General features: G+C 56.6%; 64 protein-coding genes and 4 tRNA genes (2 of these 68 cut by a window edge). 64 read left to right on the forward strand and 4 right to left on the reverse strand.

All coding sequences use genetic code 11. The features are described 5' to 3' along the window. Nucleotides 1-560, forward strand: partial view of a guanylate kinase gene (gene gmk, locus BEN47_RS08550; protein ID WP_070727224.1) — the 3' portion only. The gene continues 25 nt to the left of window position 1, outside the view; 560 of the gene's 585 nt are visible here — the last part of the coding sequence; its start codon lies off the left edge, out of view; its stop codon occupies nt 558-560. Continuing rightward, on the forward strand, nt 557-1,135 hold the full coding sequence (nadD, locus tag BEN47_RS08555; protein WP_070727226.1) for a nicotinate (nicotinamide) nucleotide adenylyltransferase: 579 nt from the start codon (nt 557-559) through the stop codon (nt 1,133-1,135). The genes gmk and nadD overlap by 4 nt, the downstream gene beginning before the upstream one ends. Before the next feature lie 79 nt (nt 1,136-1,214). On the opposite strand, the gene frr is transcribed toward nadD, so the two are convergent. The 3 genes from frr to BEN47_RS08570 all read right to left on the reverse strand — a co-directional run bounded on the left by frr (nt 1,215) and on the right by BEN47_RS08570 (nt 3,221). Beyond that, entirely contained in the window at nt 1,215-1,778 is a 564-nt protein-coding gene (gene frr / locus BEN47_RS08560; RefSeq protein WP_070727229.1) for a ribosome recycling factor, read from the reverse strand. A 96-nt stretch (nt 1,779-1,874) separates the two neighbouring features. Further along, a complete protein-coding gene (pyrH, locus tag BEN47_RS08565) occupies nt 1,875-2,675 on the reverse strand; it encodes a UMP kinase (RefSeq protein ID WP_083322262.1) in 801 nt (266 codons plus the stop codon). 42 nt (nt 2,676-2,717) lie between these two features. Next, entirely contained in the window at nt 2,718-3,221 is a 504-nt protein-coding gene (locus BEN47_RS08570) for an acyl-CoA carboxylase biotin carboxyl carrier protein subunit (RefSeq protein WP_070727231.1), read from the reverse strand. Between the two features lie 97 nt (nt 3,222-3,318). Between BEN47_RS08570 and BEN47_RS08575 the strand changes: the two genes are divergently transcribed. The 56 genes from BEN47_RS08575 (at nt 3,319) to BEN47_RS08845 (ending at nt 45,261) form a co-directional block, all read left to right on the forward strand. Beyond that, complete coding sequence (locus BEN47_RS08575) at nt 3,319-5,907, forward strand: M1 family metallopeptidase (protein WP_070727233.1); 2,589 nt, start codon at nt 3,319-3,321, stop codon at nt 5,905-5,907. 170 nt (nt 5,908-6,077) lie between these two features. After that, a tRNA-Tyr gene (locus tag BEN47_RS08580) sits at nt 6,078-6,160 on the forward strand. A gap of 17 nt (nt 6,161-6,177) precedes the next feature. Further along, nucleotides 6,178-6,250 (forward strand) — tRNA-Gly (locus tag BEN47_RS08585). 19 nt (nt 6,251-6,269) lie between these two features. Further along, a tRNA-Thr gene (locus BEN47_RS08590) sits at nt 6,270-6,341 on the forward strand. 167 nt (nt 6,342-6,508) lie between these two features. Next, entirely contained in the window at nt 6,509-7,699 is a 1,191-nt protein-coding gene (tuf, locus tag BEN47_RS08595; protein ID WP_070727236.1) for an elongation factor Tu, read from the forward strand. Nucleotides 7,700-7,850: 151 nt separating this feature from the next. Further along, nucleotides 7,851-7,921 (forward strand) — tRNA-Trp (locus tag BEN47_RS08600). A 62-nt stretch (nt 7,922-7,983) separates the two neighbouring features. After that, on the forward strand, nt 7,984-8,178 hold the full coding sequence (gene secE / locus BEN47_RS08605) for a preprotein translocase subunit SecE (protein WP_070727239.1): 195 nt from the start codon (nt 7,984-7,986) through the stop codon (nt 8,176-8,178). Nucleotides 8,179-8,190: 12 nt separating this feature from the next. Next, a complete protein-coding gene (gene nusG, locus BEN47_RS08610) occupies nt 8,191-8,757 on the forward strand; it encodes a transcription termination/antitermination protein NusG (protein WP_070727241.1) in 567 nt (188 codons plus the stop codon). A 121-nt stretch (nt 8,758-8,878) separates the two neighbouring features. Then, entirely contained in the window at nt 8,879-9,322 is a 444-nt protein-coding gene (gene rplK, locus BEN47_RS08615; protein WP_070727243.1) for a 50S ribosomal protein L11, read from the forward strand. A gap of 19 nt (nt 9,323-9,341) precedes the next feature. Continuing rightward, on the forward strand, nt 9,342-10,040 hold the full coding sequence (gene rplA, locus BEN47_RS08620; RefSeq protein WP_070727245.1) for a 50S ribosomal protein L1: 699 nt from the start codon (nt 9,342-9,344) through the stop codon (nt 10,038-10,040). Between the two features lie 14 nt (nt 10,041-10,054). After that, nucleotides 10,055-10,603 (forward strand): 50S ribosomal protein L10, encoded by a 549-nt coding sequence (rplJ, locus tag BEN47_RS08625; protein ID WP_070727247.1) that lies wholly within the window; start codon nt 10,055-10,057, stop codon nt 10,601-10,603. 63 nt (nt 10,604-10,666) lie between these two features. Then, nucleotides 10,667-11,047 (forward strand): 50S ribosomal protein L7/L12, encoded by a 381-nt coding sequence (gene rplL / locus BEN47_RS08630; protein ID WP_070727249.1) that lies wholly within the window; start codon nt 10,667-10,669, stop codon nt 11,045-11,047. A gap of 271 nt (nt 11,048-11,318) precedes the next feature. Then, nucleotides 11,319-15,188 (forward strand): DNA-directed RNA polymerase subunit beta, encoded by a 3,870-nt coding sequence (gene rpoB / locus BEN47_RS08635; protein WP_193427137.1) that lies wholly within the window; start codon nt 11,319-11,321, stop codon nt 15,186-15,188. Nucleotides 15,189-15,575: 387 nt separating this feature from the next. Continuing rightward, nucleotides 15,576-19,928 carry a DNA-directed RNA polymerase subunit beta' gene (rpoC, locus tag BEN47_RS08640; RefSeq protein WP_070727252.1) on the forward strand — a complete coding sequence of 1,451 codons (4,353 nt, stop codon included), beginning with the start codon at nt 15,576-15,578 and terminating at the stop codon, nt 19,926-19,928. Nucleotides 19,929-20,045: 117 nt separating this feature from the next. Further along, on the forward strand, nt 20,046-20,351 hold the full coding sequence (locus BEN47_RS08645; RefSeq protein ID WP_239691545.1) for a GIY-YIG nuclease family protein: 306 nt from the start codon (nt 20,046-20,048) through the stop codon (nt 20,349-20,351). A 75-nt stretch (nt 20,352-20,426) separates the two neighbouring features. Continuing rightward, a complete protein-coding gene (locus BEN47_RS08650) occupies nt 20,427-20,750 on the forward strand; it encodes a DUF3467 domain-containing protein (protein WP_035567389.1) in 324 nt (107 codons plus the stop codon). A gap of 316 nt (nt 20,751-21,066) precedes the next feature. After that, complete coding sequence (rpsL, locus tag BEN47_RS08655) at nt 21,067-21,489, forward strand: 30S ribosomal protein S12 (RefSeq protein ID WP_035567920.1); 423 nt, start codon at nt 21,067-21,069, stop codon at nt 21,487-21,489. 96 nt (nt 21,490-21,585) lie between these two features. Beyond that, a complete protein-coding gene (rpsG, locus tag BEN47_RS08660; RefSeq protein ID WP_035567919.1) occupies nt 21,586-22,053 on the forward strand; it encodes a 30S ribosomal protein S7 in 468 nt (155 codons plus the stop codon). 113 nt (nt 22,054-22,166) lie between these two features. Further along, nucleotides 22,167-24,305: an elongation factor G gene (gene fusA / locus BEN47_RS08665; RefSeq protein ID WP_070727259.1), complete on the forward strand. Its 2,139-nt coding sequence runs from the start codon at nt 22,167-22,169 to the stop codon at nt 24,303-24,305. Nucleotides 24,306-24,344: 39 nt separating this feature from the next. Continuing rightward, nucleotides 24,345-24,650 carry a 30S ribosomal protein S10 gene (gene rpsJ, locus BEN47_RS08670; RefSeq protein WP_035567915.1) on the forward strand — a complete coding sequence of 102 codons (306 nt, stop codon included), beginning with the start codon at nt 24,345-24,347 and terminating at the stop codon, nt 24,648-24,650. Nucleotides 24,651-24,745: 95 nt separating this feature from the next. After that, nucleotides 24,746-26,017 carry an O-antigen ligase family protein gene (locus tag BEN47_RS08675; protein WP_125921586.1) on the forward strand — a complete coding sequence of 424 codons (1,272 nt, stop codon included), beginning with the start codon at nt 24,746-24,748 and terminating at the stop codon, nt 26,015-26,017. A 180-nt stretch (nt 26,018-26,197) separates the two neighbouring features. After that, entirely contained in the window at nt 26,198-26,818 is a 621-nt protein-coding gene (rplC, locus tag BEN47_RS08680; RefSeq protein ID WP_070727262.1) for a 50S ribosomal protein L3, read from the forward strand. Nucleotides 26,819-26,826: 8 nt separating this feature from the next. Next, entirely contained in the window at nt 26,827-27,465 is a 639-nt protein-coding gene (gene rplD / locus BEN47_RS08685) for a 50S ribosomal protein L4 (RefSeq protein ID WP_070727263.1), read from the forward strand. After that, nucleotides 27,465-27,752 carry a 50S ribosomal protein L23 gene (rplW, locus tag BEN47_RS08690; protein WP_070727265.1) on the forward strand — a complete coding sequence of 96 codons (288 nt, stop codon included), beginning with the start codon at nt 27,465-27,467 and terminating at the stop codon, nt 27,750-27,752. Before rplD ends, rplW begins: the two co-directional genes overlap by 1 nt. Nucleotides 27,753-27,796: 44 nt before the next feature. Continuing rightward, on the forward strand, nt 27,797-28,624 hold the full coding sequence (rplB, locus tag BEN47_RS08695; protein WP_070727266.1) for a 50S ribosomal protein L2: 828 nt from the start codon (nt 27,797-27,799) through the stop codon (nt 28,622-28,624). Nucleotides 28,625-28,627: 3 nt separating this feature from the next. After that, complete coding sequence (gene rpsS / locus BEN47_RS08700; protein ID WP_070727268.1) at nt 28,628-28,906, forward strand: 30S ribosomal protein S19; 279 nt, start codon at nt 28,628-28,630, stop codon at nt 28,904-28,906. 1 nt (nt 28,907) lies between these two features. Continuing rightward, nucleotides 28,908-29,330 (forward strand): 50S ribosomal protein L22, encoded by a 423-nt coding sequence (rplV, locus tag BEN47_RS08705; protein WP_070727270.1) that lies wholly within the window; start codon nt 28,908-28,910, stop codon nt 29,328-29,330. 6 nt (nt 29,331-29,336) lie between these two features. Then, nucleotides 29,337-30,227, forward strand: coding sequence for a 30S ribosomal protein S3 (gene rpsC / locus BEN47_RS08710; RefSeq protein ID WP_070727272.1), 891 nt, complete (start codon nt 29,337-29,339; stop codon nt 30,225-30,227). 176 nt (nt 30,228-30,403) lie between these two features. Next, the gene (gene rplP / locus BEN47_RS08715) at nt 30,404-30,829 is read left to right on the forward strand and encodes a 50S ribosomal protein L16 (RefSeq protein WP_035567899.1); all 426 of its coding nucleotides are present in this window, start codon (nt 30,404-30,406) and stop codon (nt 30,827-30,829) included. A gap of 1 nt (nt 30,830) precedes the next feature. Next, nucleotides 30,831-31,043 (forward strand): 50S ribosomal protein L29, encoded by a 213-nt coding sequence (gene rpmC / locus BEN47_RS08720; RefSeq protein WP_070727273.1) that lies wholly within the window; start codon nt 30,831-30,833, stop codon nt 31,041-31,043. Nucleotides 31,044-31,048: 5 nt separating this feature from the next. After that, on the forward strand, nt 31,049-31,348 hold the full coding sequence (gene rpsQ / locus BEN47_RS08725; RefSeq protein ID WP_070727275.1) for a 30S ribosomal protein S17: 300 nt from the start codon (nt 31,049-31,051) through the stop codon (nt 31,346-31,348). A gap of 9 nt (nt 31,349-31,357) precedes the next feature. After that, complete coding sequence (gene rplN, locus BEN47_RS08730; RefSeq protein ID WP_035567895.1) at nt 31,358-31,726, forward strand: 50S ribosomal protein L14; 369 nt, start codon at nt 31,358-31,360, stop codon at nt 31,724-31,726. Nucleotides 31,727-31,729: 3 nt separating this feature from the next. Then, on the forward strand, nt 31,730-32,074 hold the full coding sequence (rplX, locus tag BEN47_RS08735) for a 50S ribosomal protein L24 (RefSeq protein WP_083322263.1): 345 nt from the start codon (nt 31,730-31,732) through the stop codon (nt 32,072-32,074). Between the two features lie 14 nt (nt 32,075-32,088). Further along, nucleotides 32,089-32,643 carry a 50S ribosomal protein L5 gene (rplE, locus tag BEN47_RS08740; RefSeq protein ID WP_035567893.1) on the forward strand — a complete coding sequence of 185 codons (555 nt, stop codon included), beginning with the start codon at nt 32,089-32,091 and terminating at the stop codon, nt 32,641-32,643. Between the two features lie 12 nt (nt 32,644-32,655). Continuing rightward, nucleotides 32,656-32,925 carry a 30S ribosomal protein S14 gene (gene rpsN, locus BEN47_RS08745; RefSeq protein WP_035567891.1) on the forward strand — a complete coding sequence of 90 codons (270 nt, stop codon included), beginning with the start codon at nt 32,656-32,658 and terminating at the stop codon, nt 32,923-32,925. A gap of 60 nt (nt 32,926-32,985) precedes the next feature. Beyond that, nucleotides 32,986-33,183, forward strand: a complete 198-nt coding sequence (locus tag BEN47_RS20905) for a hypothetical protein (RefSeq protein ID WP_125921587.1) — start codon at nt 32,986-32,988, stop codon at nt 33,181-33,183. Between the two features lie 395 nt (nt 33,184-33,578). Further along, nucleotides 33,579-33,779 (forward strand): HicB family protein, encoded by a 201-nt coding sequence (locus BEN47_RS08750; protein ID WP_070727277.1) that lies wholly within the window; start codon nt 33,579-33,581, stop codon nt 33,777-33,779. Then, the gene (locus BEN47_RS08755; protein ID WP_070727278.1) at nt 33,776-33,988 is read left to right on the forward strand and encodes a type II toxin-antitoxin system HicA family toxin; all 213 of its coding nucleotides are present in this window, start codon (nt 33,776-33,778) and stop codon (nt 33,986-33,988) included. The genes BEN47_RS08750 and BEN47_RS08755 overlap by 4 nt, the downstream gene beginning before the upstream one ends. A gap of 325 nt (nt 33,989-34,313) precedes the next feature. Further along, on the forward strand, nt 34,314-34,712 hold the full coding sequence (gene rpsH, locus BEN47_RS08760; RefSeq protein ID WP_070727280.1) for a 30S ribosomal protein S8: 399 nt from the start codon (nt 34,314-34,316) through the stop codon (nt 34,710-34,712). Nucleotides 34,713-34,739: 27 nt separating this feature from the next. Beyond that, nucleotides 34,740-35,294 (forward strand): 50S ribosomal protein L6, encoded by a 555-nt coding sequence (gene rplF, locus BEN47_RS08765; protein WP_070727282.1) that lies wholly within the window; start codon nt 34,740-34,742, stop codon nt 35,292-35,294. 9 nt (nt 35,295-35,303) lie between these two features. Next, a complete protein-coding gene (gene rplR / locus BEN47_RS08770; protein WP_070727284.1) occupies nt 35,304-35,654 on the forward strand; it encodes a 50S ribosomal protein L18 in 351 nt (116 codons plus the stop codon). Between the two features lie 90 nt (nt 35,655-35,744). Next, nucleotides 35,745-36,236: a 30S ribosomal protein S5 gene (rpsE, locus tag BEN47_RS08775; RefSeq protein ID WP_035567955.1), complete on the forward strand. Its 492-nt coding sequence runs from the start codon at nt 35,745-35,747 to the stop codon at nt 36,234-36,236. Between the two features lie 5 nt (nt 36,237-36,241). Continuing rightward, nucleotides 36,242-36,421, forward strand: a complete 180-nt coding sequence (gene rpmD / locus BEN47_RS08780; RefSeq protein ID WP_070727286.1) for a 50S ribosomal protein L30 — start codon at nt 36,242-36,244, stop codon at nt 36,419-36,421. A 14-nt stretch (nt 36,422-36,435) separates the two neighbouring features. Beyond that, nucleotides 36,436-36,885 carry a 50S ribosomal protein L15 gene (gene rplO, locus BEN47_RS08785; protein WP_070727288.1) on the forward strand — a complete coding sequence of 150 codons (450 nt, stop codon included), beginning with the start codon at nt 36,436-36,438 and terminating at the stop codon, nt 36,883-36,885. A gap of 15 nt (nt 36,886-36,900) precedes the next feature. Further along, nucleotides 36,901-38,220, forward strand: coding sequence for a preprotein translocase subunit SecY (gene secY / locus BEN47_RS08790; protein WP_070727290.1), 1,320 nt, complete (start codon nt 36,901-36,903; stop codon nt 38,218-38,220). A gap of 6 nt (nt 38,221-38,226) precedes the next feature. Continuing rightward, nucleotides 38,227-39,012: a type I methionyl aminopeptidase gene (gene map / locus BEN47_RS08795; protein ID WP_070727292.1), complete on the forward strand. Its 786-nt coding sequence runs from the start codon at nt 38,227-38,229 to the stop codon at nt 39,010-39,012. Between the two features lie 5 nt (nt 39,013-39,017). Continuing rightward, nucleotides 39,018-39,236, forward strand: coding sequence for a translation initiation factor IF-1 (gene infA / locus BEN47_RS08800; protein WP_035567874.1), 219 nt, complete (start codon nt 39,018-39,020; stop codon nt 39,234-39,236). A gap of 21 nt (nt 39,237-39,257) precedes the next feature. Beyond that, the gene (gene rpmJ, locus BEN47_RS08805) at nt 39,258-39,374 is read left to right on the forward strand and encodes a 50S ribosomal protein L36 (protein WP_046246595.1); all 117 of its coding nucleotides are present in this window, start codon (nt 39,258-39,260) and stop codon (nt 39,372-39,374) included. Nucleotides 39,375-39,485: 111 nt separating this feature from the next. Next, a complete protein-coding gene (rpsM, locus tag BEN47_RS08810) occupies nt 39,486-39,863 on the forward strand; it encodes a 30S ribosomal protein S13 (protein ID WP_070727294.1) in 378 nt (125 codons plus the stop codon). Between the two features lie 87 nt (nt 39,864-39,950). Further along, nucleotides 39,951-40,343, forward strand: coding sequence for a 30S ribosomal protein S11 (gene rpsK, locus BEN47_RS08815; protein ID WP_035567868.1), 393 nt, complete (start codon nt 39,951-39,953; stop codon nt 40,341-40,343). Nucleotides 40,344-40,369: 26 nt separating this feature from the next. Further along, nucleotides 40,370-40,975 carry a 30S ribosomal protein S4 gene (gene rpsD / locus BEN47_RS08820; RefSeq protein ID WP_070727296.1) on the forward strand — a complete coding sequence of 202 codons (606 nt, stop codon included), beginning with the start codon at nt 40,370-40,372 and terminating at the stop codon, nt 40,973-40,975. A 90-nt stretch (nt 40,976-41,065) separates the two neighbouring features. Continuing rightward, nucleotides 41,066-42,055, forward strand: a complete 990-nt coding sequence (locus BEN47_RS08825; protein ID WP_070727298.1) for a DNA-directed RNA polymerase subunit alpha — start codon at nt 41,066-41,068, stop codon at nt 42,053-42,055. Nucleotides 42,056-42,230: 175 nt separating this feature from the next. Further along, a complete protein-coding gene (rplQ, locus tag BEN47_RS08830) occupies nt 42,231-42,824 on the forward strand; it encodes a 50S ribosomal protein L17 (RefSeq protein WP_070727301.1) in 594 nt (197 codons plus the stop codon). Nucleotides 42,825-43,046: 222 nt separating this feature from the next. Then, nucleotides 43,047-44,318 carry a phosphopyruvate hydratase gene (gene eno / locus BEN47_RS08835; RefSeq protein ID WP_070727303.1) on the forward strand — a complete coding sequence of 424 codons (1,272 nt, stop codon included), beginning with the start codon at nt 43,047-43,049 and terminating at the stop codon, nt 44,316-44,318. Between the two features lie 74 nt (nt 44,319-44,392). Then, nucleotides 44,393-44,707: an FtsB family cell division protein gene (locus BEN47_RS08840; protein WP_070727305.1), complete on the forward strand. Its 315-nt coding sequence runs from the start codon at nt 44,393-44,395 to the stop codon at nt 44,705-44,707. A gap of 89 nt (nt 44,708-44,796) precedes the next feature. Further along, the gene (locus tag BEN47_RS08845; RefSeq protein ID WP_070727306.1) at nt 44,797-45,261 is read left to right on the forward strand and encodes a hypothetical protein; all 465 of its coding nucleotides are present in this window, start codon (nt 44,797-44,799) and stop codon (nt 45,259-45,261) included. Nucleotides 45,262-45,407: 146 nt separating this feature from the next. On the opposite strand, the gene hscA is transcribed toward BEN47_RS08845, so the two are convergent. Continuing rightward, complete coding sequence (gene hscA / locus BEN47_RS08850; RefSeq protein WP_070727308.1) at nt 45,408-47,282, reverse strand: Fe-S protein assembly chaperone HscA; 1,875 nt, start codon at nt 47,280-47,282, stop codon at nt 45,408-45,410. Nucleotides 47,283-47,597: 315 nt separating this feature from the next. On the opposite strand from hscA, the gene BEN47_RS08855 reads away from it, so the two are divergent. The 6 genes from BEN47_RS08855 to BEN47_RS08880 all read left to right on the forward strand — a co-directional run. Beyond that, complete coding sequence (locus BEN47_RS08855; RefSeq protein ID WP_070727310.1) at nt 47,598-49,790, forward strand: DUF4331 family protein; 2,193 nt, start codon at nt 47,598-47,600, stop codon at nt 49,788-49,790. Nucleotides 49,791-50,026: 236 nt separating this feature from the next. Further along, nucleotides 50,027-51,355, forward strand: coding sequence for a tetratricopeptide repeat protein (locus BEN47_RS08860; protein WP_125921588.1), 1,329 nt, complete (start codon nt 50,027-50,029; stop codon nt 51,353-51,355). A 1-nt stretch (nt 51,356) separates the two neighbouring features. Further along, a complete protein-coding gene (locus BEN47_RS08865) occupies nt 51,357-52,052 on the forward strand; it encodes a HupE/UreJ family protein (RefSeq protein ID WP_239691546.1) in 696 nt (231 codons plus the stop codon). A gap of 111 nt (nt 52,053-52,163) precedes the next feature. Next, nucleotides 52,164-52,553 (forward strand): hypothetical protein, encoded by a 390-nt coding sequence (locus BEN47_RS08870; RefSeq protein WP_070727313.1) that lies wholly within the window; start codon nt 52,164-52,166, stop codon nt 52,551-52,553. 123 nt (nt 52,554-52,676) lie between these two features. Next, a complete protein-coding gene (locus tag BEN47_RS08875; protein WP_070727315.1) occupies nt 52,677-52,910 on the forward strand; it encodes a hypothetical protein in 234 nt (77 codons plus the stop codon). A 129-nt stretch (nt 52,911-53,039) separates the two neighbouring features. After that, nucleotides 53,040-55,152 carry the 5' portion of a TonB-dependent receptor gene (locus BEN47_RS08880; RefSeq protein WP_094123013.1) on the forward strand. The gene runs 176 nt beyond the window's last position, so only the first 2,113 of its 2,289 coding nucleotides appear in the window; the start codon lies at nt 53,040-53,042; its stop codon lies beyond the right edge, outside the window.

Here is a 55,152-nt window from a genome sequence, read left to right on the forward strand (position 1 = left end):
CGGCGCCTTCGGGTGCTGGAAAAACCACCATCGTGCATCGGCTCATGGAGCGGGTGCCGGAGTTGAGCTTTTCCATTTCGGCATGCACCCGCGACCGCCGCGGTCGTTCCGAGGCCAATGGCAAAGACTACCATTTTATTTCCGTCCAGGACTTCCAGGACAAAATTCGGCACGACGAATTTGTGGAATGGGAGGAAGTCTATGAAGGTGCCTTCTACGGCACGCTGAAGTCGGAAATCGAACGCATCTGGGAAAGTGGCAAGCACGCCATCCTTGATGTGGACGTGAAAGGCGGCCTCAGCATTAAAGAGTTTTACAAGGACCGCGCCCTGGCTATTTTCGTCCGCCCGCCGTCCATCGAAGTCTTGGAGCAACGCCTGCAGGCCCGTGCTACCGACTCCCAATCCAGCATTTCTTCGCGGGTATACAAGGCCAACTTTGAACTTGCGTTCGAAGACCGGTTCGACGTGACCGTAGTTAACGACAACTTGGACGAAGCCACAGCCCACGCCGAGAAGCTGGTCCGCGATTTCGTCAGCGTCGAAGCCGCCATTGTATGAGTGCGGCCCGGATTGGCCTGCTTTTCGGCTCGTTCAACCCCGTGCATATCGGCCACCTCATTCTGGCGGAGCACTTTGCTACCCGCACTGATTTGGCCGAGGTCTGGCTTGTGGTATCGCCCCACAGCCCCTTCAAAGCAGTGGCCGACCTGCTGCCCGACGCCGAGCGCCTGCGCTTGGTCGAGTTGGCCCTGGCCGGCAACCCGCGCCTGCGCGCCGAAGCCATCGAATTCAGCCTGCCGCGCCCCAGTTACACTATCGCCACGCTCGATGCCCTGCGCCAGCGCCACCCCACTCACGATTTTGTGTTGTTGATGGGCGCCGATAACCTTCCCGGCCTCCCGCGCTGGCAGGAGTCCGCCCGCCTGCTCGCGGAAGTCGACATCTACGTGTACCCTCGCCCCGGCACCGAAATACAGGATGTAGCCCAGTTTCCCCGCGTGCAGGTCCTGCAGGCGCCTTTGCTCGACATTTCGGCTACCTACATCCGCGAGAGCCTGCGCACCGGCCGCAGCATCCGCTACCTGGTTCCGGCTGCCATTGAAGAAGAGCTGCACCGGGTATTCAAGTTGTGAATTTCCTCCAAAACTCCTTGCCAAAAAAGAAGCCCGACGATATTTCGCCGGGCTTCTTTGTGTCTTCAAATCGACCAAATCAGATGGTCATAATCTCCGATTCTTTCTTGCTGAAGGTTTTCTCAACCTCGGCAATGTAGGTGTCCGTAATTTTCTGCACCTTTTCTTCGGCGCTTTTCACGGCATCTTCCGAAGCACCGTCTTTCAGCAGCTTGCGCAGCGACTCGTTCACGTCCTTGCGGATGCCACGAACCCGCACCTTGCCGGCTTCCGACTCGTTTTTGGCCTGCTTCACCAGGTCGCGGCGCCGCTCCTCGGTCATGGCGGGAATGTTGAGCCGCACACCATCGGCATCTGAAACCGGGTTCAGACCCAGGTCGCTGTTCTTGATGGCCTTGGCTACTTCAACCACCATGTTCTTCTCCCAGGGCTTGATGAGCAGGGAGCGGGCATCAGGAGCCGTAACCGTGGCAATCTGGCTGATGGGGGTAGCCGTACCGTAGTAGTCCACGCGCAGGCCGTCCAGCATCGCCGGCGATGCTTTGCCCGCCCGAATACGGCTCATTTCCACGTTTACGTGCGCCAAAGCCTTGCCCATTGATTCAGCAAGCTCGTCGAGGTAAAACTGAATTTCTTCGTCCATTTTTTGGAGGTGTTGAATTTTAAGGATTGAGTGTTGAAGGACAATTAAGCTGAGCGGAGTCTAGTGGGGAATTCAAAACTCAGCATTCAAAGTTTCTTACGCTTGCTCCGGCTGGTTGCCCATCAATGGCTCCAGCGGGGGCAGCAGGGGTGCCAAAGTAGCTTTTTTGGCGTTGCGCCGGCCTTCGCCGCCCATGCTTACCAGGGTGCCCATCGGCTCGCCGTTCAGGAGGCGCTCCAGGTTACCCGGCGTATTCATATCGAACACAATAATGGGCAGGTTATTCTCTTTGCAAAGCGTGAAGGCCGTCATGTCCATCACATTCAAGTTCTTGCTCAGGACTTCGTCAAAGGTTATCTCATCGTAGCGAGTGGCCGTGGGGTCTTTCTCGGGGTCGGCGGTGTAAATACCGTCGACCCGGGTGCCTTTCAGCACCACGTCGGCTTCAATCTCAATGGCCCGCAGCGAGGCGGCCGAGTCGGTGGTGAAGTACGGCGAGCCAATGCCCGCCCCGAAAATGACCACCCGGCCCTTTTCCAGGTGCCGCACGGCGCGCCGCCGGATGTAAGGCTCGCACACCCGCTGAATGGTGAGGCCGGAGAGCAGGCGCGTGCTCACTTCCAGTTTTTCGAGGGCGCTTTGCAGGGCCATGGAGTTGATAACCGTAGCGAGCATGCCCATGTAGTCGCCCTGCACACGGTCAAGGCCAAAGGCTTCGGCTTGTACGCCGCGGTAAATATTGCCACCGCCAATCACGACGGCAACTTGCACACCGGTGGCCGCTACGGACTTGATTTCGGACGCGTACTGCATCAGCCGCTCGGCATCGATGCCGTATTGCTGTTGGCCCATCAGTGCTTCGCCGCTGAGCTTGAGGAGGATGCGGGTATATTTCAAAACGAAGTAATTGAGGAATGTAGGATGGGGAAGGGCTGGCCGTTACGCGAACTGTACCAGAACCTGGCCTTTTTGCACGTTGTCGCGCAGGTTCACCTTCAGTCCGGCAACGGTGCCGTCGGCTGGCGCTTTCAGAATATTTTCCATCTTCATGGCCTCCAACACCAGAAGGGGGTCGCCTTTTTGCACGGTTTGGCCGGGCGTCACCCGAATATCAACGATGAGGCCGGGCATGGGAGCCTTCAACTCGTTTACTTTCGTGGTGGCGGCATTGCTCATGCCCAGGCGCTCAAGCAGCAGGTCGAACCGGTCCTTGGCATTGAGCTCGACGCGCTGCCCGTTTATCTTTAATACAATATTCTTAGTCGCATAATCCGTTGATACAACTTCCGCATTATACGAACGACCTTCGTGCAGCACGTGGAACCGGCCTTCGCCCAAATCTGCCATATCCCAGGCAAAAGGCTGTCCGTTAAGCGTAATACTATCGGCGGCGCGGTAGTCAACTTCCCATAGTTGTTCGGGGCCGGTGCTGATTTGGAGCATCTGAGGAGGATAGGGTGGGATGGAAGCAGGGGTTAAAGGTAGGCCAAATCTCAAATTAATTCAGAAATTCAAGCGTTTTTCGCCCGTTCTTGTCGGCATGAAGTATTTGGTTCCGGGCCTTACCAGCCTGTTGTTATGTGTTCAGCTCCTGGCGGCTGCCCAGGCGCCGGCCTCCGGCCCGCGCCGGCCCGCCACCAAGGGCCCGGTGAACAAAAAAGAGTCGCCGGCTGCTGTTACATCGCCTGCGCCCGCTGGACTGGTAGTCCCGTCGTGGCTGCCGGCCGATGCCCCCCTGCAGCCCGCGGCCACCATCCTTACCGACGTAGTAGACACCAAGCTGGATGTGCGCTTCGACTACAAAAAACAGCACCTACTTGGCACGGCCCTGCTCACGTTGCGCTCCCATTTCTATCCGCAGTCCGAGGTGTCGCTCGATGCCAAGGGCTTCGATATTCAAAAGGTGGAGCTGGTAAGCGATAAGAAACCCAAGGTCCTCGCTTTTACCTACGACCGGCGTAAGCTCGTCATTGCTCTCGACCACCCCTACCCGCGCACTACGCCCTACCAGGTTCGCATCGTGTATGTAGCCAAGCCCAACGAGCTGCCCCAGGGCGGTTCGGCGGCCATCACCTCCGATAAAGGGCTATACTTCATCAACCCCCTCGGAATCGAGAAAAACAAGCCCCGTCAAATCTGGACGCAGGGCGAGACCGAGGCCAGTTCCTGCTGGTTTCCCACCATCGACAAGCCGAACCAGCGCATGACGCAGGAAATCAGCATGACGGTGGAAAAGCAGTTCAAAACGCTTTCCAACGGCGTCCTCACTGCTTCCAAGACTAACGCCGATGGCACGCGCACCGACACCTGGAAGCTTAAACAGCCCCACGCGCCCTACCTCGCTTCTATGGTAGTCGGCGATTTTGCCGTGGTGAACGACTCCTGGCACGGCAAGCCCGTCGATTATTACGTGGAGCCGCAATACGCCGGCACCGCCCGCGCCATCTTCGGCCGCACCCCCCAAATGCTCGATTTCTTCTCCAAGAAGCTGGGCGTAGAATACCCTTGGGACAAATATGCTCAGGTGGCCGTGCGCGACTACGTGAGCGGCGCCATGGAAAACACCACCGCTACCACCCACGGCTCCACCATCCAAGCCACCCGGCGCGAGCTGCTGGATGCCAACTACCAGACCAGCGAGTCCGTGATTGTTCACGAGCTGTTCCATCACTGGTTCGGCGATTATGTTACCAGCGAGTCGTGGGCCAATTTGCCCCTGAACGAGTCGTTTGCCGATTATTCCGAGCTGCTCTGGGCCGAGCACAAGTACGGCCCCGACGAAGCCGGCCTTGTGCAGGAGATAAAAATCAACAACTACCTCGAAGAAGCCCAGTCCAAGCGCGAGCCCCTCATCCGCTACCGCCACACTAACCGGGAAGACATGTTCGACCGCCACTCCTACGACAAAGGAGGCCGCGTGCTCCATATGCTCCGCAAGTATGTAGGCGACGAAGCCTTCTTTGCCTCCCTCAACCGCTACCTCGTCCAGAACAAGCAAACGGCAGTCGAACTCTCCCAGCTGCGCACCGCCTTCGAAGAAACCACCGGCGAAGACCTGATGTGGTTTTTCAACCAATGGTTCTTGCAGCGCGGGCACCCGGAGTTGCGCATCACCCATTCCTACGCCAACAACCAGGTCACGCTGCGGGTGCAGCAAACCCAGGACACCCTGTTCCAGCCCGTCTTCCGCCTGCCCGTCACCGTGGCCGTATGGACCAATAACAACCAACCCACCGAGCACCGCATCACCGTCACCAAAGCCAGCCAGACCTTCGTGCTGCCCGCCAACCAGAAGCCCAGCCTGGTTAAATTCGACAACGAAAGCCAGCTACTGGCGCAGTTTGACGAAGAGCGCACCCAAGACGAGCTGATATTCCAGTTCTACCACGCCCGCAGCTATCAGCAGAAATCGGAAGCCCTGGACTTGCTCCAGAATAAGACCACGGAACTTGCGGTGAGCGGCCTGTTGCGCAACGCCATGACCGACAAGTTCTGGGCCGTGCGCCGCCTTGCCCTCGACCACCTGCGCCGCTACCGTGGTCCTGAGCCCGAGGGCATGCGCAAAGACATCCAGCAGCTGGCCACCACCGACGTCAACCCCAAGGTGCGGGCGCAGGCCATCACCACCCTGGCGAGCTTCCCTGATGGCACCTTTGGGCCCATCTACAGTGCCGCCATCAGCGACAGTTCTGCCTTGGTTGCCGCAGCCGCCATTCAGGCCCTTGCCAAGAAGCCCGACTTGAACACCAGCCAGCAAGTGGCTACCCTCGACAACACCACCAGCAGCCCGCTTATTCTGGCCGTAGCCAACTACTACGCCACAAACGGTACCCTCGACCAGTACGGCTGGTTCCTGCGCCGCCTGCCCGACGTAGCCGAGGCCGACCTGTACGCCTACTTTCAATCCTTTGGCACCCTTATGACGCGTATCCCGCCCGTAGAGCGCGACAGCGGCATCAAAACACTGGAGGAATACGCCCGCAATTCACCCCGCTACGAAATCCGGCTCGGGGCTTACCGGGGCCTGGCCCTGCTCATGCCCACGTCCCCAAACCTGAAGGCGCTTCTGCAAAACATCCGCGAAAAGGAAACCGATGACCGACTAAAGGCTTTTTATAACCTTATGTAGAAGGGCATAAACCCGCTTTTTTGAAAAAAGTCGAAGGTTTTTTTGCTGCACCCCTTGCCCGTTGTCAGAAAAGCCCTAATTTTGCGACTCCTTACGAAACACTACTGCCTCGGTAGCCAGCAAAACGAAAGGGAATAGCTTCTTGGCAATCGGCCGATGAGCGACAAATTGGGGAGGTTCCAGAGCGGCCAAATGGGACAGACTGTAACTCTGTTAGTGTAAACTTTCGAAGGTTCGAATCCTTCTCTCCCCACTTTTTGATGGCCAACTGCGGGAGTAGCTCAGCTGGTAGAGCGGCAGCCTTCCAAGCTGCAGGTCGCGGGTTCGAACCTCGTCTCCCGCTCATTTTTTTATTAGCATAAGCCGTTTTAGCTCAGTGGTAGAGCACTTCCTTGGTAAGGAAGAGGTCATGGGTTCAAATCCCATAAATGGCTCAGATTATAATACAAGACCTACAGGCCATATTTTCGGGCTGTGGGCGCGGTTCTCTCAGGTAAGCGACGCACAGTTTTCTATTTCGTAGGGGCTGAGTCTCGCTTTCTTGTTGTAGGGTCGGTTTTATTCTCAAATTCACTTCACCACCTCTTTTTTACTCTTTACAATGGCTAAAGAAAATTTCGACCGGTCCAAGCCGCACGTAAACATTGGTACCATCGGCCACGTCGACCACGGCAAGACCACCCTGACCGCTGCTATCACGCAGGTGCTGGCCGGCAAGGGCCTGGCCGAAAAGCGCGATTTCGGTTCGATTGATAACGCCCCCGAAGAAAAAGAGCGTGGTATCACCATCAACACCTCGCACGTAGAGTACTCGACGGTTAACCGTCACTACGCTCACGTTGACTGCCCCGGTCACGCCGACTATGTGAAGAACATGGTAACCGGTGCTGCTCAGATGGACGGTGCTATCCTCGTGGTAGCGGCCACCGACGGCCCAATGCCCCAGACCCGTGAGCACATCCTGCTCGCTCGCCAGGTAGGTGTTCCTCAGCTGGTGGTGTTCATGAACAAAGTAGACATGGTCGATGACCCCGAGCTCCTCGAGCTGGTGGAAATGGAAATCCGTGAGCTGCTCTCGTTCTACGACTTCGATGGCGACAACATTCCCGTTATTCAGGGTTCGGCCCTCGGCGGCCTGAATGGCGACGCTGCTTGGGTGTCCAAAATCGAAGAATTGATGGACGCAGTTGATTCGTTCATTCCGATTCCTGCTCGTCTGACCGACCTGCCTTTCCTGATGCCTGTTGAGGACGTGTTCTCGATTACTGGCCGTGGCACTGTTGCTACCGGTCGTATCGAGCGCGGCATCATCAACTCGGGTGAGCAAGTTGACATCCTGGGTATGGGCGCTGCTGCCGGCCTGAAGTCGACGGTTACGGGTGTGGAAATGTTCCGCAAAATCCTCGACCGTGGCGAAGCTGGTGACAACGTAGGTCTGTTGCTCCGCGGTATTGAAAAAGAAGCCATCCGTCGCGGCATGGTTATCTGCAAGCCCGGTTCGGTAACGCCTCACCAGAAGTTCAAGGCGGAAGTCTACGTTCTCTCGAAAGAGGAAGGTGGCCGTCACACGCCGTTCTTCAACAACTACCGTCCGCAGTTCTACCTGCGTACCACCGACGTTACCGGCATCATCACCCTCCCCGAGGGCGTTGAAATGGTAATGCCCGGCGACAACATCACCATCACCGTTGAGCTCATCAGCAAAGTGGCAATGGAGAAAGGCCTGCGTTTCGCTATCCGTGAGGGTGGCCGTACGGTAGGTGCCGGTCAGGTAACTGAAGTTCTCGACTAAGCTTCGGCTTAATCAGTAAACAAAGCCGCTCTCGAATACCTCGGGGGCGGCTTTTTTACGCTGAAAACAGAAGGCCATATTTGTTTTGTCCGCTGTTTCTCTTACCTTTGCACTCCCTTTGGCGAAATGCGCTTTGTGGGAATGCTAATAAACGAGTGTGGTGCAGCGGTAGCATACGGGTCTCCAAAACCTTTGACGGGAGTTCGAATCTCTCCACTCGTGCAATCTGGGTCAGTTGGCCCGCTCCATGTCGTTACCAGCGGCAACGCTGCTTTTTTCATCCAATGGACAAACTGAGCAATTATTTCCGCACCACCATCGAAGAGATGCGCTATAACGTAACGTGGCCCTCTACGACGGAACTGCAAAAGAGCGCCGGCCTGGTTCTCATTGGTTCGCTCGTGTTTGCCGTGGTGGTAGGCGTCATGGACATCAGCTTTGAGTCGGTACTTAAAGTGTTTTATAACTCATTTCGCTAATCAGCAATCAAGATGGGCGAACTGAAATGGTACGTGGTACGCTCCGTGAGCGGCCAGGAGAAAAAAGCCAAAAACTACCTCGAAACGGAGCTCGGCCGGCATAACCTGACCGAGTTGGTGCCGCAGGTACTGATTCCGGTAGAGAAAGTGTTTGAGATGCGCAACGGCAAGAAGCGTGTCCGCGAGCGGAACCTCTACCCCGGCTACATCATCATCCACGCCGACCTCGGCCACGGTGAAGTAGACCACATCATCACCAGCACGCCCGGCGTGATTGGTTTTCTCGGTGACAAAGACAAGAAGGACGCGGCCAATAACAAGCCCGTGCCCCTGCATATCACTGAGGTGAACCGCATTCTCGGCATTGTAGACGAAGCCGAGCAGCAGACCACCGCCACCCTCGACAAGCCCTACGTAGTGGGCGAACTCGTGAAAGTGGTAGATGGCCCGTTCAATGGCTTCTCCGGCAACGTAGACGAAGTATTTGAAGAGCGTAAGAAGCTCAACGTAGTCGTGAAAATCTTCGGCCGTTCGCAGCCGGTAGAACTCAGCTACACCCAAGTAGAAAAAGAGGTGTAACCCTCTCTCGATTATACCACGCCGGCTAATTGCTCCGGGTCGGCGGGGCTTCCAACTAGGAGTTTATACAAACTGAGGCAAGCACGAGTTACGACGTAGGAGCCACAGCCTATACAATCAAATGGCCAAAGAAATCAGAGGTTATCTGCGCTTGCAGATAAAGGGAGGCTCAGCGAACCCATCGCCGCCGGTAGGACCTGCACTTGGTAGCAAAGGCTTGAACATCATGGAGTTTTGCAAGCAGTTCAACGCTCGCACCCAAGATAAAGCCGGCCAAGTTTGTCCTGTACTCATCACCATGTACACCGACAAGTCGTTCGACTTTGTGGTGAAGACGGCACCGGCTCCGGTGCTGCTCATGGAAGCTGCTAAGTTGACGAGCGGTTCGAAAGAGCCTAACCGGAACAAAGTAGGCTCCGTGACATGGGACCAGGTGCGCACCATCGCCGAAACCAAAATGGCTGACCTCAACGCCTTCAAGGTGGAGTCGGCGATGAAGTCGGTAGCTGGTACGGCTCGCAGCATGGGTATTACCATCAAGGGCGACTCTCCTTTTGCTGAATAATTAAAAGGAAAAACGACAGATGGCAAAAATCAGCAAAAAGCGCAAGGAATCCCTTGCCAAGCACGACCTCACGGAAGTGCGCAGCCTCCTGGAGGCTGCCAAAGTGGTGAAGGACATTACCTACACCAAATTCGACGCTTCGGTCGATATCGACGTTCGCCTTGGCGTGGACCCTCGCAAAGCGGACCAGATGGTTCGTGGCGTGGCCACCCTGCCCCACGGCACCGGCAAAACCGTTCGCGTTCTGGCGCTCGTGACTCCCGATAAGGAGGCCGAAGCGCTGGCCGCCGGTGCCGATTTCGTGGGTCTGGACGACTATATCTCGAAAATCGAGAAAGGTTGGACCGACATCGACGTCATCATCACCATGCCCGCCGTAATGGCTAAGGTAGGTCGCCTGGGCCGCGTGCTCGGCCCCCGTGGTCTGATGCCGAACCCGAAGTCTGGTACCGTTACGACCGACGTAGCAAAGGCTGTGCAGGAAGTGAAGGCTGGTAAAATCGACTTCAAAGTCGACAAAACCGGTATCATTCACTGCTCCGTTGGCAAAGTGTCATTTGATGAGAAGATGCTGGCCGAAAACGCCCTAGAAATTATCCAGACGTTGGGTCGCCTGAAGCCTTCTTCGTCGAAAGGCACCTACATCAAGAGCATCACGCTCAGCAGCACGATGTCGCCCGCCGTTCCGGTGGACAGTCAGGTAAACTCCGCTAACTAATTAACCAACCAAACATGACCAGGGAAGAAAAACAAACCCTCGTGGATGAGTTGAGCGGAAAGATTCAATCGCACAACTCGTTCTACATTGTCGATGCTTCGGTGATGTCGGTAGCGAAAATCAACGAGTTTCGTCGTCTGTGCTTCAACCGCGGGATGGAATACAAGGTGTACAAAAACACCTTTATCCGGAAAGCGCTGGACACCTTGGGCCACGATACCTCGGAGATGGATGCCGCGCTGAAAGGCCAGTCGGGCGTGTTGTTCTCGCAAGAGAACGGCTCGGCTCCTGCCAAACTGCTGCGCGACTTCTACAAATCGCAGGCTTACGGCCGCAACGTAACGCCCAAGCCCGTGCTGAAAGGCGCTTATGTGGATGCCAGCATCTACATCGGTTCCGACCAGCTCGAAGGTCTCACGACCCTCAAAGGCAAGCAGGAACTGCTCGGTGAACTCATCGGCCTGCTGCAATCGCCTGCCAAGAATGTTATTTCGGCTCTCCAGAGCGGTGGCAACAAACTGGCCGGTATCCTCAAAACCCTCAGCGAGAAAGAGGCTGCGTAGTCCGCTACTTTTTCGCACTCCAATCAAATTTTCAACAACACTTTTTTTTAACAATCTACAGAAATGGCAGATTTGAAAGCATTCGCTGAGCAGCTCGTAAACCTGACGGTGAAAGAAGTAAACGAATTGGCAACCATCCTGAAGGACGAGTACGGCATCGAGCCCGCTGCTGCTGCTCCCGTAATGATGGCCGGTGGTGGCGCTGCTGCTGCTGACGAGGCTCCCGAGGAAAAGACGTCGTTCGACGTTATCCTGAAGGCTGCCGGTGGTGCTAAGCTGGCTGTAGTTAAGCTGGTTAAGGACCTGACAGGCCTTGGCCTGAAGGAAGCCAAAGAGTTGGTTGACGGTGCTCCCAAGGCCGTGAAAGAAGGCGTAACCAAGGACGAGGCTGACTCGCTGAAGAAGCAGCTTGAGGAAGCTGGTGCTGAAGTAGAAGTTAAATAGTTTCTGCTCCTGAAGCATCTCCGGACACGCTTCGAATAAGGATAGACCTGGCAACTTAGCCAGGTCTTTTCCTGTTTGTAGCGTGTCAAAAGCGCGAGCCAACCAGTTCGCGCTTCTTTGCGTCAGCTAACTATACTGTTATCAGTTTGTTAAGGAGTGCGGGCCTGACCCGTGTTGTTGACGGGCCGCCACCTTGGCCTCCTTTTTACGCTTCTGTGTCCATCTTTTAATCCCCATCGCATTGGCTACACCGAAAGCAAAGACGGCCGCCCTGAAGAAAACGGCCGCCGAGCGAATCAATTTCGCCAAGATTAAGAAGGTTATCGAGTACCCGGACTTTCTGGATGTGCAGGTTCGCTCGTTCCAGGAGTTCTTTCAGTTGGAAACCGCCGCTGAGCGTCGTTCTAACGAAGGATTGTTCAAAGTGTTCGCCGAGAACTTCCCAATTTCGGATTCGCGCGAAAACTTCGTACTGACCTTTATCGACTATCACGTTGACCCACCGAAATACTCGGTCGACGAGTGCATCGACCGTGGTTTGACTTATTCAGTTCCGCTGAAAGCCAAGCTGCGCTTGGTTTGCAATGATAAGGACAACGAGGACTTCGAAACGATTGAGCAGGAGGTGTTCCTTGGGAACATCCCTTACATGACCGTGAAGGGTTCGTTTGTTATCAACGGGGCCGAGCGCGTTATCGTATCGCAGCTGCACCGCTCACCGGGCGTATTCTTCGCCCAGAGCAAGCACACGAACGGTACGAAGCTGTATTCGGCCCGCATTATTCCGTTCAAAGGCTCGTGGATTGAATTTGCCACGGACGTGAACAACGTGATGTACGCATACATCGACCGGAAGAAGAAATTCCCGGTGACAACGCTGCTCCGCGCCATCGGCTATGGCACCGACAAAGACATTCTCGACTTGTTCGGTTTGTCAGAGGAAGTGAAGTCCGACAAGAAAAACCTCAAGAAAGCCGTTGGTCGCAAGCTGGCTGCCCGGGTGCTCCGCACTTGGACGGAAGACTTCGTGGACGAGGATACCGGCGAAGTGGTATCGATTGACCGCAACGAAGTGTTGCTGGAGCGCGATGCCACGATTGAGGAAGCCGATATCGAAGTGATTCTGGAGGCCGGCGCGAAGTCGGTTATTCTGCACCGCGAGAATGTGAACATTGCAGATTTCGCAATCATTTACAACACGCTGCAGAAGGACAACTCCAACTCGGAGAAGGAAGCCGTTGAGCAGATTTACCGCCAGCTCCGGAACACGGAGGCTCCCGACGAAGAAACTGCCCGTGACATCATTCAAAAGCTGTTTTTCTCGGACAAGCGCTACGACCTCGGCGAGGTGGGCCGCTACCGGATTAACAAGAAGCTCCAGATTGGCATGGACCAGGAGTCGCGGGTATTGACCAACCAGGACATCGTGCTGATTGTGAAGTACCTGATTGGCTTGAGCAACTCGAAGGCCATTGTCGATGACATTGACCACTTGAGCAACCGTCGGGTGCGGACCGTGGGCGAGCAGCTTTACGCTCAGTTTGGCGTGGGTCTGGCCCGGATGGCGCGTACCATCAAGGAGCGCATGAACGTGCGTGACAACGAAGACTTCAAGCCGGTGGACCTGATTAACGCCCGGACTTTGTCGAGCGTTATTAACTCGTTCTTCGGTACGAACCAGCTGTCGCAGTTCATGGACCAAACCAACCCGCTGGCTGAGGTGACGCACAAGCGTCGCGTATCGGCACTCGGGCCGGGAGGTCTGTCGCGGGAGCGCGCTGGTTTCGAAGTACGTGACGTGCATTACACGCACTACGGTCGTCTTTGCACGATTGAAACGCCGGAAGGACCTAACATTGGTCTGATTTCGTCGCTGTGCGTGCACGCTCGCGTGAATGCCATGGGCTTCATCGAAACCCCTTACCGTGACGTGAAAGCGGGTAAGGTGGACATGAGCCCCAATGTGAAATTCCTGACGGCTGAGGAAGAGGACACCCACCACATCGCGCAGGCTAACTCCCTGTTGGATGAGGGCGGCAACCTGACCCAGGAGCTGGTGAAAGGCCGTTTTGAAGGTGACTTCCCCGTGGTGAATCCTTCGGAGTACTCCTACATGGACGTGGCCCCGAACCAGATTGTATCGGTGGCAGCTTCGCTGATTCCGTTCCTGGAGCACGACGACGCCAACCGTGCGCTAATGGGCTCGAACATGCAGCGCCAGGCAGTGCCGTTGCTCCGCCCCGAGGCTCCGATTGTGGGCACGGGCCTGGAGGCGCGTATCGCTAGCGACTCGCGTACCCTGATTATGTCGGAAGGCGAAGGCGTGATTGACTACGTGGACGCCAACAAAATCGTGGTGAAGTACGACCTCACGGACGACGACATCATGGTGAGCTTTGATGCCGAGCGCATCACCTATGACCTCATAAAGTTCCGTCGCACCAACCAGGACACCTGCCTCAACCTGACGCCGCTCGTGAAGCGCGGCGAGCGGGTGACCAAAGGCCAGGCCCTCTGTGAAGGTTATGGTACCAACAAGGGCGAACTCGCTCTGGGCCGCAACATGCAGGTGGCCTTCATGCCGTGGCAGGGCTACAACTTCGAGGATGCCATTGTCATCTCGGAGCGCGTGGTGCGCGACGACATCTTTACTTCAATTCACATTGAGGAGTTTGAATTGGAAGTGCGCGAGACCAAGCGCGGCGAAGAAGAGCTGACCTCGGAGATTCCGAACGTGAGCGAAGAAGCCGTGCGCAACCTTGACGACAACGGAATCATCCGCCTTGGTGCGGAGGTGAAGGAAGGTGACATCCTGATTGGCAAAATCACGCCGAAGGGCGAGACGGACCCCACGCCGGAGGAGAAGCTACTCCGCGCCATCTTCGGCGATAAGGCCGGCGATGTGAAGGATGCCTCGCTTAAGGCGCCGCCCTCTTTGCAGGGGGTGGTTATCGGCACCAAGCTCTTCTCGCGTCCTAAGAAAGACAAAAACCTCCGGGCCAAGTCGAAGAAGGAAGTGGAAGACCTGAAGGCGACTTACGCGCAGGAATTGCGCGGCGTGAAAGCCATTATGGTGGACAAGCTGGTGCAGCTGCTGGAAGGCAAGACGAGCCAGGGCATCAAGCACCGCTTCGGCGAGGAGATGATTGCCAAGGGCGTGAAGTTCAACCGCAAGAACATCAACGAGGGGATGTTCCCCGAGAAGAACCCTTACAAGGACGAAAGCAACTACGCCGTTCCGGAAGAAGTGAACCTGTTCAAGGACCTGATTCTGGAAGGCTGGACGGCCGATGCCCGCGTAAACGGCCTGGTGCTGGAGCTGGTGCGTAACTACGCCAAGCGCCGTAACACCATCACCGCGCGCTTCAAGCGTCAGCGCTTTACCCTGGAGGTGGGCGACGAGCTGCCCGCCGGCATCGTGCAGCTGGCCAAAGTGTACATCGCCAAGAAGCGCAAGTTGAAGGTGGGTGATAAAATGGCCGGCCGCCACGGTAACAAGGGTGTAGTAGCCCGCATCGTGCGCGATGAGGACATGCCCTTCCTGCCCGACGGCACGCCGATGGACATCGTGCTGAACCCGCTCGGGGTACCAAGCCGGATGAACATCGGTCAGATTTACGAAACCGTACTCGGCTGGGCCGGTCTGAAACTGGGTCGCACCTATGCTACGCCGATTTTCGACGGTGCTACCGAAGACGAAGTGGCGCACGAGCTGACCGCGGCCAACCTGCCCGATTGGGGCCGGGCTTACCTGCACGATGGTCTGACGGGCGACCGTTTCGACCAGCCGGTAACCGTGGGCGTGATTTACATGCTCAAGCTCGGTCACCTGGTTGACGACAAGATGCACGCTCGTTCCATTGGGCCGTACTCGCTCATCACGCAGCAGCCGCTGGGTGGTAAGGCGCAGTTTGGTGGCCAGCGCTTCGGCGAGATGGAGGTGTGGGCACTGGAGGCCTTCGGTGCTTCCAACGTGCTCCAGGAAATACTGACCGTGAAATCGGATGACGTGGTGGGCCGCGCCAAGGCGTACGAAGCCATTGTAAAAGGTGACGTTCTGCCCAAGCCGAACATCCCTGAGTCGTTCAACGTGCTGCTCCACGAATTGCGTGGTCTGGCACTGGAAATCACCTTGGAGTAGTATTAGCGCAGGTTGCTGGTGAGGCCGAAAGCTTCGCCAGCAATCTGCCGCTTATCTGTCGGCAGGCAACAGGAGGCACTGATTGAGCGACTCTGGTAACGAAAGATGAGAAAACGCTTCGGTGAAAGAGGAGTAGGGGCTGTTCCGAGATATGGTCAGTACAGCATCAACCCCCAGTGAATCCTAATCGAAGGCCTTCTTATCAGTCAGTTCTGCCGTCAGATTCAATAAATAGACCTTTTTGAAGTGTCTTTGCCCGACATACCTATCTGTTCCGCAAAGGCCCTTTTCTAAGTGTCAAACTGTTTGGAACTCTTGCATTCTTCTGGCGAAGAATAAGGCGTCAAACAGCTCAAAGCCAACAGCTACTAGCTTAACCCCAATCAAATGGCTTTCGCAAAAAACAAGAAAATAGTTCAGGACTTCTCCAAAGTCACCATCTCGCTGGCCTCGCCCGAAGCAATTCTGGAGCGCAGCACCGGCGAAGTGGTGAAGCCTGAAACCATAAACTACCGCACGTACAAGCCCGAAATGGGTGGCCTGTTCTGCGAGCGGATTTTCGGTCCGGTGAAGGACTGGGAATGCCATTGCGGCAAGTACAAGCGCATCCGCTACAAGGGCATCATCTGCGACCGTTGCGGCGTGGAAGTGACCGAGAAGAAGGTGCGCCGGGAGCGAATGGGCCACATCGAACTGGTGGTGCCCGTTGCCCACATCTGGTACTTCAAGTCGCTGCCCAACAAAATCGGCTACCTGCTGGGCCTGCCCACCAAGAAGCTCGACCAGATTATCTATTACGAGCGGTACGTCGTGGTTCAGCCCGGCACGCTCGCTGAAGAAGGCGTGCAGATTCTCGACTTCCTCACCGAAGACGAGTACTTGGACATCATCGACAAACTCCCCCGGGAGAACCAGATGCTGCCCAACGAGGACCCCAATAAGTTCATCGCCCGCATGGGTGCTGATGCCCTGCACATGCTGCTGGAGCGCATCAACCTGGACGAGTTGAGCTACTCGCTGCGGGACTCGGCTGCCCACGAGACTTCGCAGCAGCGTAAGGCTGAGGCATTGAAGCGTCTGCGCGTAGTAGAGGCTTTCCGTGACGCCGCTACCCGCGTGGAGAACCGCCCCGAGTGGATGGTTATCCGCATGGTGCCAGTAATTCCGCCGGAACTGCGTCCGCTGGTGCCGTTGGATGGTGGCCGTTTCGCTACTTCCGACCTGAACGACCTGTACCGTCGCGTTATCATCCGCAATAATCGTCTGAAGCGCCTGATTGAAATCAAAGCGCCCGAGGTGATTCTGCGGAACGAGAAGCGCATGCTGCAGGAAGCCGTTGACTCCCTGTTCGACAACTCGCGTAAGGTGAACGCCGTGCGCGCCGAAGGCAACCGCGCCCTGAAGTCGCTGTCCGATATGCTGAAAGGCAAGCAGGGCCGCTTCCGTCAGAACCTGCTCGGTAAGCGGGTGGACTATTCGGGCCGTTCGGTTATCGTCGTTGGTCCTGAGCTGAAGCTGCACGAGTGCGGCTTGCCCAAGAACATGGCGGCCGAGCTGTTCAAGCCGTTCATCATCCGCAAGCTCATCGAGCGCGGTATTGTGAAGACGGTGAAGTCGGCCAAGAAAATTGTGGACCGCAAGGACGCTGTTGTTTGGGACATCCTGGAGAATGTGCTGAAAGGCCACCCCGTGCTCCTCAACCGGGCTCCTACGCTTCACCGTCTGGGTATTCAAGCGTTCCAGCCGCGCCTCATCGAGGGCAAGGCCATTCAGCTGCACCCGCTGGTTTGTACGGCTTTCAACGCTGACTTTGACGGTGACCAGATGGCCGTGCACGTGCCCCTGGGTCCGGCTGCTATTCTGGAAGCCTCCATGCTCATGCTGGCCTCGCACAACATCCTGAACCCGGCCAACGGCGCGCCCATCGCGGTACCGTCGCAGGACATGGTTCTGGGTCTGTACTACGTGACCAAAGGCAAGCGCAGCACTGATGACGAGAAGATTCAGGGCGAAGGCCGCGTGTTCTACTCGGACGAGGAAGTGGTTATTGCCCTCAATGAAGGCCAGCTTTCCAAGCACGCCTACATCAAGGTGCGCACGCAGATTCGCGACGAGAACGACGACCTGGTGACCAAGGTGGTGGACACCGTGGCCGGCCGCGTGCTCTTCAACCAGATGATTCCGGCGGAAGTGGGCTTCATCGACGAGCTGCTGACCAAGAAGAAGCTCCAGCAAATCATCTCGACGGTGTTCAAGCGCACGGGCATGGCCCGCACGGCGCAGTTCCTGGACGACATCAAGACCCTCGGCTTCCAGTCGGCCTACAAAGGCGGTTTGAGCATGGGTCTGGGCGACATCCAGATTCCGAAAGAGAAGGACGAACTGGTGCTGCAAGCGCAGAACGACGTGAAGGCCGTTACTCAGAACTACCAGATGGGTCTGATTACCGACAACGAGCGTTACAACCAGGTTATTGACATCTGGACGCGTATCAACAACCAAATCACGGAAACGCTGATGGGTCGTTTGGAGCGCGAAAACCAGGGCTTCAACTCCATCTACATGATGATGCACTCGGGAGCCCGTGGCTCGCGCGAGCAGATTCGTCAGCTGGGCGGTATGCGTGGTCTGATGGCCAAGCCGCAGAAGTCGCTTCAGGGCTCGATTGGCGAGATTATCGAAAACCCGATTCTGTCGAACTTCAAAGAAGGTCTGGACGTAATCGAGTACTTCATCTCGACCCACGGTGCCCGTAAAGGTCTGGCCGACACGGCGCTGAAGACGGCTGACGCCGGCTACCTGACCCGTCGTCTGGTGGACGTTTCGCAGGACGTAATCGTGAACGAGCCGGACTGCGGCACGCTGCGCGGTATCGAAACCTTCGCGCTGAAAGACAACGAGGACATCGTGGAGCCCCTGGCCGAGCGTATCCTGGGCCGCGTAACGGTTCACGATATCATCGACCCGCTGACGGGCGAGGTTATTCTAACTTCCGGCCTGGAAATCAAGGAAGACACGACCCGCCGTATTGATGCCACGAGCATTGAGTCGGTGGAAATCCGCTCGGTGCTGACTTGTGAAAGCAAGCGCGGCATTTGCGCCAAGTGCTACGGCCGCAACCTGGCTTCGGGCCGCATGGTGCAGCGGGGCGAGGCTGTCGGTGTTATCGCCGCACAGTCGATTGGTGAGCCCGGCACGCAGCTGACCCTGCGTACTTTCCACGTAGGTGGTACGGCTTCCAACATTGCGGTGGAGTCGAACATCAAAGCTAAATTCGCGGGTGTGGTGGAGTTCGAGGACGTTCGTACCGTGGCTACCACGACTGCCGAAGGCGTGAAGGGTGCCGTGGTAATGGGCCGTTCGGGCGAAGTTCGCATCGTGGAGAAAGGCACCGGCCGCGTATTTACTTCCAACCACGTTCCCTACGGCTCCTTCATGCTCGTGAAGGAAGGCCAGGAAGTAGAGAAAGGCCAGGAGCTGAACAACTGGGACCCCTACAACGCCGTTATTCTGGCCGAGTTTGATGGTACCGTGCAGTTCGATGCCATCACCGAAGGCATCACGTTCCGTGAGGAGTCGGACGAACAGACCGGTCACCGCGAGAAGGTCATCATCGAATCGAAGGCCAAGGACCAGAACCCGTCCATCATCATCCGCCCCGGCAAAAAGGGCGATGCTGAGGGCCAGAAGGGCTACAGTATCCCTGTGGGCTCGCACTTGAGCGTGGAGAACAACGACAAAATCAAGGCCGGTCACATCCTAGCTAAGATTCCGCGTTCGGTGGGTAAAACCCGCGACATCACCGGCGGTCTGCCGCGGGTAACGGAGCTTTTTGAAGCCCGGAATCCGTCGAACCCCGCTGTGGTATCGGAAATCGACGGCGTGGTAACCTACGGCACCGTGAAACGCGGTAACCGGGAAATCTACGTCGAGTCGAAAGATGGTGTCAAGAAGAAATACATGGTGCCGCTGTCGAAGCACATTCTGGTGCAGGACAACGACTTCATCCGCGCCGGCATGCCGCTCTCGGATGGTGCCATCACGCCTTCGGACATCCTGAGCATTCAGGGCCCCGGTGCCGTGCAGGAGTACCTCGTGAACGAGATTCAGGAAGTGTACCGCTTGCAGGGTGTGAAAATCAACGATAAGCACATCGAGGTGGTCGTTCGCCAGATGATGCAGAAAGTGGTGATTCTGGATGCCGGTGACACGTCGTTCCTCGAAAATCAGGTGATTGACAAAATCATCTTCATGGCCGAGAACGACATGATTATCGACATGAAAGTGGTGACCGAAGCCGGTGACTCGACCAACATGAAGCCCGGTCAGATTGTAACGGCTCGCCGCCTCCGCGACGAGAACAGCAGCCTGAAACGCCGCGACCTCGCCCTCGTGCAAGTGCGCGACGCGCAGCCTTCGGTTTCGCGCCCCACGCTGCAAGGCATCACGCAGGCCTCACTGGGCACGCAGTCCTTCATCTCGGCCGCCTCCTTCCAGGAGACGACCAAGGTGCTGAGCGAAGCCGCCATCCGTGGCAAGGCCGACCAGCTGCTGGGCTTGAAGGAGAACGTAATCGTCGGTCACCTCATCCCAGCCGGTACCGGTCTGCGCGAATACACCCGTCAGATTGTCGGCTCGAAAGAGGAGATGGAAGCTGCCCAAGCTGCGCAAGCCGCCGAAGCCGCCGTTCCCGCCAAGCGCCCCAGCCGTGCTGGCAAGCGCGAAGTGTCGGCGGAGTAATCTGCCGTAGGTTTGTAACGGAAAAGCCGACTGGGGTAACCCGGTCGGCTTTTTCTCTTTACGGAACGTCAAACCCGAATGTCATGCTGAGCTTGCCGAAGCATCTTTACCGCTTCGTTGAACGAATACGCGCATGGTATGTACGTTTACATTCTCACCAACACCGGCCGCACCGTCTTGTACATCGGCGTAACCAACGACCTTAACCGGCGCTTGTATGAGCACCGCATTGGTAATGGAGACGCTAGCAAATTCACCGGCCGCTACCAGGCCGATTTGCTGGTTTACTTTGAGCTTGCGCCCGATGCCACCCAAGCCATTGCCCGAGAAAAGCAATTGAAAGGCTGGACAAGGGCGAAGAAAGAAGCATTAATTAATACTTTGAATCCTGATTGGACAAACATTGATTTAGAAACGTGGTAGGGCTAGCAACGAAGCGGTGAAGATGCTTCGGCAAGCTCAGCATGACGTTTTGGATTGATGGTCAAATTTAACCCTATGCAACCAACCGACCAAAACCCGGACCCGAACGCCATCAACATCGAGCTTTCCGAAGCCATGGCCGAGGGCGAATACGCCAACCTCGCCATGATTGCGCACAGCAACAGCGAGTTCGTGATTGACTTCATCCGCATGATGCCCGGCCTGCCCAAGGCCAAGGTGAAGGCGCGCATCGTCGTCACGCCCGAGCACGCCAAGCGCCTGCTGCAAGCCCTCACCGAGAACATCGAGCGGTTTGAAGCTGCCTTCGGCCCTATCAAGATGCAGAACGAGGCCCCGAGCTACCCGATGAACTTCGGCGGTGCGGTAGGGGAGGCGTAATTTTAACCTGTGGCTGTAGTTGCGAAAGCGCCTCCATTTGTAGTGGAGGTGCTTTTTGTTGCCCAAGTGTCAACCTCACGGGACCCCTTTGGGGCACGACCCCCTCTCCACAAAAGAGGGGGCACCGGTTCGGCGCAAGAAGCCGTTAGGCTCCCCTCTCTTTTGGAGAGGGGCCGGGGGTGAAGTTGGCGCAGAGGGCAACTCTGCAGCTATCTGAAAATTAACATCCTCACGCTGTTTGCTATTGCGGCGGAATAACCTTACCTTTGCAAGCCAAATTTTAGGGGCAAACGGCTCCCAACAAACCATTCCTTAAATGCCAACCATCAATCAGTTAGTACGGAAAGGCCGTGAGGCTTTGACTACCAAGTCGAAGTCGCCCGCCCTTGATTCGTGCCCGCAGCGTCGGGGCGTATGCACTCGCGTGTATACCACCACGCCTAAGAAGCCGAACTCGGCTATGCGCAAAGTGGCCCGTGTGCGCCTTACCAACGGTAAGGAAGTAAACGCATACATCCCCGGTGAAGGCCACAACCTCCAGGAACACAGCATCGTGCTGATTCGTGGTGGCCGGGTTAAAGACTTGCCAGGTGTTCGCTACCACATTATCCGTGGCGCCCTGGACACCGCCGGTGTAAGCGGCCGGACCCAGCGTCGTTCTAAGTACGGTGCCAAGCGTCCGAAGCCCGGTCAGCCCGCCGCAGCAGCGAAAGGCGCACCCGCTAAGAAGAAGAAATAAATAGTAAGGTTTCTGGTTTCTAGTTGCTGGTTTCTTGTTTATCGACAAGGCCAGCAACCAGAAACTAGCAACCAGAAACCAGAAACTATATCCCCAATGAGAAAGTCAAAACCAAAAAAGCGCATCTTGCTGCCGGACCCTAAGTACAAGGAGACGCTGGTAACCCGCTTTGTGAACTACATGATGTACGACGGGAAGAAAAACCTCGCGTACACCATCTTCTATGACGCCTGCGACCTCGTGGAGCAGCGCACCAAGGAGAGCGGCCTCGAAATGTGGCGCAAAGCGTTGAACAACGTGATGCCCACCGTGGAAGTGAAAAGCCGCCGCGTAGGTGGTGCCACCTTCCAGGTTCCGATTGAAGTGCGCGCCGACCGTCGCATTTCGGTAGGTGCCAAATGGATGATTCAGTACGCCCGTCGTCGTGGGGAGAAGACCATGAAGGACAAGCTGGCTGGCGAAATCATCGCCGCCGCCAAAGGCGAAGGTGCTGCCGTCAAGAAGAAAGACGACACCCACCGCATGGCCGAGGCCAACAAGGCCTTCTCGCACTTCCGTTTCTAATCAGAAAGTGACGAGGTAATGAGGTGATGAGGTAATGAAGTAGGCAGTTTTTATGTTGCCGGCTTGATTATCTCATCACCTCATTACTTCATTACCTCATCACTAACAAGATAATGGCTGTTAACAAAGAACTTTACTACCTCCGCAACATCGGGATTATGGCGCACATCGACGCCGGTAAGACCACGACGTCGGAGCGTATTCTGTATTACACGGGTAAAACCCACAAAATCGGGGAAGTGCACGATGGTGCCGCCACGATGGACTGGATGGAGCAGGAGCAGGAGCGCGGCATCACGATTACCTCGGCTGCTACTACTACCTTCTGGAACTACCCCACCGACATCAAAGGTGACCCGACGCCGGATACCAAGCAGTACAAAATCAACCTGATTGATACCCCCGGCCACGTAGACTTTACGGTGGAAGTGGAGCGCTCGCTGCGCGTGTTGGACGGTGCCGTGGCCCTGTTCTGCGCCGTTTCGGGTGTGGAGCCGCAGTCCGAGACTGTATGGCGTCAGGCTGACAAGTACAGCGTGCCCCGTATCTGCTTCGTGAACAAGATGGACCGCGCCGGTGCCGACTTCTTCAAGGCCGTGAACGAAATCAAGGAGAAACTGGGCGCTAACCCCATCCCCCTCCAGATTCCGATTGGCGCTGAAGACACCTTCAAAGGCGTAGTTGACCTGCTGACGGGCAAAGCCATCGTGTGGGACGACAAAACCGAAGGCAAGTCGTACGACGAAATCCCCGTTCCCGAGGACCTCGTTGAGACGGTTGCCGAGTGGCGTCAGAAGCTCGTGGAGAGTGTGGCGGAATATGATGACGCTTTGCTGGAGAAATTCTTCGACAACCCCGATTCCATTACGAAAGAGGAAATGATGGTTGTTATCCGCCAAGCGGTTATCGACATGAAATTCTCGCCCGTATTGTGCGGCTCGGCCTTTAAAAACAAGGGTGTACAGACGATGCTGGATGCCGTTATGGCCTACCTGCCGTCGCCCCTCGACATGCCCGCCATCATGGGCACCGACCCCGAAACGGGTGCTGAAATCGAGCGTCACCCTGACAACTCGGAGCCTTTCACCGCTCTTGCGTTCAAAATTGCGACCGACCCATTCGTAGGCCGTCTGTGCTTCTTCCGCTGCTACAGCGGCGTGCTGGACGCGGGCTCGTACGTGCTCAACAACCGCACCGGCAAGAAGGAGCGTATCTCGCGCCTCATGCAGATGCACTCCAACAAGCAGAACCCGATTGACAAAATCCAGGCGGGCGACATTGCGGCAGGTGTTGGTTTCAAAGACATCCGCACCGGCGATACGCTGAGCGAAGAGAAGCACCCCATCGTCCTTGAGTCGATGAGCTTCCCCGAGCCGGTAATTGGCTACGCCATTGAGCCGAAGACGCAGGCCGACGTTGACAAAATGGGTATGGCCATCGCCAAGCTCATCGAGGAAGACCCCACGCTGAAAGTTCACACCGACCCCGAGACTGGTCAGACGGTGTTGCGCGGCATGGGCGAGCTGCACTTGGAAATCATCATCGACCGGATGCGTCGCGAATTCAAAGTGGAAATCAACCAAGGTGCCCCGATGGTGGCCTACAAGGAGATTCTCACCAAGAAGGTCGACCACCGCGAAACTTACAAGAAGCAGACCGGTGGCCGCGGTAAATTCGGCGACATCGTGTTTGAGCTCGGTCCGAAAGAGACCGACCCGGAAAAGCCCGGCTTCGAGTTCGACAACGCCATCGTGGGCGGTGTTATCCCCCGCGAATTCATTGCCCCCATTCAGAAGGGTTTTGAAGAAGCGATGAAGCAAGGTCCGTTGGCCGGCTTCCCGATTGAGGGCATGAAAGTGCGCCTCTACCACGGTTCCTTCCACGACGTTGACTCGGACGCCCTGTCGTTCGAACTCGCCGCCCGTGGTGGTTTCCGCGAAGCTGCCCGCCAGGCTGGCCCGAAACTGCTTGAGCCCATCATGAGCGTGGAAGTGGTGTGCCCCGATGAGTACACGGGTCCCGTAACCGGTGACTTGAACCGTCGTCGCGGCCTGATGAAAGGCATGGACACCAAAGGCGGTGCCCAGCTAATTAAGGCCGACGTTCCGCTGTCGGAGCTGTTCGGCTACGTAACTGCACTCCGTACGATTTCGTCGGGTCGGGCTTCGGCTTCGCTCACCTTCTCGCACTACGAGCAGGTGCCGACCAACATGGCCGAGGCCATCATTGCCAAAGTAAAAGGAAGTAAATAATACCGGTCACTAACTTGGTCAATCGGACCAAAACCCCCAATGAACCAGAAAATCCGCATCAAGCTGAAGTCCTACGACCACAACCTCGTAGACAAATCGGCCGAGAAAATCGTGAAAGCAGTGAAGGCCACCGGTGCCATCGTAAGCGGCCCGATTCCTCTGCCGACCCAAAAGGAGAAGTTTACCGTGCTGCGCTCGCCCCACGTGAACAAGAAGAGCCGGGAGCAGTTCCAGCTTTGCACCTACAAGCGCCTCGTGGACATCTTTTCGACTTCGTCGAAGACTGTTGATGCCCTGATGAAGCTGGAATTGCCCAGCGGCGTTGACGTAGAAATCAAAGTCTGAGGATTCGATTTCAGTATTAATTGAGAAAAGCCCCACTGTGATTCGTCCCGGTGGGGCTTTTTCTTTGGAACTTGCAGCGCTACTATTCTGCCTTCATGCAATCTGTGTTCACACTTGTCCGCTTGCACCAAGCTGCGCTGTTCTTCTCGGCTTGTGTCATCGTTGGCATTTTCGTTGCCAGTTGGGTGCGCGTTCTGCCAAGCATTGGGATGGCTGGTATTGCTGCAACGGGCATCGTGTACACCATCACGTACCGGCGCGTTGCTCATTGGTCCTATTGGCCGCTGTTTGGCAGTGCGCTTTGGTGTTCCTGCTGCACCTACTTCAAGCGTTCAATACCACTGCGCAATATGGACTCCTATTGGGAGGACTTGGTTCTGCAACTTCCATTCCTTGCCCTCATCGTCGGTTTTTGGATGCTCCCGGCTCTGCCTGGCCGTTATCTGAGATGGCTGTGGTTGTTACTTATTGGCGTGACAGCAATCGCAGCAGCCGGAGCCACCATTAATTACATCCTGCATTTTCGTGCTATAAACGAAATGTATCTCCACTCAAAGGTGATGCCCACTGAGCCGGACCACATTCGATTCAGCTTAATCATCACGATGTCGGTTGCGGCAGGAGTGCTATTGCTGGTCCACGGTGCGGTTAAGAAATCCTGGCGTTTTTGGGTAATCGCTACGATTTCATTTCTGGTGATATTTCTGCACCTACTGGCAGTAAGAAGTGGACAGATGACGTTTTATGCCTTAAGCGGTTTGGCAGTAGTGTGGTTGGCGTTGAAGAAAAGAATGTGGAAGCGAGCCATTGCATTGGGTGCACTATTAGTCCTTTTGCCCGCGATTAGCTATGTGGTATTCCCCACATTCAACAACAAGGTTGAAAATACCCAGCAAGACGTGAGTAAAGTCCAGCAGGAATCAGCTCTGGAAGGCAGGACGTATTCCATTGCTGCACGCGTGTATTCGTACCGTGCCGCATTGGCCGTGTGGAATGACAACAAAGCGGTAGGAGTGGGCAAGCCAGATTTACAGGACGAGATGGCTAAGCACTACGCCATTTTGTATCCCGAAATAGGTTCGAAATACTACATACTTCCGCACAATCAGTACTTATATAACCTGGCCGCTTATGGAGGACTTGGCCTGTTTGTTTTCTTGATTGGCATGTTCTACCCAGCGTGGTGGGCTCGTAAGAAGCATGCGCCCTTACTGTTGGCTCAGTACGTAAGCGTAGCGTTGTCATTTTTGGTTGAGTACACATTAGAGACGCAAATTGGCTTAGCCTTCGTAGTATTTTTTACCATGTTGGCCCTACAAGGTTCACTCCCCTGTGAAGATGATGACAGCTGCTGGCGTCCCGCGTGATAGCAGTCCCCGGAGTACAAATGGCATGGCACAGCGCAGGCTTCGTTGAGCTAACAGCCTCACCTAGAAAATATTTCTAGCCGTCGTTGTGATTCCCAAGGCTTTTTTCCTATCTTTGCACTCCCTTAGCGAAAACGGCATTCGGTCGTTTTCTTTTTGTGTCATTTAATCAACAACAGAATGCCTGGCATCATCGGTAAGAAAATCGGTATGACAAGCCTCTTCACTCCGGATGGGAAAAACATTCCCTGCACGCTCATCGAAGCGGGTCCGTGCGTAGTGACGCAGGTTAAGACTATCGCGAATGACGGCTACACCGCCATTCAAATTGGGTACGGCGAGAAGAAAGTGAAGAACACCACCAAAGCTTTGGTTGGTCACTTCACGAAAGCCGGTACTACCCCCAAGAAAAAACTGGTTGAATTCCGCCTCGACGCTGAATCGACCTACGCCGCCGGCGCTACCATTGACGCTACCCTCTTCGAGGAAGGCGAGTTTGTAGACGTAGTAGGCACTTCCAAAGGCAAGGGTTTCCAGGGTGTTGTAAAGCGTTACAACTTCCAGGGTGTTGGTGGCCAGACCCACGGCCAGCACAACCGCCTGCGTCACCCCGGTTCTATCGGGGCCTGCTCCTGGCCTTCGCGCGTATTCAAAGGAATGCGCATGGGTGGCCGGATGGGCAACGACCGCGTGAAAGTGCAGAACCTGAAGGTGATGCGCGTAGTAGGCGACAAGAACCTGATTCTGGTGAGCGGCTCGATTCCCGGTGCTAAGAATTCTTACGTGGTAATCGAGAAATAGACGATACGATGGAACTCGCAGTATATAGCCTCAAAGGCGAAGACACCGGCCGCAAGGTGACCCTGTCTGACGCCATCTTCGGTCTCGAAGTAAACGAGCACGTGATGTACCTGGACGTGAAGCAGTACCTGGCCAACCAGCGCCAAGGCACGCACAAGTCCAAGCAGCGCAATGAGGTGCACGGCACCACCAAGAAGCTGAAGAAGCAAAAAGGTACGGGCGGTGCCCGTGCCGGCAGCATGAAGTCGGGTGTGTTCGTGGGCGGTGGCCGCATGTTCGGTCCGCAGCCCCGCGACTACAACTTCAAGCTGAACAAGAAGACCAAGCGCGTAGCCCGCCTCTCGGCTTTGTCGAGCCTGGCGAAAGATGGCAAAATCTCCGTTGTGGAGAACATTGCCATGGACGCTCCCCGCACCAAGGACTTCCTCGCCATCATGACCGGCCTCAAGCTGAACAATGGCAAAAAGACCATGCTCGTGACCGGTGAGGTCAACAAGAACGTCATCCTCAGCGCCCGCAACCTGCAGAAAGTGAAAGTGTCGACGCCCATCGGCCTCAACACCCACGACCTGCTGAACACGGACACGCTGCTGATTTCGGAAGACGGCATGGCTTCATTGGTTGAACTCTATAGCACCGCCGAATAATGAGCACGCTGAAACGCCCCATCATTACCGAAAAGGCCACCGGTCTTAACGAGAAGGGTCGCTACACTTTCGAAGTGGAGCGCACCGCCAACAAAGTGCAAATCAAGAAGGACATCGAAACGCTGTACGGCGTGACCGTGACCGACATCAACACGATGCGCACCATTGGCAAAATGAAGTCGAAAGGCACTAAAGGCGGCCAGGTTTCCGGCCGCCGCGCCCACGGCAAGAAAGCCATTGTCACTGTGAAAGAAGGCGACGTAATCGACTTCTACAGCAACCTCTAGGCTTCGCCTCAATTCTTCCGCCGCAAAAGCACAACTAGCTAGTAATGGCACTTAAAAAACTCAGACCAACCAGCCCAGGGCAACGCTTCCGCGTTGCACCGGCGTTCGACGAGATAACGACGTCGACCCCAGAGAAGTCCCTGATGACTTCTCTCCCCAAATCGGGTGGCCGGAACTCTTCCGGTAAAATGTCCAACCGCTACATCGGCGGTGGTCATAAAACCCAGTACCGTATCGTGGACTTCAAGCGTGACAAGGCCGGTGTGCCCGCCACGGTTAAGACCATTGAGTACGACCCCAACCGCACCGCCCGCATCGCCCTGCTCAGCTACGCTGACGGCGAGAAGCGCTACATCATCGCACCCGCCGGCATGACCGTGGGCACGAAGGTTGTATCAGGTACGGGCGTGGCTCCCGAAGTGGGCAATACCTTGCCGCTGCGCGAGATTCCCCTCGGTACCATCCTCCACAACATTGAGCTGCAGCCCGGTCAGGGCGCGGCCATGGCTCGCTCGGCCGGTACCTACGCCCAAATCGTAGCCCGCGAAGAGCGTTACGCCACGTTGAAATTGCCTTCCGGCGAAATGCGCATGGTCCTCGTGACCTGCATGGCCACGGTTGGTACGGTTTCGAACGGTGACCACATGAACACCCGGATGGGTAAGGCTGGCCGTAACCGGTGGGCTGGTCGTCGTCCTCGCGTTCGTGGTGTTGCCATGAACCCTGTCGACCACCCCATGGGTGGTGGTGAAGGCAAGTCGTCGGGTGGTCACCCACGGAGCCGCAACGGTATTTTGGCCAAGGGCCAGAAGACCCGCAACAAGAACAAGTATTCGGAGAACCTGATTGTGAGCCGCAAAGGCAAGAAGTAACATATGGCACGTTCACTCAAAAAAGGGCCGTACATTGACTTCCGGCTGGAAAAGAAAGTCTCGGCACTCGAAACGGCTGGTAAGAAATCGGTGGTAAAGACTTGGTCGCGCCGCTCGATGATTTCCCCGGATTTCGTTGGCCACACGTTCGCTGTTCACAACGGCAATAAGTTCATCCCGGTGTATGTGACCGAGAACATGGTAGGGCACAAGTTGGGCGAATTTGCCCCAACGCGTAACTTCCGTGGTCACGTCGCCAAAAAAGATAAAGGCAAGCGCTAAGATGGAAGCAGTAGCAAAACTCCGCAATGTGCCGACCTCGCCTCGTAAGATGCGACTGGTGGCCGACCTCGTGCGCGGCAAGAAAGTGACCCAGGCCCTCGGCCTGTTGCGCTTCGAAGCCAACATCGGCGCCGAGAAGATTGAGAAACTGCTCCTTTCGGCCTTGGCCAACTGGCAGCAGCACAACGAAGAAGAGCGAATTGAGGACGCAAACCTCTACATCAGCGAAATCTTCGTGGACGAGGGACGCCAGTTGAAGCGCCTGCGCCCCGCCCCCCAGGGCCGTGGCCACCGCATCCGCAAGCGCAGCAACCACGTGACGCTGAAAATCGACACGAAAGTGGAGAAGCTCGGCAAGAAAACCACCGAGCACGCGAAGCAAGTTGGTACTACCGAAAAACCTAAGGCCGACGCCAAATCCTAATTTAATATGGGACAGAAAGTAAATCCGGTTGGCTTCCGCTTGGGAGTAATTAAAGGCTGGGACTCGAACTGGTACGGCGGCAAGGACTTCGCCGAGAAATTGGTGGAGGACGAGAAAATCCGCAAGTACATCAACGCTCGCATTCAAAAAGGTGGCATCAGCCGCATTGTGATTGAGCGCACCCTGAAGCGTATCACCATCACCATCAACACGGCTCGTCCGGGTGTGGTAATCGGTAAAGGCGGCCAGGAGGTTGACAAGATTAAGGACGAGCTGAAGCAAATCACCAGCAAAGACGTTCAAATCAACATCTTCGAAATCAAGCGTCCGGAGTTGGATGCCAAGCTGGTAGGCGAGAGCATCGCCCAGCAGCTGGCCGCTCGTATCTCCTTCCGTCGCGCCATGAAAATGTCGATTCAGGCGGCTATGCGTGTTGGTGCCGAAGGCATCAAGATTCAGTGCGGTGGCCGTCTCGGCGGTGCGGAGATTGCCCGTTCGGAGCAGTACAAAGAAGGTCGTACGCCGCTGCACACGCTGCGCGCCGATATCGACTACGCTTTGTCGGAAGCTCAGACCGTGTATGGCAAAATCGGCATCAAGGTGTGGGTAATGCGCGGTGAGGTGTTCGGCAAGCCCGACCTCTCGCCCAACCAGCAGCTCACCAACCCCGGTGGCGATGCCGGTGGACGTCGTGACGACCGTGGCCCCCGTGGCGAGCGTCGTGAAGGCGACCGCGGCCCGCGTCGTGACGGTGGTGCTGGTGGCCGTGGTGGCAACGACCGTGGCGGCAACGCCGGCGGTGGTGCTCCTCGCGGCGACAACGCCGGTCCCCGCCGCAATGGCCCCGCCGCTGGTGGTGGTGCTGCTGGTGGTGCCCCTCGCGGCCCGCGTCGCTAGTTTCTAACATGAACGTTTTGAATTAACAGAACGTCATGCTGAGCTTGCCGAAGCATCTCTACCGCTTCGTTGAATCAGCTTGATTACTCTCGTGGTAGAGATGCTTCGGCAAGCTCAGCATGACGTTCTGGTTTTGACGTTCTATCTTCTTCTGAATTCTTTTAAATTTCAATCAAATGTTACAACCGAAAAGGACCAAGTATCGCAAGATGCAAAAGGGTCGCGTAACAGGCCTCGCCTACCGCGGCAGCTCCATAGACTTCGGTTCGTTCGCTATCAAGTCGCTGGAAGTGTCTTGGATTACGGCTCGCCAAATTGAGGCGGCTCGTATTGCCATGACCCGCGCCATGAAACGCGAAGGGCAAGTATGGATTCGCATTTTCCCCGACAAACCCATTACAAAGAAGCCTGCTGAAGTGCGGATGGGTAAGGGCAAAGGCTCGCCCGAGTATTGGGTAGCCTGCGTGAAGCCGGGTCAAATCATGTTCGAGTCGGACGGCGTGTCGCTGGAAGTAGCCAAGGAGTCGCTGCGTCTCGCGGCTCAGAAGCTGCCGGTTCGTACTTCATTCGTGGTTCGCCGCGACTACACGGACGCCGCTTAAGATGAAAAACAAGACCGACCACAAAGGCCTTTCCGCTGAAGCGCTGAAAGAGCAACTCACCACCGAGCAGGCTACGGGCCAGCAGCTGCGTTTCGCTCATGCGATTTCGCCCCTGGAAAACCCCGCCCGACTCAAGGCCAACCGTAAAAACGTCGCCCGCTTGCTCACCGAGCAGACTCGTCGGAAAAACGAGCAGGCCTCTAACCCCGCTTAATTCCGATGGCAACCGACGTAACAACCCAAGACCAAACCGCTGCCGAAGAAGCCTCGCGCAACATGCGCAAGGAAATCACCGGCAAGGTGACGAGCAGCAAGATGGACAAGTCCATCACCGTAGCTGTGGTGCAGAAGCAAAAGCACCCCATGTACGGCAAGTTCGTGACCAAGACCACGAAATTCCACGCCCACGACGAGAACAACGAGTGTGGCGAAGGCGACACGGTTCTTATCATGAGCACCCGCCCGCTGAGCAAAACCAAGCGGTGGCGCCTGGTGGAAATTATTGAACGCGCTAAATAATCTAATTCGATGATACAGCAAGAATCCCGCCTGACGGTGGCCGATAACAGCGGCGCCAAGGAAGTCCTCTGCATCCGCGTTTTGGGTGGCACGGGCAAGAAATACGCCAGCGTTGGCGACAAGATTGTGGTAGCCATCAAGTCGGCTATCCCTTCGGGCAACGCCAAGAAAGGCACCGTGAGCAAGGCCGTAGTGGTGCGTGTGAAGAAAGAAGTACGCCGCAAAGACGGTTCGTACATTCGCTTCGACGACAACGCTGCTGTGTTGCTCAACAACAACGACGAGCCCCGCGGCACGCGCATCTTCGGCCCAGTGGCCCGTGAGTTGCGCGAGCGTCAGTTCATGAAAATCGTATCCCTAGCCCCCGAAGTACTCTAAGCCATGGCTATCAGAAAAGCAGACCCCGTGCAACTGCACGTAAAGTCGGGCGATACCGTGAAGGTGATTGCAGGCGACGAAAAGGGCAAAACCGGCAAAATCGTGTCGGTAAACCGGGTAACCCAGCGCGTAACCGTTGAGGGGTTGAACCTGGTGACGAAACACAACAAGCCGAGCGCCAAATCGCCCCAGGGCGGCATCACCAAGATGGAGGCGCCCATGCACGTGAGCAACGTGCAGGCTATCAACCCCACCACTGGTGAGCGTGTGCGCAAAGGCGCTGCAGCGGCCGCAGCTCCGGCTGCTCCTGCTAAGGCCAAGCGTGCCACTGCCAAGAAAACGGCGTAACTGCCCCCTGCATCATGGCCCGTCTCAAAGACATTTATAAAAAAGACATCGTACCCGCGCTCCAGGAGAAATTCCAGTTCAAGAGCATTATGCAGGTACCCCGTGTCACCAAAATCTGCATCAACCGTGGCATTGGCGCTGCGGTAGCTGACAAGAAGCTGGTCGACAACGGTGTGGAAGAACTGACGGTTATCACCGGCCAGAAAGCCATTGCAACGATTGCTAAGAAGTCGGTTTCTAACTTTAAGCTTCGCGAAGGCATGCCTATCGGCGCCAAAGTGACGCTGCGTGGTGAGAAAATGTACGAGTTCATGGACCGTCTGCTGACGGTAGCCTTGCCTCGCGTACGTGACTTCAAAGGCATCAACGACAAAGGTTTCGATGGTCGTGGCAACTACACGCTCGGCGTGAAGGAGCAAATCATCTTCCCCGAAATCTCGATTGACAAAATCAAAAGCATCTCGGGCATGGACATCACGTTCGTGACCAGCGCCGAGAACGATGAGCAGAGCTACGAGCTGCTCAAGGCTTTCGGTATGCCTTTCGCTAACGCTAAAAAAGACGCTTAATCCCTACCTCTTATGGCTAAAGAATCCATCAAAGCACGGGAGCGCAAGCGCATTGCCACCGTGGCCCGCTACGCTGAGAAGCGCAAGGCTCTGAAAGCTGCCGGCGACTACGAAGGTCTCGACAAGCTGCCCAAAAACGCTTCGCCCGTGCGCCTGCACAACCGCGACATGATTGACGGCCGCCCCCGCGGCTACATGCGCAAGTTTGGCATCAGCCGCGTGCGTTTCCGCGAAATGGCCCTCGCTGGGAAAATTCCCGGTGTGACCAAGTCGAGCTGGTAGTATCCGGTTCTGCATCAAGATTGAAAAGGTCCAAGCAATTTATTGCTTGGACCTTTTCATTTGGCATTACCTTTCTGCTCAAACCATTTTTTAAGCATTTACCTTTCATTTACGGAAAATACCTTCCCATTTCAAGTTGATAAATTGACGGATGAGGAGTCAGAAAACCCTTATTTCTGTATTCAAGCTTCTGTTGGGGATATAGAAGGTTACCCTGACCTTTTTGATGAATATGGCTTCGGTGGCAATGGCTATTAGTGGGCTGAACACATCCAAGCAATTCTTATCGAGAAAGACCCTGGGGTTTTAGAACAAATGGAATTTGACGAGGAAGGTGATACTTTCCTCGCTCGGACGGAAAACGAAGAAACAGTAACCAGATTCATGAAGTTTATTTAGCCAATATTTGGTAGCAAAAAGACACTGAAGAAATACTTGAGTCAGGCAGACCCAAATAATTTTGAAGAATAATCAAAGACACCAAAAGGAATGGCCGGCTCCAATATATGGAGCCGGCCATTCCTTTTGCTACAGCATCAACAGGGCTTCTTTAGCCACTCCCGTTTATCCAGATGCTGGGGCGGCGGATGGTGGGAGAGGAGGCGTATATTTGAGCTAGCTCCCGGTACATAAATGAGCCGGCGGCTTAACCCATGATTATTGAAACGGAACGCGAAGACAATGGCCGCTGGCTGGCCGAAGTATTGGAAATAGACGGGGCGCTAGCTTATGGCGCTACGCGGGAAGCCGCCATTGCCAATGCACAGGCGCTGGCTTTGCGGGTATTGGCCGAACGGCTGGAGCATGGCGAGGACGTACCGGATTTAGCGGCCGTGTTTTCCATTGCGGCGTGAGCCAGTTTGGGGCGATAAAAGCACGGCTGGTGCTGGCCGCTTTATTCCGTATCGGTTGGGAGCAGAAGCGGCAGTCCGGTTCGCACCGAACGCTGGCCCGCGTGGGGTGGCAAGACTATGTCTTTGCCTTTCACGATAGTGAAGAAATTGGGCCGGTGATGCTGAAGCGGGTGGCGAAGAAGACCGGGCTAACGCCTGAGGACTTGTAATCCCAGCGGCTCCCGCCACCTTGCGTTTCTTCCGATGCTTGGATGGCGGGTTGTGGGGGGAGGGGGGTAAAGGGGAATAAACCACTACCTTCTACAAGCTATTTCCAGCGCCCGCTTGCAAAAGCCCTGTGAGCCTGCTACCTTTGCACTCCCAAAACCTGAGGCTTGCCTCGAAACCATTTGGCAGGTTGCCAAAAGAAACCATTGGCCGTGCCGTCGCCGGACGTGCCAAGTAGTCTTAACCGAAGTTTCGTTGGTCCCGTTGGGCACCCGGCGAAATTTTCTTATCTTTGCGCTCCGAAAAACCGGACGTATTTAACAAATAATGAACACTGACCCCATTGCCGACTACCTGACCCGGGTACGCAACGCCATCAAGGCGAACCACCGGGTGGTAGAAATCCCGGCCAGCAACATCAAAAAGGAAATCACGAAGGTGCTCTACCACAAGGGTTACATTCAGTCATACCGTTTTGATGATTCGTCGGTTCAGGGCATCATCAAGATTGCTCTGAAGTACAACCCGACAACGAAGGCACCCGCCATCACCAAGCTGCAGCGCGTTTCGACGCCTGGCTTGCGTCAGTATGTGGCCTCCGACAACCTCCCCCGCGTCCTCAGCGGTCTGGGTGTTGCCATTATCTCGACCTCCAAGGGCGTGATGACGGAGAAGGAGTGCAAAACCGAGAACGTGGGCGGCGAGGTGCTGTGCTACGTGTACTAATCCGGAACCGCTTTAGCTAACTCAATTATGTCACGTATTGGTAAACTCCCGATTTCCGTCCCAGCTGGGGTCGCTATCTCGGTTGAGAAAGACAACGTGGTAACGGTGAAAGGCCCCAAGGGCACGCTAACCACGCAAGTGGACCGCGACATCAACGTTGCCATCGAAGACGGTTCCCTCACGGTAACCCGTCCCACTGAGCAGAAGCGTCACAAAGCCATGCACGGCCTGTACCGCTCGCTCATCAACAACATGGTGCTCGGTGTGAGCAACGGTTTTGAGAAGAAGCTTGAGCTGGTGGGTGTAGGTTACAAGGCCTCGCTTGCCGGAACTACGTTGGAGTTGGCCCTCGGCTACTCGCACAACATCTTCATCTCCCTGCCAAAGGAAGTGACGGCAACAGCTGTTACCGAAAAAGGCAAAAACCCGATTGTCACGCTCAACAGCATCGACAATCAGTTGTTGGGCCAGGTGGCCGCCAAAATTCGTTCGTTGCGTAAAGTCGAGCCTTACAAAGGCAAAGGTGTACGTTTCGTGGGCGAAATCATCCGTCGCAAAGCTGGTAAAACGGCCTCTAAATAAATTCGCATCATGGCTTTTGATAAAGCAACTCGCCGCAAGCGGATTCAGCGCATCATCCGCACCAAGGTGGCTGGCACCTCCGAGCGGCCCCGGCTGTCGGTGTTCCGTAGCAATACGGGCATCTACGCTCAAATTATTGACGACACCACCGGCCGCACACTGGCTGCTGCTACGTCTAAAAAAGTAACCGCCGAGGGTGGCAACGGGGTGGCTTTGGCTGCTGCCGTAGGTCGGCAAATTGCCGCCGTCGCCCAAGAGAAAGGCATCACGAAAGTGGTGTTCGACCGCTCGGGTTACCTCTACCACGGTCGCGTAAAATCATTGGCTGAAGGTGCCCGCGAAGGCGGCCTCAATTTCTAAACTATCATGGCGCAAGAACGCGACAACAATCGTCCTGGCGGAGACCGTCAGCGCAGCAACGACCGCGACCGGAACAAGGACAACTCCCGCATGGGAGCTGACTCCGACTTCAAAGAAAAAGTAGTAGCTATCAACCGCGTAGCGAAGGTGGTGAAAGGCGGTCGCCGCTTTAGCTTCTCTGCCATCGTGGTAGTGGGCGACGGCAACGGCAACGTAGGCTACGGCCTGGGCAAAGCCAACGAAGTAACCGACGCCATTGCCAAAGGCATTGACGACGCTAAGAAGAACGTGGTGAAAGTGCCGATGTACAAGCACACCGTTCCTCACCTCATGGAAGGCCGCTACGGCGGGGGCTTCGTGCTCATCCAGCCCGCAGCGGCTGGTACGGGTGTAATCGCCGGCGGTGCAATGCGCGCCGTGTTTGAGAGCGCCGGTATCAAGGACGTGTTGGCGAAGTCGAAAGGCTCGTCGAACCCCCACAACGTGGTTAAGGCGACTTTTGCCGCCTTGGCCAAAATGCGTGACCCGTTGCAAATTGCACAGGCACGTGGTATCTCTCTTGCCCGGGTTTTTAACGGTTAATTGACATGGCACAAATTCAAGTAAAGCTCGTGCGCAGCGCAATTGACCGCCCTGAGCGTCAGAAGCGCACCGTTCAGTCCCTCGGCCTGAATAAAATGAACAGCACCGCGCAGCACGAAGTAAACCCGTCCGTTATGGGCATGGTGAACAGCGTGAAGCACCTGCTAGAAGTAACCGAACTGTAAGACTATATATCGTCATGCTCAATCTCAGCAATCTATCGCCCGCCTACGGCTCGACTAAAAACGAGAAGCGGATTGGCCGGGGCGAAGGCTCCACGCGCGGTGGCACGTCGACCCGTGGTCACAAAGGCGCCAAGTCGCGTTCGGGCTACAAGCGCAAGTCCGGTTTTGAAGGTGGCCAGATGCCCCTCCAGCGCCGTGTGCCTAAGTTCGGTTTCACTAACATCAACCGTGTAGAGTATAAAGCCATCAACCTTGATGTGCTGGCTACCCTGCTCGAGAAGAATAGCGCCACTACTATGGATGCTGCTTACTTCATCTCGAACGGTTTGGTGTCGAAGAACGCCAAAATCAAAATCCTCGGTCGTGGCGAAGTAATCACGGCATTGGAAGTGCACGCTCACGCTTTCTCGAAGTCGGCTGTTGAAGCCATCGAGAAGGCCGGCGGCAAAGCCGTAACGCTTTAAAGCCTACCTTCGGCAATGAATAAGTTTATCACTTCGATAAAAAACATTTTTGCGATTGAGGATTTGCGTACGCGAATCCTCAATACGCTTTTTTTCATTGCCATCTACCGCCTCGGTTCCTACGTGGTGTTGCCGGGTGTAGACCCGTCGCGCCTGAAGACCGGTGCCGAAGGATTGTTTGGCATCTTGGATACGTTGCTTGGCGGTGCCTTCAGCAATGCTTCAATATTCGCTTTGGGTATTATGCCCTACATCTCAGCGAGTATTGTGCTTCAGCTGTTGACCATTGCTGTGCCATACTTCCAGAAACTGCAGAAAGAAGGAGAGTCAGGTCGTAAGAAGATTAACCAATACACGCGCATTCTCACAATTCCAATTGTGTTGGCGCAGTCGGTTGGCTTCATTGCTACCATCAACGCGGATGCCATCATTAATCCGGGTACTTTTTTCACGGTGTCGTCGATGATTATCGTCACTGCTGGCACCTTGTTTTGCATGTGGCTGGGTGAGAAGATTACCGATAAAGGCATCGGTAACGGTATTTCGATGCTCATTATGATTGGCATCGTGTCCCGCTTGCCCGGTGCTATAATCGGCGAGGCCGCAGCCAAAGGTGTGAATAAATCGCTCATTTTCCTGCTGGAAATGGTCGTCCTATTCCTTGTTGTAATGGCTGTCATCGTCTTAACTCAGGCAGTACGTCGCATTGCAGTGCAGTATGCTAAGCAAGTAGGCGGTACTACGCAACTTGATGCTCAGCGTCAGTTCATTCCTCTTAAGGTGAATGCTGCCGGTGTGATGCCCATCATCTTCGCGCAGTCGTTGATGTTTGTGCCAGCTATTGTAGCTTCCGTTTGGCAGAATCAGAGTGACCTTGCTACCTACATTGGTGTAAAGTTTTCTGACTATACTTCGTGGCAGTACAATGTAACTTTTGCGTTACTCATCATCATCTTCACCTACTTCTACACGGCCATCAGCGTCAATCCTAATCAGATTGCCGACGACTTGAAGCGTAGTGGTGGTTTTGTGCCGGGCGTGAAGCCAGGTCGCGATACTTCGGAATATATTGATGAAATTCTGACTCGCATCACATTGCCTGGTGCTATTGCACTGGCTCTGATTGCCATCTTCCCGGCTATTGCTTTGTTGCTTGGTGTAACTCGTCCGTTCTCTGCTTTCTATGGCGGCACGTCACTCATTATCATGGTGGGTGTGGTGCTGGACACGGTGAACCAGGTGCAGAGCTACTTGTTGATGCAGCATTATGATGGCATGATGAAATCGGGCAAGCTGCGCGGTCGCACGGCCCAGCCCATTTCGGTAGCTTCATAACCAGCAATGGCAAGCGGTAGCATTCAATACAAAACCGAAGAAGAGATTGACCTCATCCGTGCCAGCGCACTTGTGCTGGCCAAGACTCACGGCGAAGTCGCGAGTATGGTAAAGGAAGGAGTAACGACGCGGCAGCTCGATAAGCGCGCGGAGGAATTCATCCGGGACCATGGTGGAGTGCCTTCCTTTAAGGGCTACAACAAGTTTCCCTTCAGCCTGTGCCTCTCGCCGAACTCGGTGGTGGTGCATGGGTTCGCCACCGATGAGCCGCTGAAAAGTGGCGACATTCTCTCGGTGGACTGCGGGGTTTTTCTGAATGGTTTTCATTCAGATAGTGCTTACACCTACCCAATCGGGGAGGTGGCGCCGGAAGTGCTAACGCTGCTACAGGAAACTAAGGCATCGCTGTACAAAGGCATCGAACAAGCCGTGAGCGGCAACCGCGTTGGCGATATCAGCTACGCTATCCAGAACCATGTGGCCTCGTTGGGCTACGGTGTGGTCCGCGAGTTGGTTGGGCACGGAGTAGGTGCAAAGCTGCACGAGAAACCTGAGGTGCCGAATTATGGCAAGCGGGGTTCCGGGCCGCTTTTACAAACGGGTTTGGTCATCGCCATTGAGCCGATGGTGAACTTAGGCAAAAAGGATGTGGTGCAGGAGGCGGATGGCTGGACCATCCGCACCAAAGACCGCAAGGCCTCGGCGCACTTCGAGCACACCGTAGTAGTTAGAAAAGATAAGGCGGAAATTCTGACGTCTTTTGAATACATAGAAAAAGCATTGCAGCAGTAGCCCTTATGGCAAAACAAGCCTCGATTGAGCAGGACGGAACCATCCTAGAAGCCCTTTCTAACGCCATGTTCCGCGTGGAATTGGAGAACGGTCACCAACTGATTGCCCACATCTCGGGCAAGATGCGGATGCACTACATCAAAATTCTGCCCGGCGATAAGGTGAAACTCGAAATGTCGCCCTACGACTTGTCGAAGGGCCGGATTAAGTATCGTTATAAATAAACCCGTTTTCCTTCACAGGTCATGAAAGTAAAAACCTCGGTGAAAAAGCGTAGCGTGGACTGCAAACTGGTCCGCCGTAATGGCAAACTCTACGTCATCAATAAGAAAAACCCCCGCTTCAAGCAGCGTCAGGGTTAATTCAATTTTTAGAACCCCGGAACCTTGGGTACTGAGTCGTTGGTTAACCTCCTCCGGCCCGCCTTCCAAGTAGTTGCCGGGTTTCTGTCCGCAAACACATAACCACACACAATGGCTCGTATCGCAGGGGTTGATATCCCGGACAACAAGCGCGGCGAAATCGCCCTGACTTACATCTTCGGCATTGGCCGGAGCAATTCTCAGAAAATTCTGGTGAAAGCCGGGGTTGACATCAACAAGAAGGTGAAGGACTGGTCCGACGAAGAGTCGGGTGCCATCCGTGCCATCATTGCTGCTGAGCACAAGACCGAAGGCGTTCTGCGCTCGGAAGTGACCACCAACATCAAGCGTTTGATGGACATCGGTTGCTACCGTGGTCTGCGTCACCGCAAAGGTCTCCCAGTTCGTGGTCAGCGCACCAAGAATAATTCGCGTACCCGCAAGGGCAAGCGCAAAACGGTGGCCGGCAAGAAGAAGGCAACCAAATAAACTCACACGGGAATCGGCGCTGGCGGCTGCGGATAAACTTTCCGCGCGGCCAGCGCCAACACCTCCCGCATTTTTTGCGATAACCAAATGGCACAAAAAAGAAAAGACAAAGCCAAGAAGCGCGTTGTTGTGGTGGAGCAGGTGGGCCAGGTACATATCCGTGCCTCGTTCAACAACATCATCATCTCCATCACCAACAATAACGGTCAAGTTATTTCGTGGGCTTCGGCCGGCAAGATGGGCTTCCGCGGTTCCAAGAAAAACACGCCCTACGCCGCCCAAATGGCGATGAGCGACTGCGGTAAAGTAGCCCACGACCTGGGCATGCGTAAAGCCGAAGTATTCGTAAAAGGCCCGGGTTCGGGTCGTGAGTCGGCCATCCGCGCCCTCGGCAACGTGGGTATTGAGGTTACCACCATCCGCGACGTAACGCCGCTGCCCCACAACGGCTGCCGCCCCCCCAAGCGTCGTCGCGTTTAGTTTTTCACTTCAGATAGTAGATTAAGATGGCACGTTATACCGGCCCTACCTCAAAAATTGCCCGTCGCTTCAACGAGCCGATTTTCGGCCCTGACAAAGCGCTCAACAAGAAAGCTTATCCTCCGGGCCAGCACGGCCGTGGCCGCCGCAAGAAGCAGTCGGAATACGCTGTGCAGCTGATGGAAAAGCAGAAGGTGAAGTACATGTACGGCATGTTGGAGAAGCAATTCGAAAACCTGTTCCACAAGGCTGCAGCGCTTCCCGGTATCACCGGCGACAACCTGCTCGCGCTGTTAGAAGCTCGTCTGGACAACGCTGTGTACCGTTTGGGCATTGCCTCGACGCGTCGCGCTGCCCGCCAGCTCGTAGGTCACAAGCACATCACCGTGAACGGCGAAGTAGTGAACATTCCTTCGTACCACCTGCGGGCTGGCGACGTGGTGGGTGTGCGCGAGAAGTCGAAGTCGTTGGAAGCTATTGCTACCAGCCTGTCGGTTCGCAACTCGCGCCAGTTTTCCTGGTTGGAGTGGGACGGTAAGGAGATGGCTGGCAAGTTCATCAACGCACCCGCCCGTGAGCTGATTCCGGAGAAAATCACCGAGCAGCTCATCGTCGAACTGTATTCGAAGTAAGTAACGCTACTGGTAGCGGCCCGGCAGTTTGTCGGGCCGCTCTTGTGCTTATACTTCACCTAATTTTTTCAAATTTTATACGCCCCACATATGTCAATCTTAGCTTTTCAGATGCCGGAGAAAGTGGTGATGGAGAAATCCGACGACTTCACCGGGACGTTTGAATTTAAGCCGCTCGAGAAGGGCTACGGCGTCACCATCGGCAATGCGCTGCGTCGCATTCTGTTGTCGTCGCTGGAGGGTTTCGCCATCACGTCGGTTCGGACGAACAGCGTGTTGCACGAGTTTTCGACCATCGAAGGAGTGATTGAGGACATGTCCGAAATCATCCTGAACCTGAAAATGGTCCGGTTTAAGAAGACCAGCGACGCCATTGCTGATAAAATTACGGTGCGCGTGAAAGGTCAGGAGACCTTTTCGGGCAGCGACATTGGCAAGTTTGCCAGCGGCTTTGAGGTGTTGAACCCCGACCACGTGATTGCACACTTGGACCCCAGCACCGAGCTGGAGTTTGAGCTGACGATTGCCCGTGGCCGTGGCTATGTGCCTGCTGATGAGAACAAGCCAGCTGACCAGGTTTTCGGTCAGATTGCTATTGATGCTATCTACACGCCCATCAAAAACGTGAAGTACAGCATTGAGAACACCCGCGTGGAGCAGAAGACGGATTACGAGAAGCTCGTTATCGAGATTCAGACGGACGGTTCGATTCACCCGGAGGAAGCACTGAAAGGTGCGGCCAATATTCTCATTCAGCACTTCATGCTGTTTTCGGACAACACGATGACCCTCGAAGGTCCTCGCGTGACTGAAGACGAGCCGATTGATGAGGAAACCATGCAGATGCGCAAGATGCTCAAGACTCCTTTGGAGGACATGGAGCTCAGCGTACGCGCTAAGAACTGCCTGAAGGCAGCCGACATCAAGACGATGGGCGAACTGGTGACGCTGGAAATTGCGGACATGATGAAGTTCCGCAACTTCGGCAAGAAGAGCCTCACCGAATTGGAAAATCTCGTTGAGGAGCGCGGCCTGGAGTTCGGTATGGACTTGGGCAAGTACCGCCTCGAAGAAGACTAGTCGTATTGGCTGAATTGTTGAGAAGCTGACTGCATTGCAGTGGGCGCCCAGCGGTTCAGCCATTCGCTTTTTACAAACTCTTTTTTTTATCAGTGCGCCCCAGGGGCAGCGGTTCTAATGAGGTTTCGGCCCGCCGTGGTCGCCGCCCGCAAGCGCACATCTTTTCAAACGTCCAATGAGACACGGAAAAAAAATCAACCACCTGGGTCGGACTACCGCCCACCGTCACGCGATGCTGTCGAACATGGCTTCGTCGCTCATCCTTCACAAGCGCATTACGACTACGGTTGCCAAAGCAAAGGCCCTGCGCAAGTACGTGGAGCCGATGCTGACCAAGTCGAAGGAAGATACCACGCACTCGCGTCGTATGGTGTTCGCCGCCTTGCAGGACAAGGAGTCAATTAAGGAGTTGTTCGGTAACATTTCGAGCAAAATTGCTACCCGTCCCGGTGGTTATACCCGCATTATCAAGCTGAGCGATACCCGTTTGGGCGACAACGCTGAGATGTGCATCATCGAGCTGGTGGACTTCAACGAGACCCTGCTTGAGGCTAAATCGGCCGCTGCTGAGAAGTCGACTACTACCCGCCGCTCGCGCAGCCGTGGTGGTAAGAAGGCCACCACTGACGAAGCTGCTACTTCGGCTACCGAAGTAACCGGCGAAGCAGTTGCTCCTGCCGCGGTAGTTGAGGAGTCGGCTCCGGCTGATACCGCTACTGAAACTGTTAAAGATGGCGAGAGCCGTGATGAAGCTAAGGCTGACGCTTAAGCAACATCGCCTGTTAGCATAAAAAGGGGACGCGCCGCGAGGTGCGTCCCCTTTTTTCTTGGCGCCGCAGTTCTCCACACAAATATCGGCGCTGGTTATTGGCACAATCAATTGGGGCTGGCTCGTAGTAGGAGTGGGATGAATGTGCTAGGAAACCGTGCTTATGCCGGTTGATTCCCGTAGGTTTGTGGCAACGTAAACTGATTTAACAACCGAGACGCTATGAGCTTCATTTCGCAGATTCACGCCCGACAGATTTTTGATTCCCGTGGCAACCCCACGGTAGAAGTGGATGTAACGCTTGATTCGGGTGTGATGGGCCGGGCCGCAGTGCCCTCCGGTGCCAGCACTGGCAAGCACGAGGCCGTGGAAATGCGCGACGAGGATAGCACCCAGTATATGGGCAAGGGCGTGCTGAAGGCCGTGGACAACGTCAATTCCCGCATTGCCGAGGAATTGGTGGGCTTCTCGGTATACGAGCAGTCGTTGCTCGATAAGATTATGCTGGAGATGGACGGCACGCCCAACAAGGCCAACTTGGGCGCCAATGCCATTCTGGGCGTGAGCCTGGCGGCGGCCCGCGCCGCCGCGCTGGATGCCAACATGCCGCTGTACCGCTACGTGGGCGGCGTTGGAGCTTCCACCATGCCTGTGCCAATGATGAACATCCTTAACGGTGGTTCGCACGCCGACAATTCGATTGACTTTCAGGAATTCATGATTATGCCCGTGGGCGCTTCGTCTTTCACAGAGGCCATGCGCTGGGGCTCGGAGATTTTCCACACGTTGAAAGGCGTGTTGAAGAAGCAGGGGCTGAGCACCAACGTGGGCGACGAAGGTGGCTTTGCGCCCAACATTAAATCGAACGAAGAAGCCATTAAGGTGGTGTTGCAGGCCATTGAGGTGGCCGGCTACCGCCCCGGCGAGGACGTGATGATTGCCATGGATGCGGCCGTTTCGGAGTTCTACTCGGATGGCATGTACCACTTCAAAAAGAGCACCGGCGACAAGCTGACTTCTTCGCAGATGGCCGACTATTGGGCCGATTGGGTGAGCAAATACCCCATCATCAGCATCGAGGACGGCATGGACGAGGACGACTGGGCCGGCTGGAAGCTTCACACCGAAAGCCTGGGCAACAAAATCCAGTTGGTGGGCGACGACCTGTTTGTGACCAACGTGGACCGGTTGCAGCGCGGCATCGACGAAAACATCGCCAATGCCATTCTCATCAAGGTAAACCAGATTGGTACCCTGACCGAAACCATTGCCGCCGTGAACCTGGGCCGCCGCAATGGCTACAAGTCCATTATGAGCCACCGCTCGGGCGAAACAGAAGACAGCACGATTGCCGACCTAGCCGTGGCCCTGAACACCGGCCAGATTAAGACCGGCTCGGCCTCGCGCTCGGACCGGATGGCCAAGTACAACCAGTTGCTCCGCATTGAAGAAGAACTGGGCGAGGTGGCATACTACCCCGGCCGCAAGATGTAACCTGAATTAAAGCAGCACAGCCAAACGCCAATTTTGCACCAGCAGAATTGGCCGTTTGTATTACCTTTACCCTGATGCAATTACCGACTTTTATTAGCCCTGTGCTGCGCGTGGTCCGCAGCTTTTATTTCCTCGCGGGCATGGGCTTCGTGGTGTGGATGGTAGTGTTTGACGCCAATGACCTGAGCAAGCAGTTCGATATCTACCAGAAGTGGAAGGAATTGCGCAACGAAAAGCAGTATTACCTCGACAACATTGACGTGGTGAAGCGGGAGCGGGCCGAACTGATGAGCTCGCCGGCGCTGCTGGAGAAATTCGCGCGGGAAAAATACCTGATGAAGCGGCCCGGCGAAGACGTATTCGTGCTGGTGCCCGCCACGGAGGACTAGCGCATGAATAAGCATTCGCACTGATGGCGGCTTGCGAAGCTGGCTGCTGCTCGTTTCGGCCAGCATGGGCATGGGCGCCGACATTCGGGGTGGTACTACTGCTCTGGCTGGTGGCTGCTGAAATGGGAGTGGCACAGGTAGCCCCGGCGCCGCGCAAAGCTAGCCAGGCCCAGGTGGCTAGGCAGTTTCTACGGTCCGTGTTGCGCGGGGACTACGCGGCTGCCTACACGCGCCTGGCGCCGGAAGTGCGGCGGGCCGTGAGCCGGGAACGTTTTGAGGCTTCTGCCCGGCCTTTGTGGCGGAACGGGCAACGGCGTGGGCAGGATATTGAGCTCTACAAGCTGGGCGTGCGGCTGGCGGGCCCTTCCTCGCGCTTGTTCTACGCGTTTACGTTCTCCTCCGAATCGGCCACGACCCCGCCGCCGGCGGTGCTGGAAGTAACTTTTCGGGATACCACGGCACGGGTGGTGCTCGGCTTCGGCCTGCGACCGGGGCCGGCGACGGCCCCGGTGCGCCTGGCTCCGGCTGCCAAGCGCAACGGACTGCGGCGCTAAAACCGGAGGCCTGGCTTGCTTACAGCAGCAGGCTAACCAGGATGCAACAGCGTAGCATCAGCAAAGGGCGGAAGCGTGGCGGGCTTAAGACCGTGCCAGGAGGGAAACGCAGATTGCGAGTTGAGAAAAGCCTGGGAGGCTCAGGGTTAGCTGATTTTTTTGCCAGCCATGGCTTGCTGAATGGAAATGTTCATCACCCGCTCGGCATAGGGGCGGGTTAGCTCGTCGAGCTCGTCCATAGCCTTCAGAATAGGGTCACGGTCGGTGCCGGTGAGGGCGGTGCTGACTTTCGCTACCTGGGCCTCGGTGGCGGTCAGCTCTTCCTCGGTGAGGTGCTGCCGGTTTTTGCGGGTGAAATTATTGACCTGGTAGAGCAGCTGCTCGGCGGCGGTGCGGGCCTCGATGAGCAGCCTAGCGGCCACGTCTTCCTTGGCATTCACCAACGAATCCATCAGCATTTGCTCCACTTGCTCATCGGTAAGGCCGTACTGTGGCTTGATTTCGACCTGCTGGCGCGTGTTGGAGCGCAGCTCTACGGCTTCGACCTGGAGGATGCCGTCGGCATTCAGCAGGAAATTGACGTCGACTTTGGGCAGGCCCGCGGGCATGGCCGGGATGCCGGTGAGCACGAACTCGCCCAGCTTGCGGTTCTGACTCACCTGGTCCCGCTCGCCCTGGTACACGGCAATTTTCAGGTTGACCTGGCCATCGACGCTGGTGGTGTACTGGCGGCCGGCTTTGGTGGGGATTTTGGAATTGCGCGGGATGATGGGGTCCAGCAAGCCGCCCAAAGTTTCAATTCCCAGGGTGAGCGGGGTCACGTCGAGCAGCAGCACGTCGCGGCGGTTGCCGGCCAGGATGTCGGCCTGAATGGCAGCGCCGAGGGCCACCACTTCGTCAGGGTTCAGGGACTTGTTGGCGGGCTGGCCGAAGAACTCAGACACCGAGTCGTACACCAGGGGAACGCGGGTGGAGCCCCCCACCAGCAGCACGGCATCAAGGTCGGCCGCGGCGAGGGTGGAGTCCGTGAGGGCTTGGCAGCAGGCCGCGATGGTGCGCTCCACGAGCGGACGAATCAGGCCGTCGAACTGCAGGCGGGTGAGCGTGACGGTGATGTTGCGGCCGGCCTCGTCGGTGAGGTGGGTGGTGAAGTCATCGTGCTGGCTGAGGTACTTCTTGGCCATTTCAGCGGCCAGGCGCAGCTGCTGCTGCAGGTGCGGGTCGGAGTGGAACGTGGCGGGCAGCTGGAATGCGCTGGTCCAGTGCTCGGCCACTACGCGGTCCAAGTCGTCGCCGCCGAGGTAGGTGTCGCCGTGGGTGCTCAGAACTTCAAAAATGCCCTGCTGAATGCGCAGGATACTGATGTCAAAAGTGCCGCCGCCGAGGTCGTACACGGCCACGGTTTTCTCGTCGCTGGGGTCCAAGCCGATGCCGTAGGCCAGGGCCGCGGCGGTGGGCTCGTTCACAATGCGCAGCACCTCAAGGCCCGCGAGGCGGCCCGCGTCGCGGGTGGCCTGGCGCTGGGAGTCGTTGAAGTAGGCGGGCACCGTGATGACGGCGCGGTTCACGGGCGTTTTGAGGGCGTGCTCGGCACGGACGCGTAGCTCCCGCAGAATATCGGCCGATAGCTCAATGGGGGAGTAAAACCGGTCGTCGACGCGGATTTTGACCAGGCCTTCGGAGTTGTCGTCGATGATTTTGTAGCCGAGCTGGTCGGCGTGGTTGCCCAGGTCGCGGTAGCTTTTACCCAGCAGGCGCTTCACCGAATACACGGTGCGCTGCGGGTCGGTGAGCAGGAATTCGCGTGCTTCGGAGCCCACCAGCGGGTTGGCCCCATCGGCGGGAAAGTGCACCACCGAGGGCACGATGCTGCCGCGCCCTTGGTCGTTGATGGCCACGGGCTGGCGGCTGTCGGGGTGTACGTAGGCCACCAGGCTGTTGGTGGTGCCCAGGTCGATGCCGACGATGATTTCTTCTTGTTGAAACGTGCCGGTGGCAAGGTTGATAGCGACAGTGGCCATGGTCTGGAATAGGAGCTGCGCAGCAAGGCCGCTCAGGAAATAAGAATAAAAAAAAACGGCCGGCCTCGCGCTACAAAAGTAGCTGCTAAACCCGCGTGGGATTAAAACAGTGCGGATTGAGAAAGTATGGCTGCCGCATGCCAAAATATTTTTAAATTAATATTCACAATTTTCAAACCGGAAAGATGATTCCACTCGTACGAAGCTATTAGCAACAGTAGCAATTGGTGTTTGCCAGATTTTCCGAGCGTTATTGTGTGCCGATTTGAGACATCACACTTTGTTTTTTTTCCTTTCAACCCCCTTCTTTTTCTTATGAAAAATCTGCTTACACGTCCTCTGTTCCACGTTGCGCTGCTCGCAACATCGGTAGGAGGGATGCTAGCCTGGAGTGGCCAGCACAACACACTGGAGGCCTCGAGCCACCGCGAAGCCCCGCTCATCGCCGACGACCCGTTGGCTGACAACGTGGACGTCTACGCTTTCCGCAGCCCAGACGCTGCGGCCAACGACGGCAACGCTACGGTTACCATCATTGCCAACTATGTGCCGTTGGAACTGCCCCAGGGCGGCCCCATCTACAACACGTTCGGCGAAAACATCCAGTACGATATCCACGTCAAGAACGACGCGGCGACGACTGGTGATGACATCATTTACCGGTTTACGTTCACCAAAACCAACGAGGACCCCACCACGTTCTTCCGGGTGCGCCTGGGCAAGGAAAACCAAAAGACTACCTACCGTATGGACGTAATTCGCGGGGGTGTGACTACCAACCTCGTGACCGCTGGCGTGGTGCCTGCGCCAAACATTGGCCCGCGCTCCATTGAGGGCGGTGCCGGCCTGAACCAGGCTGGCGGCTACACCGCTTACATGGCCAGCGCAGTGCGGACCCTGGGCAACGGCATCAAAGTATTCTGCGGCCCTACTGATGACCCGTTCTTCACGGACTTGGGTGCCATCTTCGATTTGGGTGGCGTTCGCGGCCCGCAAACGGCCACGGGCAACAACAACGGCACCGCCCGCGATGGTTTGGCCCGCAAGAACACCCACGCCATTGCGATGCAAATTCCGGTTGCCCTGCTGGCTAAGACGGGCGCTCCTGCTTTGACGGCAGCCACCAACATTCTCGACTCCAACTACATCATCGGCGTGTGGGCTTCGGCCAGCCGCCAGGCCATGCGCGTTATCAACATCGATGGCACGCAGACCCACACGGGTAATTTCGTGCAGGTGTCGCGCTTGGGCATGCCCCTCACCAACGAGGTGGTTATTCCCATCGGCCAGAAAGACGAGTGGAACGCAGCTTCGCCTTTCGGTGTGGCACTGCCCGCCGCTGGCTCGCAGCAGTTTCGTTTCGACGAGAACCTGATGAACCCGGAGCTGGGCCTGTACATGGCCGACAACACGCCGGTAAACGGCGCGGCTCCCAAGCCCGCTGGCCAAACTTACTTCGGCGAAGCCGTACCCGGCCTTGGCCCGTTGCGCATCCAAACGAAGTCATTGGCTGGCACGGCTGGTCTGCCCGCTGGTGGTTTCGATTTCCGGAATGGTGCCGCTGGTCTGTCCGGTTTGGCTGGTTCGGCGGCGGTGGCCGGTACGGCCTTGGCACCTATTGCCAACGGTGGTTTTGGTGAATACTTGCTGCGTCCCGGCAAGCCCCGTTCGGTTGACTTGCTGCCTATCTTCCACACCGGTGTGCCCAACCTGCGTCCTTACCAGCTGGCTACCGGCAAAGCCGGCAATCCCTTGGCTGCTGGCAAGCCGTTCGTCAACAACTTCTTGCCCACCTTCGGCGACATGCTGCGCCTGAACATGGCTGTGCCCCCCACGCCCCGCAACTCGGCCGATTTCAGCTCGGAAGGCTTGCTGGCCGCCGCCGTGCTGGGCCTGACTGACCCACGCTTCAACGCCAATGCCAGCCTACAGTTTATCCCGAACATGGACGGCTTCCCCAACGGACGCCGCCTGGAGGATGACGTGACCCGCATTGAGCTGCAGGCCGTGAGCGGTGTGGTACTGGCCGCCCTTGGCCTGTGGTACGACGACTACCCTGCCGGCGGTGCCAACCCCGTAACGGCCCAGCTGGGCAAAGTGCTTGGCTTTACCACCAACATTGAGCGCAACGACACGACCTTCAAAGCGGCGTTCCCGTACGCCCAGACGCCCTGGAGCGGCACCACTGCCCAGAAGCAGGTGCTGTCGCAGCGCAGCGGCAGCGGCCTGGGCCTGCAGCCCAAGCTGGCCTCGGTACAGGGTTACCCCAACCCCTTCACGGACCGCATCACGCTGCGCATGGACCTGCAATTGGCTTCCAACCTGAGCATGATTGTGAGCGACGCGGCCGGCCGCAAAGTGGCCACTCTGACTTCGGCTAAGAAATTTGCCATCGGCCAACACGACATTGTATGGCAGCCCGGCCGCGATGTGGCACCCGGTCAGTACATTGTGACGCTGTACAGCGGCAAGACGATGGTGACTTCGACGCGAGTTGAGCGCCACTAAGTCAACATAAGCGCTACTTAAGAGCCGCCGGTTGGTCCTGTTAGGGCCGGCGGCGGCTCTTTTAGTTGTTGGTTATTTGTTCGTTGGTTAATAGTTGCTTGTTGTCAGTATGCAGGCAATCCTTTGTCTGACGACCAACAACGCGTTGCTTGCTGCTGAACGGCGACTTAATTTCATTAGTCGACCTTGCCATTCTACTTATTGCTGTTTCACTTTTACTAAATGCTTTATCTGCTTTGAAAAAGTACTTATATCCTGCCTTGCTTGTGGTGTTCGTCGGTCTGGCGGCTGCCATCTTTCTGTTTAAAAAGCCCGACATGCGGGTTCCTGCGCTTATTGAGCGCAATGGTGACCTGGCCGCCGGCGGCGAATGGTTAAACACCAAAGCGGCCATTGGAGGGCTGCAGGCCAACCTGCGCTCCAATCCCAACGACCAGAAGAGCCGCCTGCTGCTGGCGCAGGCCTACATGCAGGAGGGCCGCGTAACCGGCAACCATCCATACTACGACGGGGCCGCCATGGGCCTGCTGGAAGAAGTACTGCAGGCTGACCCTGAAAACTTTGAAGCCCTGTGCTGCAAAGCTGCCCTGAGCCTTACGCAGCACCATTTTGCGCAGGGCCTCGGCATTGCCCAGAGAGCCCAGAAAATAAACCCCAACAGCGGCTTTGTGTACGGCCTGCTGACGGATGCTAACGTGGAAATGGGCCACTACGACGAGGCCGTGAAAATGGCCGACAAGATGAATACCGTGCGCCCGGACCTGCCCGCCTATGCCCGCATAAGCTACCTGCGGGAAATTTACGGTGACGTGCCCGGCGCTATTCAGGCCATGGATATGGCCACGAAAGCGGGCTTCAGCGGCCTCGAACAAACCGAGTGGACCCGCGTGGGCCTGGGCCGCTTGCATGAGATAAGCGGCGACACGGCCAGTGCCCACGGCTACTACCTGATGGCGCTGGCGGCGCGGCCCGGCTACGCATACGCCATTGCCGGCCTGGGCCGCATTGCCGCTGCCCGAAAAGACTACGCCACCGCCATTAAATTCCACGAGCAGGCCCGCGCCACGGTGAAGGACTACGCTTTCACCGATGAGCTGACCGACCTGTACCGGCTGAACGGACAGGTTGAAGAATCAAAGAAAATGGCTCTGGAGTCTATTGCCATGCTCGCCAGCGCGGCCGAGGAAGCGGATGCCGACGAATTGATGGGCCACTACGCCGACCGCGAGCTGGCGTACGCCTACCTCAAAACCAATGAGCTGGACAAGGCCCTGGAGCACGCTAAAATTGAGTACGACCGCCGGCCCGATAACATTGACGTGAACGAAACGATGGCCTGGGTGCTCTATAAGCGCGGCAACTATGCCGAGGCGCACAAGTACATGCAGGTGGCGCGCCGCACCGGTTCCAAAAATCCCGTGCTGCTGGGCCGGGCTGGGTTTATTCTGACCAAAATTGGCAAGCTGGCCGAAGGCCAGGCCCTGATTGAAAATTCGCTCAAAACCGCGTCTTACCTCGACCCGGAAATAGAAGCGGAAGGCAGAAAACTGCTTGCTACGCGCTAGTATGCCCTCTTTTGGCCGACTGTTTTGGACGGGGAAAGCAGCCCGCCGCAGCCTGGCGGTGATGCCGCTGCTGGTGCTGCTGGCAGTGCCGGCCGCCGCGCACGTTCTCAATACGGACCTGAGCAAGCTCTCGCGCACCGAGATTTTTGGAACCTACCTACAGCTGGGCTTCACGCACATCATTCCGCTGGGGTTCGACCATATTTTGTTCATCGTCAGCCTCTACATTCTGGAGCCGCGCCTCAAGCCGGTGCTGCTGCAGGCCACGGCCTTCACGGTGGCGCACTCCATCACGCTGGGGTTGGCCATGTACGGGCTGATTTCGCCGCCCTCGCATATTATCGAGCCCATCATTGCGCTGTCCATCCTGTTTGTGGCCATTGAAAACATCATTACAGACCGGCTGAATCCGTGGCGCGTGGCCATTGTGTTTGGGTTTGGGCTGGTGCACGGCATGGGTTTCGCCAGCGTCCTCACGGGGCTGGGGCTGCCGGCCAAAGACTACGTCGGCTCGCTCATTTCCTTCAACGTGGGCGTGGAACTGGGCCAGGTGTCGGTGATACTGCTGTGCTGGGCGCTGGTGGGGCGCTGGGCCGCCCACAAAACCTGGTACAAGCAGCGCGTGGTGGTGCCGGTGTCCGTGCTCATTGGGCTGGTGGCTGCGTACTGGACAGTAGAGCGTGTTTTTTTTACCTAATAAATAGAAATTAGGATAAAGCGCTTGAATTAAGTGAATTGCTGACCGTAGGAAACATCTAATTCAAGCCGTTATCCGTAGATTGCAAAACCCGATTATTTCGTTGTATCCGTGGCCCTTCGCTCGCATTTCACGCTGCTGCTGCTGCTCAATTACCTGCTGGTGATTGGGGCCGGCCTCGTGGAGCGCCCGGTGCGGGTAATTGACCGGCCTTTTGCCTACGTGCACAGCCACGACTGCCAGCTGCAGCACACCCTGCGCCTCGCCTGCTTCGATGATTGCAACGGCGTGCAGTACCAGGTGAAAAAGAACGGCGAGCGGCCGCCTCTGCAGCAGCTGCTCAATACCCTTAAAGGCCTGGACAAGCACTGCCTGCCCGAAACCCGGGTGGTAGCGAGCATGCCCGTTTTCCGGCGCTCTCAGCCCCGGCCGGCCGCCTGCGAGGTAGCTGTGCCCACGGGATACCGGGGCCAGATTGAGTTGCCACCCCGTCGGGGATAAGCCGTGCGCGGGCCTGCGGGCCCGATGGTACCGGGCGCCGTGCGTCCGGACCGTTTCGTCTTATCCAAAACCTGACGCTGTCGGCGCGGCTACAAGCCACGGCGCGTCTATTCCCGATTGTTTATGAATTTCTGGGCCAACTCCCTCCAACCCATAGCGGGCGCTATGGGCGTTTCTTCCCGTGTTCAATTGCCGGCCGCGGGCCGCATTGCCATTTCCTGCCTAGCTAATGTTCGCGGCCTACCCTCGGGCCAGGCGGCGCCATCGGGCAGCAGCCAGCGCAGTGGCCTGGCCCAGCACCGGTCGCAGCACCGGGCCCAATGCCGGGCCAACTGCATGAGCAAGGCCAACTTCTAGGCCGGCCGGCACGGGCGCATTCTCACTTTTCAATCCGGATTTACTGATGGGGGCCTTGCCGCGGCCGGGTTTCCCATTACTCCGTATTCTTTTCTATAGATGAAACAACTATTTACTTCTACACAAGCAATGTGGGGCCTGCTTCTCGGGCTGTGTTTAACGGGGCAATTTGCGCAGGCCCAGGGCACTGCTACGCTGCGCGGTAGCGTGGCCGACTCACTCTCCGGCCAGCCCCTGGCGGGCGTGAGCGTGGGCTTGCAAGGCCAGTCCGGCGGCACCGCCACCGACGCGCTGGGCAACTTCCGGCTCGCGGGCGTGGCCCCCGGCACATACACGCTGCGTGTGGGCGCGCTGGGCTACCGCGGAGCCAGCCAGGCCGTGACGCTGGCGGCCGGTGAAACCCGCGCCATGCCGTTCACCATTGCAGCATCGGCCCTGAGCCTCGCGGAAGTGACCGTGAGCCAGCCGCGCGACCCCAACCAGAGCTTGGCCGCCATCAATCAGATTGACAAAGTGCTGCGGCCCGTGAACTCGGCCCAGGACCTGCTGCGGCTGGTGCCGGGCCTCTTTATTGCGCAGCACGCGGGTGGCGGCAAGGCTGAGCAGATTTTCCTGCGCGGCTTCGACGTGGACCACGGCACTGATTTCGCGGTGAGCGTGGACGGCCTGCCGGTGAACATGGTGAGCCACGCCCACGGCCAGGGCTACGCCGATTTTCACTTCGTGATTCCTGAAACGGTGGAGCAGCTGAAGGTGTACAAAGGCCCGTACACAGCGCGCTTCGGCGATTTTGTCACGGCCGGCGCGGGCGAGTTTAGCACCAAAACCCGCCTCGATGATAGCCAGGTGAAGCTGGAAGTGGGCCGCTTCGACACCTACCGCGCCCTGGTGATGCTGGACCTGTTGGGCAACAACAACCGCCACCTGTTCTCCAAAAAGCCCGAAAGCGCCTACGTGGCCGCCGAGTACAACTTCACCAACGCCTATTTTGACCAGCCGCAGGATTTCCGGCGCTTCAACGGCTTGGCCAAGTACACCGGCCAGCTCTCCGACCGCACTTCGCTCACGCTGCTCGGCTCGCACTTCACCTCCAGCTGGGACGCCAGCGGGCAGATTCCCGAAAGCGCCGTGCGCGAGGGCATCATTTCGCGCTTCGGCAGCATTGACCCCACTGAGGGCGGCGATACTGACCGCACCAACGCCTCGGTGGTGCTTACCACGGGCCTGCCCGGCGATGCCATTATTCGCCAGCAGCTGTACTACTCGCGCTACAATTTCAACCTGTTTTCCAACTTTACCTTCTTCCTGAACGATGAGGAGAACGGGGACGAAATCAACCAGACCGACGACCGCAACCTCTACGGCTACACCGGCACCTACGACCGCGACGACCGGCTGGGCGCCCGCAACCTGCATACCACCTTCGGCCTGGGCACCCGCATCGACGATACGGACCTGACCCTGCGCCGCGCCGTGCGCCGCACCATTACCGATACCATCACGGCCGGTAAAGTTTTCGAGCAAAATATCAATGCCTACCTCGACGAAACCCTGACCTTGACCGACCGCCTCACGCTGAACGCCGCCCTGCGGGCCGACGTGTTTGTGTTCGATTTCCGGGGCATTATCACCAACGATGACGGTAACCTGGAGCCGCTACGGGGCCGCAAAACCCGCGCCCGCGTGTCGCCCAAGCTGAATCTGTACTACCAGCTCACGCCTACCGTGCAGCTGTTTGCACGCTCCGGCTACGGGTTTCATTCCAACGACGCCCGCGGCGTGGTGCGCGGCACCGTGAACGGCAACGCTCTGCCCCGCGCCATTGGCTACGAGGCGGGCAGCACCTTCAAGCCCCTGCCGGGCGTGGTGGTGAATGCCGCGCTCTGGGCCCTGCACCTGGAAGACGAGTTGGTGTATGTGGGCGATGAGGCCGTAGTGGAAAGCGCCGGCCGCACCCGCCGCTACGGCGCCGACCTCTCGGTGCGCTACCAGCTTACCCGCGCCCTTTTTGCCGACGTGGACCTGAACTACAACCACGGCCGCCTGGTGGGCGTGGCCGAAGGCCAGAACTTCATCCCCCTCGCACCGCGCTTCACCAGCGTGGGCGGCCTCACCCTCAAAAACCCGCAGGGTTTCAGCGCCAGCTTACGCTACCGCCACCTCGACAGCCGCGCGGCCAACGAGGATAACTCCATTCGCGCCCGCGGCTACTTCCTGTTCGACGGCGTGGTGAGCTACACCC

This window comes from Hymenobacter lapidarius (assembly GCF_001816145.1).
Taxonomy (GTDB): Bacteria; Bacteroidota; Bacteroidia; order Cytophagales; family Hymenobacteraceae; genus Hymenobacter; species Hymenobacter lapidarius.

Bases quoted from the DNA above. Each gene is read 5' to 3' on its own strand.
- BEN47_RS08865 (WP_239691546.1), top strand. From the start codon at position 51,357: ATGCCCTCTTTTGGCCGACTGTTTTGGACGGGGAAAGCAGCCCGCCGC.
- rplL (WP_070727249.1), top strand. From the start codon at position 10,667: ATGGCAGATTTGAAAGCATTCGCTGAGCAGCTCGTAAACCTGACGGTG.
- BEN47_RS08570 (WP_070727231.1), bottom strand. From the start codon at position 3,221: ATGCTCCAAATCAGCACCGGCCCCGAACAACTATGGGAAGTTGACTAC.
- rplD (WP_070727263.1), top strand. From the start codon at position 26,827: ATGGAACTCGCAGTATATAGCCTCAAAGGCGAAGACACCGGCCGCAAG.
- secE (WP_070727239.1), top strand. From the start codon at position 7,984: ATGGACAAACTGAGCAATTATTTCCGCACCACCATCGAAGAGATGCGC.
- hscA (WP_070727308.1), bottom strand. From the start codon at position 47,282: ATGGCCACTGTCGCTATCAACCTTGCCACCGGCACGTTTCAACAAGAA.
- rpsK (WP_035567868.1), top strand. From the start codon at position 39,951: ATGGCACAAAAAAGAAAAGACAAAGCCAAGAAGCGCGTTGTTGTGGTG.
- rplX (WP_083322263.1), top strand. From the start codon at position 31,730: ATGGCTATCAGAAAAGCAGACCCCGTGCAACTGCACGTAAAGTCGGGC.
- map (WP_070727292.1), top strand. From the start codon at position 38,227: ATGGCAAGCGGTAGCATTCAATACAAAACCGAAGAAGAGATTGACCTC.
- BEN47_RS08855 (WP_070727310.1), top strand. From the start codon at position 47,598: ATGAAAAATCTGCTTACACGTCCTCTGTTCCACGTTGCGCTGCTCGCA.
- rplF (WP_070727282.1), top strand. From the start codon at position 34,740: ATGTCACGTATTGGTAAACTCCCGATTTCCGTCCCAGCTGGGGTCGCT.
- rpsS (WP_070727268.1), top strand. From the start codon at position 28,628: ATGGCACGTTCACTCAAAAAAGGGCCGTACATTGACTTCCGGCTGGAA.
- rplK (WP_070727243.1), top strand. From the start codon at position 8,879: ATGGCCAAAGAAATCAGAGGTTATCTGCGCTTGCAGATAAAGGGAGGC.
- rplP (WP_035567899.1), top strand. From the start codon at position 30,404: ATGTTACAACCGAAAAGGACCAAGTATCGCAAGATGCAAAAGGGTCGC.
- eno (WP_070727303.1), top strand. From the start codon at position 43,047: ATGAGCTTCATTTCGCAGATTCACGCCCGACAGATTTTTGATTCCCGT.
- rpmD (WP_070727286.1), top strand. From the start codon at position 36,242: ATGGCACAAATTCAAGTAAAGCTCGTGCGCAGCGCAATTGACCGCCCT.
- rpsJ (WP_035567915.1), top strand. From the start codon at position 24,345: ATGAACCAGAAAATCCGCATCAAGCTGAAGTCCTACGACCACAACCTC.
- rpsQ (WP_070727275.1), top strand. From the start codon at position 31,049: ATGGCAACCGACGTAACAACCCAAGACCAAACCGCTGCCGAAGAAGCC.
- rpsM (WP_070727294.1), top strand. From the start codon at position 39,486: ATGGCTCGTATCGCAGGGGTTGATATCCCGGACAACAAGCGCGGCGAA.
- frr (WP_070727229.1), bottom strand. From the start codon at position 1,778: ATGGACGAAGAAATTCAGTTTTACCTCGACGAGCTTGCTGAATCAATG.
- rplR (WP_070727284.1), top strand. From the start codon at position 35,304: ATGGCTTTTGATAAAGCAACTCGCCGCAAGCGGATTCAGCGCATCATC.
- BEN47_RS08840 (WP_070727305.1), top strand. From the start codon at position 44,393: ATGCAATTACCGACTTTTATTAGCCCTGTGCTGCGCGTGGTCCGCAGC.
- rplW (WP_070727265.1), top strand. From the start codon at position 27,465: ATGAGCACGCTGAAACGCCCCATCATTACCGAAAAGGCCACCGGTCTT.
- rpsN (WP_035567891.1), top strand. From the start codon at position 32,656: ATGGCTAAAGAATCCATCAAAGCACGGGAGCGCAAGCGCATTGCCACC.
- rpsD (WP_070727296.1), top strand. From the start codon at position 40,370: ATGGCACGTTATACCGGCCCTACCTCAAAAATTGCCCGTCGCTTCAAC.
- rpsH (WP_070727280.1), top strand. From the start codon at position 34,314: ATGAACACTGACCCCATTGCCGACTACCTGACCCGGGTACGCAACGCC.
- BEN47_RS08675 (WP_125921586.1), top strand. From the start codon at position 24,746: ATGCAATCTGTGTTCACACTTGTCCGCTTGCACCAAGCTGCGCTGTTC.
- rplV (WP_070727270.1), top strand. From the start codon at position 28,908: ATGGAAGCAGTAGCAAAACTCCGCAATGTGCCGACCTCGCCTCGTAAG.
- fusA (WP_070727259.1), top strand. From the start codon at position 22,167: ATGGCTGTTAACAAAGAACTTTACTACCTCCGCAACATCGGGATTATG.
- BEN47_RS08650 (WP_035567389.1), top strand. From the start codon at position 20,427: ATGCAACCAACCGACCAAAACCCGGACCCGAACGCCATCAACATCGAG.
- rplC (WP_070727262.1), top strand. From the start codon at position 26,198: ATGCCTGGCATCATCGGTAAGAAAATCGGTATGACAAGCCTCTTCACT.
- rplB (WP_070727266.1), top strand. From the start codon at position 27,797: ATGGCACTTAAAAAACTCAGACCAACCAGCCCAGGGCAACGCTTCCGC.
- rplA (WP_070727245.1), top strand. From the start codon at position 9,342: ATGGCAAAAATCAGCAAAAAGCGCAAGGAATCCCTTGCCAAGCACGAC.
- BEN47_RS08575 (WP_070727233.1), top strand. From the start codon at position 3,319: ATGAAGTATTTGGTTCCGGGCCTTACCAGCCTGTTGTTATGTGTTCAG.
- tuf (WP_070727236.1), top strand. From the start codon at position 6,509: ATGGCTAAAGAAAATTTCGACCGGTCCAAGCCGCACGTAAACATTGGT.
- rplN (WP_035567895.1), top strand. From the start codon at position 31,358: ATGATACAGCAAGAATCCCGCCTGACGGTGGCCGATAACAGCGGCGCC.
- rplQ (WP_070727301.1), top strand. From the start codon at position 42,231: ATGAGACACGGAAAAAAAATCAACCACCTGGGTCGGACTACCGCCCAC.
- rplE (WP_035567893.1), top strand. From the start codon at position 32,089: ATGGCCCGTCTCAAAGACATTTATAAAAAAGACATCGTACCCGCGCTC.
- rplJ (WP_070727247.1), top strand. From the start codon at position 10,055: ATGACCAGGGAAGAAAAACAAACCCTCGTGGATGAGTTGAGCGGAAAG.
- rpsE (WP_035567955.1), top strand. From the start codon at position 35,745: ATGGGAGCTGACTCCGACTTCAAAGAAAAAGTAGTAGCTATCAACCGC.
- rpsG (WP_035567919.1), top strand. From the start codon at position 21,586: ATGAGAAAGTCAAAACCAAAAAAGCGCATCTTGCTGCCGGACCCTAAG.
- secY (WP_070727290.1), top strand. From the start codon at position 36,901: ATGAATAAGTTTATCACTTCGATAAAAAACATTTTTGCGATTGAGGAT.
- nadD (WP_070727226.1), top strand. From the start codon at position 557: ATGAGTGCGGCCCGGATTGGCCTGCTTTTCGGCTCGTTCAACCCCGTG.
- BEN47_RS08750 (WP_070727277.1), top strand. From the start codon at position 33,579: ATGATTATTGAAACGGAACGCGAAGACAATGGCCGCTGGCTGGCCGAA.
- rplO (WP_070727288.1), top strand. From the start codon at position 36,436: ATGCTCAATCTCAGCAATCTATCGCCCGCCTACGGCTCGACTAAAAAC.
- BEN47_RS08825 (WP_070727298.1), top strand. From the start codon at position 41,066: ATGTCAATCTTAGCTTTTCAGATGCCGGAGAAAGTGGTGATGGAGAAA.
- rpsC (WP_070727272.1), top strand. From the start codon at position 29,337: ATGGGACAGAAAGTAAATCCGGTTGGCTTCCGCTTGGGAGTAATTAAA.
- rpsL (WP_035567920.1), top strand. From the start codon at position 21,067: ATGCCAACCATCAATCAGTTAGTACGGAAAGGCCGTGAGGCTTTGACT.
- rpmC (WP_070727273.1), top strand. From the start codon at position 30,831: ATGAAAAACAAGACCGACCACAAAGGCCTTTCCGCTGAAGCGCTGAAA.
- infA (WP_035567874.1), top strand. From the start codon at position 39,018: ATGGCAAAACAAGCCTCGATTGAGCAGGACGGAACCATCCTAGAAGCC.
- rpoC (WP_070727252.1), top strand. From the start codon at position 15,576: ATGGCTTTCGCAAAAAACAAGAAAATAGTTCAGGACTTCTCCAAAGTC.
- rpmJ (WP_046246595.1), top strand. From the start codon at position 39,258: ATGAAAGTAAAAACCTCGGTGAAAAAGCGTAGCGTGGACTGCAAACTG.
- BEN47_RS08875 (WP_070727315.1), top strand. From the start codon at position 52,677: ATGAATTTCTGGGCCAACTCCCTCCAACCCATAGCGGGCGCTATGGGC.
- nusG (WP_070727241.1), top strand. From the start codon at position 8,191: ATGGGCGAACTGAAATGGTACGTGGTACGCTCCGTGAGCGGCCAGGAG.